This window comes from Marinobacter shunpengi (assembly GCF_045449715.1).
In the GTDB taxonomy this organism is placed as follows: Bacteria; Pseudomonadota; Gammaproteobacteria; order Pseudomonadales; family Oleiphilaceae; genus Marinobacter.
The window spans coordinates 1-56,338 of record NZ_JBJJLA010000001.1 but is presented as its reverse complement, the minus strand read 5'-3'; the positions used below and the strand labels follow the sequence as shown (position 1 = coordinate 56,338).

At 63.1% G+C, this 56,338-nt stretch carries 50 protein-coding genes (1 of these 50 cut by a window edge); 25 read left to right on the top strand and 25 right to left on the bottom strand.

The window, feature by feature from the left end; all coding sequences use genetic code 11:
* The 8 genes from ACJO3T_RS00250 to ACJO3T_RS00215 all read right to left on the bottom strand — a co-directional run.
* Window positions 1-729 carry the 5' portion of a HEAT repeat domain-containing protein gene (locus tag ACJO3T_RS00250; protein WP_406977489.1) on the bottom strand. It extends 231 nt beyond the left edge of the window, so 729 of the gene's 960 nt are visible here — the first part of the coding sequence; the start codon lies at window positions 727-729; its stop codon lies beyond the left edge, outside the window.
* Between the two features lie 8 nt (window positions 730-737).
* The gene (locus tag ACJO3T_RS00245; RefSeq protein WP_406977488.1) at window positions 738-971 is read right to left on the bottom strand and encodes a 4Fe-4S dicluster domain-containing protein; all 234 of its coding nucleotides are present in this window, start codon (window positions 969-971) and stop codon (window positions 738-740) included.
* A 44-nt stretch (window positions 972-1,015) separates the two neighbouring features.
* Window positions 1,016-2,752 carry a fumarate reductase/succinate dehydrogenase flavoprotein subunit gene (locus tag ACJO3T_RS00240; protein ID WP_406977487.1) on the bottom strand — a complete coding sequence of 579 codons (1,737 nt, stop codon included), beginning with the start codon at window positions 2,750-2,752 and terminating at the stop codon, window positions 1,016-1,018.
* A 9-nt stretch (window positions 2,753-2,761) separates the two neighbouring features.
* Window positions 2,762-3,505 (bottom strand): GntR family transcriptional regulator, encoded by a 744-nt coding sequence (locus tag ACJO3T_RS00235; RefSeq protein WP_406977486.1) that lies wholly within the window; start codon window positions 3,503-3,505, stop codon window positions 2,762-2,764.
* Between the two features lie 71 nt (window positions 3,506-3,576).
* Complete coding sequence (locus ACJO3T_RS00230) at window positions 3,577-4,458, bottom strand: ABC transporter ATP-binding protein (RefSeq protein ID WP_406977485.1); 882 nt, start codon at window positions 4,456-4,458, stop codon at window positions 3,577-3,579.
* Window positions 4,455-5,387: an ABC transporter permease subunit gene (locus ACJO3T_RS00225; RefSeq protein ID WP_406977484.1), complete on the bottom strand. Its 933-nt coding sequence runs from the start codon at window positions 5,385-5,387 to the stop codon at window positions 4,455-4,457. The genes ACJO3T_RS00230 and ACJO3T_RS00225 overlap by 4 nt, the downstream gene beginning before the upstream one ends.
* Before the next feature lie 55 nt (window positions 5,388-5,442).
* The gene (locus tag ACJO3T_RS00220; RefSeq protein WP_406977483.1) at window positions 5,443-6,804 is read right to left on the bottom strand and encodes an ABC transporter substrate-binding protein; all 1,362 of its coding nucleotides are present in this window, start codon (window positions 6,802-6,804) and stop codon (window positions 5,443-5,445) included.
* A 270-nt stretch (window positions 6,805-7,074) separates the two neighbouring features.
* Window positions 7,075-7,980 (bottom strand): LysR family transcriptional regulator, encoded by a 906-nt coding sequence (locus ACJO3T_RS00215; protein ID WP_406977482.1) that lies wholly within the window; start codon window positions 7,978-7,980, stop codon window positions 7,075-7,077.
* A gap of 136 nt (window positions 7,981-8,116) precedes the next feature.
* Between ACJO3T_RS00215 and ACJO3T_RS00210 the strand changes: the two genes are divergently transcribed.
* The 9 genes from ACJO3T_RS00210 (at window position 8,117) to ACJO3T_RS00170 (ending at window position 17,484) form a co-directional block, all read left to right on the top strand.
* On the top strand, window positions 8,117-9,622 hold the full coding sequence (locus ACJO3T_RS00210) for a CoA-acylating methylmalonate-semialdehyde dehydrogenase (protein WP_406977481.1): 1,506 nt from the start codon (window positions 8,117-8,119) through the stop codon (window positions 9,620-9,622).
* Window positions 9,623-9,646: 24 nt separating this feature from the next.
* Complete coding sequence (locus ACJO3T_RS00205; protein WP_406977480.1) at window positions 9,647-10,420, top strand: enoyl-CoA hydratase; 774 nt, start codon at window positions 9,647-9,649, stop codon at window positions 10,418-10,420.
* A gap of 42 nt (window positions 10,421-10,462) precedes the next feature.
* On the top strand, window positions 10,463-11,356 hold the full coding sequence (gene mmsB / locus ACJO3T_RS00200) for a 3-hydroxyisobutyrate dehydrogenase (protein ID WP_406960727.1): 894 nt from the start codon (window positions 10,463-10,465) through the stop codon (window positions 11,354-11,356).
* Entirely contained in the window at window positions 11,353-12,402 is a 1,050-nt protein-coding gene (locus ACJO3T_RS00195) for an enoyl-CoA hydratase/isomerase family protein (protein ID WP_406960725.1), read from the top strand. The genes mmsB and ACJO3T_RS00195 overlap by 4 nt, the downstream gene beginning before the upstream one ends.
* A 51-nt stretch (window positions 12,403-12,453) precedes the next feature.
* Window positions 12,454-13,602 carry an acyl-CoA dehydrogenase gene (locus ACJO3T_RS00190; RefSeq protein ID WP_406977479.1) on the top strand — a complete coding sequence of 383 codons (1,149 nt, stop codon included), beginning with the start codon at window positions 12,454-12,456 and terminating at the stop codon, window positions 13,600-13,602.
* A gap of 130 nt (window positions 13,603-13,732) precedes the next feature.
* Complete coding sequence (locus tag ACJO3T_RS00185; RefSeq protein ID WP_406977478.1) at window positions 13,733-14,806, top strand: NAD(P)H-dependent flavin oxidoreductase; 1,074 nt, start codon at window positions 13,733-13,735, stop codon at window positions 14,804-14,806.
* 127 nt (window positions 14,807-14,933) lie between these two features.
* Window positions 14,934-15,749, top strand: coding sequence for an enoyl-CoA hydratase/isomerase family protein (locus tag ACJO3T_RS00180; RefSeq protein ID WP_406960719.1), 816 nt, complete (start codon window positions 14,934-14,936; stop codon window positions 15,747-15,749).
* Window positions 15,746-16,633 (top strand): SDR family oxidoreductase, encoded by an 888-nt coding sequence (locus ACJO3T_RS00175; protein ID WP_406977477.1) that lies wholly within the window; start codon window positions 15,746-15,748, stop codon window positions 16,631-16,633. Before ACJO3T_RS00180 ends, ACJO3T_RS00175 begins: the two co-directional genes overlap by 4 nt.
* Before the next feature lie 29 nt (window positions 16,634-16,662).
* Window positions 16,663-17,484 carry a crotonase/enoyl-CoA hydratase family protein gene (locus ACJO3T_RS00170; RefSeq protein WP_406977476.1) on the top strand — a complete coding sequence of 274 codons (822 nt, stop codon included), beginning with the start codon at window positions 16,663-16,665 and terminating at the stop codon, window positions 17,482-17,484.
* A gap of 381 nt (window positions 17,485-17,865) precedes the next feature.
* On the opposite strand, the gene ACJO3T_RS00165 is transcribed toward ACJO3T_RS00170, so the two are convergent.
* Together ACJO3T_RS00165 and ACJO3T_RS00160 are read right to left on the bottom strand one after the other, a co-directional pair.
* Window positions 17,866-19,038, bottom strand: coding sequence for an acetyl-CoA C-acyltransferase (locus ACJO3T_RS00165; RefSeq protein ID WP_406977475.1), 1,173 nt, complete (start codon window positions 19,036-19,038; stop codon window positions 17,866-17,868).
* 77 nt (window positions 19,039-19,115) lie between these two features.
* Complete coding sequence (locus ACJO3T_RS00160) at window positions 19,116-20,156, bottom strand: phosphotransferase family protein (protein WP_406977474.1); 1,041 nt, start codon at window positions 20,154-20,156, stop codon at window positions 19,116-19,118.
* Between the two features lie 288 nt (window positions 20,157-20,444).
* Between ACJO3T_RS00160 and ACJO3T_RS00155 the strand changes: the two genes are divergently transcribed.
* From ACJO3T_RS00155 to ACJO3T_RS00130, 6 genes are all read left to right on the top strand, one after another.
* Window positions 20,445-21,257, top strand: a complete 813-nt coding sequence (locus tag ACJO3T_RS00155; protein WP_406960709.1) for an ABC transporter ATP-binding protein — start codon at window positions 20,445-20,447, stop codon at window positions 21,255-21,257.
* Window positions 21,257-22,135 carry a branched-chain amino acid ABC transporter permease gene (locus ACJO3T_RS00150; RefSeq protein WP_406960707.1) on the top strand — a complete coding sequence of 293 codons (879 nt, stop codon included), beginning with the start codon at window positions 21,257-21,259 and terminating at the stop codon, window positions 22,133-22,135. Before ACJO3T_RS00155 ends, ACJO3T_RS00150 begins: the two co-directional genes overlap by 1 nt.
* A 1-nt stretch (window position 22,136) precedes the next feature.
* Complete coding sequence (locus ACJO3T_RS00145) at window positions 22,137-23,180, top strand: branched-chain amino acid ABC transporter permease (protein ID WP_406960705.1); 1,044 nt, start codon at window positions 22,137-22,139, stop codon at window positions 23,178-23,180.
* 82 nt (window positions 23,181-23,262) lie between these two features.
* Window positions 23,263-24,471 carry an ABC transporter substrate-binding protein gene (locus tag ACJO3T_RS00140; protein ID WP_406960703.1) on the top strand — a complete coding sequence of 403 codons (1,209 nt, stop codon included), beginning with the start codon at window positions 23,263-23,265 and terminating at the stop codon, window positions 24,469-24,471.
* Window positions 24,472-24,478: 7 nt separating this feature from the next.
* The gene (locus ACJO3T_RS00135; RefSeq protein ID WP_406977473.1) at window positions 24,479-25,288 is read left to right on the top strand and encodes an ABC transporter ATP-binding protein; all 810 of its coding nucleotides are present in this window, start codon (window positions 24,479-24,481) and stop codon (window positions 25,286-25,288) included.
* Complete coding sequence (locus tag ACJO3T_RS00130; RefSeq protein WP_406977472.1) at window positions 25,285-27,093, top strand: AMP-dependent synthetase/ligase; 1,809 nt, start codon at window positions 25,285-25,287, stop codon at window positions 27,091-27,093. The genes ACJO3T_RS00135 and ACJO3T_RS00130 overlap by 4 nt, the downstream gene beginning before the upstream one ends.
* Before the next feature lie 279 nt (window positions 27,094-27,372).
* On the opposite strand, the gene ACJO3T_RS00125 is transcribed toward ACJO3T_RS00130, so the two are convergent.
* Genes ACJO3T_RS00125 through ACJO3T_RS00110 form a run of 4 tightly spaced genes read right to left on the bottom strand, consistent with a single transcriptional unit; the run spans window position 27,373 to window position 31,594 of the window.
* Window positions 27,373-28,971 carry a class I adenylate-forming enzyme family protein gene (locus ACJO3T_RS00125; RefSeq protein WP_406960697.1) on the bottom strand — a complete coding sequence of 533 codons (1,599 nt, stop codon included), beginning with the start codon at window positions 28,969-28,971 and terminating at the stop codon, window positions 27,373-27,375.
* A gap of 40 nt (window positions 28,972-29,011) precedes the next feature.
* Window positions 29,012-29,437: a MaoC family dehydratase gene (locus ACJO3T_RS00120; RefSeq protein ID WP_406960695.1), complete on the bottom strand. Its 426-nt coding sequence runs from the start codon at window positions 29,435-29,437 to the stop codon at window positions 29,012-29,014.
* A 6-nt stretch (window positions 29,438-29,443) separates the two neighbouring features.
* The gene (locus tag ACJO3T_RS00115) at window positions 29,444-29,899 is read right to left on the bottom strand and encodes a MaoC family dehydratase N-terminal domain-containing protein (protein ID WP_406960694.1); all 456 of its coding nucleotides are present in this window, start codon (window positions 29,897-29,899) and stop codon (window positions 29,444-29,446) included.
* Between the two features lie 54 nt (window positions 29,900-29,953).
* Window positions 29,954-31,594 (bottom strand): long-chain-fatty-acid--CoA ligase, encoded by a 1,641-nt coding sequence (locus tag ACJO3T_RS00110; RefSeq protein ID WP_406977471.1) that lies wholly within the window; start codon window positions 31,592-31,594, stop codon window positions 29,954-29,956.
* Window positions 31,595-31,865: 271 nt separating this feature from the next.
* Between ACJO3T_RS00110 and ACJO3T_RS00105 the strand changes: the two genes are divergently transcribed.
* Window positions 31,866-33,026 (top strand): C4-dicarboxylate TRAP transporter substrate-binding protein, encoded by a 1,161-nt coding sequence (locus tag ACJO3T_RS00105; RefSeq protein ID WP_406960690.1) that lies wholly within the window; start codon window positions 31,866-31,868, stop codon window positions 33,024-33,026.
* Between the two features lie 129 nt (window positions 33,027-33,155).
* Here ACJO3T_RS00105 and ACJO3T_RS00100 read toward each other — a convergent pair whose 3' ends face one another.
* From ACJO3T_RS00100 to ACJO3T_RS00090, 3 genes are all read right to left on the bottom strand, one after another.
* On the bottom strand, window positions 33,156-34,313 hold the full coding sequence (locus ACJO3T_RS00100) for a C4-dicarboxylate TRAP transporter substrate-binding protein (RefSeq protein WP_406960688.1): 1,158 nt from the start codon (window positions 34,311-34,313) through the stop codon (window positions 33,156-33,158).
* A gap of 54 nt (window positions 34,314-34,367) precedes the next feature.
* Window positions 34,368-35,924 carry a long-chain-fatty-acid--CoA ligase gene (locus ACJO3T_RS00095; protein ID WP_406977470.1) on the bottom strand — a complete coding sequence of 519 codons (1,557 nt, stop codon included), beginning with the start codon at window positions 35,922-35,924 and terminating at the stop codon, window positions 34,368-34,370.
* Between the two features lie 197 nt (window positions 35,925-36,121).
* Window positions 36,122-37,060: an NAD(P)H-dependent flavin oxidoreductase gene (locus ACJO3T_RS00090; protein ID WP_406960685.1), complete on the bottom strand. Its 939-nt coding sequence runs from the start codon at window positions 37,058-37,060 to the stop codon at window positions 36,122-36,124.
* A 170-nt stretch (window positions 37,061-37,230) separates the two neighbouring features.
* On the opposite strand from ACJO3T_RS00090, the gene ACJO3T_RS00085 reads away from it, so the two are divergent.
* Window positions 37,231-38,271, top strand: coding sequence for a phosphotransferase family protein (locus tag ACJO3T_RS00085; RefSeq protein WP_406977469.1), 1,041 nt, complete (start codon window positions 37,231-37,233; stop codon window positions 38,269-38,271).
* Window positions 38,272-38,287: 16 nt separating this feature from the next.
* On the opposite strand, the gene ACJO3T_RS00080 is transcribed toward ACJO3T_RS00085, so the two are convergent.
* Both ACJO3T_RS00080 and ACJO3T_RS00075 read right to left on the bottom strand, forming a co-directional pair.
* Complete coding sequence (locus ACJO3T_RS00080) at window positions 38,288-38,716, bottom strand: PaaI family thioesterase (RefSeq protein WP_406977468.1); 429 nt, start codon at window positions 38,714-38,716, stop codon at window positions 38,288-38,290.
* A gap of 30 nt (window positions 38,717-38,746) precedes the next feature.
* Entirely contained in the window at window positions 38,747-39,817 is a 1,071-nt protein-coding gene (locus ACJO3T_RS00075) for a BtrH N-terminal domain-containing protein (RefSeq protein WP_406977467.1), read from the bottom strand.
* A 228-nt stretch (window positions 39,818-40,045) separates the two neighbouring features.
* On the opposite strand from ACJO3T_RS00075, the gene ACJO3T_RS00070 reads away from it, so the two are divergent.
* Window positions 40,046-40,783 carry an SDR family NAD(P)-dependent oxidoreductase gene (locus ACJO3T_RS00070; RefSeq protein WP_406977466.1) on the top strand — a complete coding sequence of 246 codons (738 nt, stop codon included), beginning with the start codon at window positions 40,046-40,048 and terminating at the stop codon, window positions 40,781-40,783.
* Window positions 40,784-40,824: 41 nt separating this feature from the next.
* On the opposite strand, the gene ACJO3T_RS00065 is transcribed toward ACJO3T_RS00070, so the two are convergent.
* The 5 genes from ACJO3T_RS00065 to ACJO3T_RS00045 all read right to left on the bottom strand — a co-directional run bounded on the left by ACJO3T_RS00065 (window position 40,825) and on the right by ACJO3T_RS00045 (window position 45,807).
* Window positions 40,825-41,604 carry an SDR family NAD(P)-dependent oxidoreductase gene (locus ACJO3T_RS00065; protein ID WP_406960675.1) on the bottom strand — a complete coding sequence of 260 codons (780 nt, stop codon included), beginning with the start codon at window positions 41,602-41,604 and terminating at the stop codon, window positions 40,825-40,827.
* Between the two features lie 3 nt (window positions 41,605-41,607).
* Window positions 41,608-42,882, bottom strand: a complete 1,275-nt coding sequence (locus ACJO3T_RS00060; RefSeq protein WP_406977465.1) for an acyl-CoA dehydrogenase family protein — start codon at window positions 42,880-42,882, stop codon at window positions 41,608-41,610.
* Between the two features lie 25 nt (window positions 42,883-42,907).
* Window positions 42,908-43,699 carry an enoyl-CoA hydratase-related protein gene (locus tag ACJO3T_RS00055; RefSeq protein WP_406977464.1) on the bottom strand — a complete coding sequence of 264 codons (792 nt, stop codon included), beginning with the start codon at window positions 43,697-43,699 and terminating at the stop codon, window positions 42,908-42,910.
* Window positions 43,700-43,712: 13 nt separating this feature from the next.
* Window positions 43,713-45,005, bottom strand: coding sequence for a 3-hydroxyacyl-CoA dehydrogenase NAD-binding domain-containing protein (locus tag ACJO3T_RS00050; RefSeq protein ID WP_406977463.1), 1,293 nt, complete (start codon window positions 45,003-45,005; stop codon window positions 43,713-43,715).
* Window positions 45,006-45,120: 115 nt separating this feature from the next.
* On the bottom strand, window positions 45,121-45,807 hold the full coding sequence (locus ACJO3T_RS00045) for a nitroreductase (RefSeq protein ID WP_406977462.1): 687 nt from the start codon (window positions 45,805-45,807) through the stop codon (window positions 45,121-45,123).
* 177 nt (window positions 45,808-45,984) lie between these two features.
* Between ACJO3T_RS00045 and ACJO3T_RS00040 the strand changes: the two genes are divergently transcribed.
* The 4 genes from ACJO3T_RS00040 (at window position 45,985) to ACJO3T_RS00025 (ending at window position 50,584) form a co-directional block, all read left to right on the top strand.
* Complete coding sequence (locus tag ACJO3T_RS00040; RefSeq protein ID WP_406977461.1) at window positions 45,985-46,839, top strand: thioesterase family protein; 855 nt, start codon at window positions 45,985-45,987, stop codon at window positions 46,837-46,839.
* 208 nt (window positions 46,840-47,047) lie between these two features.
* Window positions 47,048-48,214: a C4-dicarboxylate TRAP transporter substrate-binding protein gene (locus ACJO3T_RS00035; protein ID WP_406977460.1), complete on the top strand. Its 1,167-nt coding sequence runs from the start codon at window positions 47,048-47,050 to the stop codon at window positions 48,212-48,214.
* A gap of 78 nt (window positions 48,215-48,292) precedes the next feature.
* Window positions 48,293-49,408: a CaiB/BaiF CoA transferase family protein gene (locus ACJO3T_RS00030; RefSeq protein ID WP_406960661.1), complete on the top strand. Its 1,116-nt coding sequence runs from the start codon at window positions 48,293-48,295 to the stop codon at window positions 49,406-49,408.
* Between the two features lie 27 nt (window positions 49,409-49,435).
* Entirely contained in the window at window positions 49,436-50,584 is a 1,149-nt protein-coding gene (locus tag ACJO3T_RS00025) for an acyl-CoA dehydrogenase family protein (RefSeq protein WP_406960659.1), read from the top strand.
* A 366-nt stretch (window positions 50,585-50,950) separates the two neighbouring features.
* Here ACJO3T_RS00025 and ACJO3T_RS00020 read toward each other — a convergent pair whose 3' ends face one another.
* On the bottom strand, window positions 50,951-53,662 hold the full coding sequence (locus ACJO3T_RS00020; protein WP_406977459.1) for a winged helix-turn-helix domain-containing protein: 2,712 nt from the start codon (window positions 53,660-53,662) through the stop codon (window positions 50,951-50,953).
* A gap of 262 nt (window positions 53,663-53,924) precedes the next feature.
* On the opposite strand from ACJO3T_RS00020, the gene ACJO3T_RS00015 reads away from it, so the two are divergent.
* From ACJO3T_RS00015 to ACJO3T_RS00005, 3 genes are all read left to right on the top strand, one after another.
* Window positions 53,925-54,707, top strand: coding sequence for an SDR family NAD(P)-dependent oxidoreductase (locus ACJO3T_RS00015; RefSeq protein ID WP_406960657.1), 783 nt, complete (start codon window positions 53,925-53,927; stop codon window positions 54,705-54,707).
* A 142-nt stretch (window positions 54,708-54,849) separates the two neighbouring features.
* Window positions 54,850-56,031 carry an acetyl-CoA C-acetyltransferase gene (locus tag ACJO3T_RS00010; protein WP_406977458.1) on the top strand — a complete coding sequence of 394 codons (1,182 nt, stop codon included), beginning with the start codon at window positions 54,850-54,852 and terminating at the stop codon, window positions 56,029-56,031.
* An 80-nt stretch (window positions 56,032-56,111) separates the two neighbouring features.
* The coding region (locus ACJO3T_RS00005) for a TRAP transporter small permease subunit (RefSeq protein ID WP_406977457.1) at window positions 56,112-56,338 on the top strand (227 nt) is incomplete at its 3' end.

Here is a 56,338-nt window from a genome sequence, read left to right as displayed (position 1 = left end):
CCGTACCTGCCAGAGCTCGTCCCGGGTGGCGGTCATCAGTGCCGGCAAGGCGGCCTGGTGGTCCAGCTTGCCGATGCTGTTGGCGGCCTCGCAGCGCACCTGCCAGTGGTTGTCGGTGAGCAGGCCGATCAGGGCCTGGCCCACCTGCTGCGGGCTGGCATAGACCAGGGCGCCGGTCGCGGCCCGGCGAACTTCCGGGTCCTTGTCGTGCTGGGCGGTTTCCACCAGCGCGGGCAGGTTTTCCGGCTGCTTCAGCCAGCCGATCACGCCCACGGCTTCGCGGCGCACCACCGGGTCGCTATCGCCGAGAAGTTTCAGGGCCGGGCGTTGCGCCCCCGGGTTCCGCAGGGGCTTGAGGGCCCGTAGGATGCCGGCGACCACGAAGCCGTCGGAGCTGTTGTCCAATGCCTCCAGCAGCGGCGCGGCCATTGCCGGATCCTTGAGGTCGGCCAGGGCATGGGCAGCGGCATTGCGCACCACCTCGTCGTTGTCACCAAGGGCGGCAATCAGCGCGTCGGCCATATCCTCGGCTTCGAATTCGTCCACCACCTTGGCGGCTTCCTGGCGTACTCCGGTGTCGGTATCGCGCAGGGCGAGCAGCAGCAGTTCCACCGCCTCCGGCTCGCCGGAGTCCACCAGGTCGAGCACGCCGACACGGCGGATGCCGGGGTCATCGGAAGCCAGTTTGACGGCGATGGCCTGCAGTTCGGGGTCGTCGTAGGTCTTCATGGCTCACCTCAGCTCAGCAGGTAGGGGATGTTGACGGTGACGGCATCCGTGGGGCAGTCCGCCTCGCAGGGCATGCAGTACCAGCACTCGTCGTATTTCATGTGGGCCTTGCCGGTGTCCTCGTTGATCCACAGGACATCCAGGGGGCACACATCGATGCACACGGTGCAGCCCTTGTCGGCGATGCACTTGTCTTCGTCCACGATGACCGGGACGGTGGAATGATGATTGGCGATAGGCATGGTCGTTTCCTCTCTCGGTTCTTGAATTTGAAAGCCGTTATGAATCAGGCGTTGGCGGCTTTCTTTACCCGCAGCTTGTTGTAGGCGTCCTTCTCTTCACCGAGGGACACGATGTAGTCGGCGATGGGCCGTTTGCCGCTGGCCATGTTGCCGTTGTCGTCCTTGTACAGGCGGGTGTGACAGAACCAGTCCTCGTTGTTCTGGTCCGGGCAGTCCACCCGGTAGTGGTAAAGGCCCCAGCGGGATTCGGTGCGGTACAGGGAGGCCCGGGCGGCCATCTCGGCGCAGTCGATGATGGACTGCACTTCCATGGCCCGGAGCAGTTCGTGGGGGTCGCGGGCGCAGAGCATGGGCACGTCGTCCCGCACGGACAGGATGCGTTCCAGGCCGATCTCCATCTTCTTGGTGACCTTGGGCGGCTGCAGGTAGTCGTTCACCAGCCGGCGCACCTTGTACTCCATCTGCTCCGGAGGGATACCATCGGTGCGCTTCATGGGCGCCTGAATGCGCTCGAGTTCGGCTTTAATAAAGTCCTCGTCCAGCTTGATCTCCCCCCGGGTCTTGACGAACTCGGCGGCGCTTTCACCACAGATCTGGCCGTACACGAAGGCCCCCAGCATGTAGTTGTGGGGGACGCTGGCCATATCGCCCGCGCCGTAAAGCCCCGGTACGGTGGTGGCGCCGGTCTCGTCAGTCCAAACGCCGGAGGCGGAGTGACCGGAGCAGAAGCCGATCTCGGAGATGTGCATTTCCACCATGCGCTGGCGGTAGTTCACTTTCCGGCCTTCATGGAAGCGGCCACGGCTGGGGCGCTCGTTGGTGTGCAGCACGGTCTCGATTTCCTGGATGGTTTCTTCCGCCAGGTGGTCCAGCTTGAGGAACACCGGGCCAGTGCCGGATTCCAGTTCCTTGAAGAACTCCAGCATCATCTGGCCGGACCAGTAGTCGCACTCGATAAAGCGCTCACCGAAGGCATTGGAGGTAAAGCCGCCCAGAGGGCCGGTGACGTAGGCGCAGGCCGGGCCGTTGTAGTCCTTCAGCAGGGGGTTCACCTGATAGCACTCCAGGTTCGCCAGGTCGGCCCCGGCGTGGTAGGCCATGGCGTGGCCGTCGCCGTTATTGGCCGGGTTCTCGTAGGTGCCGAACAGGTAGCCGGAGGTGGGCAGGCCGATGCGGCCGGCAGCGCCGGTGGCCATGATCACCGCCTTGGCACGGATGATGATTGGCTCGGCAGTGCGGGTGTTCACCCCGATCATGCCGGCGATCTTGCCGTCCGGGTCTTTCAGCAGGCGGGTGGCGGTATAGCGGTTTTCAATCTCCACCCGGTTGCGGCGCAGGCGTCGGTAGAGGATCTTCTTGACGTTGTGGCCCTCCGGCATGGGCAGCACGTAAGTGCCCAGGTGGTGCACCTTCTTCATGTCGTAGTCGCCGGTTTCGTCCTTCTGGAAGTGCACGCCCCAGGAGTCCAGCTTCTCGATCATCGGGAAGGACCGGGTGGCATAGGCCATCAGCGCCGGCTGGTGGACGACGCCGTCGTTGGCAATGGTGATTTCCTTCACGTACTGCTCCGGGGTGGCGTGGCCCGGGACGACGGCGTTGTTGAGGCCGTCCATGCCCATGGAGATGGCGCCGGAACGTTTTACGTTGGCCTTCTCCAGCAGCATGACCTTCAGGCTCGGGTCCTGTTCCTTGGCGGTGACCGCAGCCATGGGTCCGGCCGTGCCGCCACCAATGACCAGTACGTCGGTGTCGATTACGGGAATGTCGTTGATCTTCATCATCAGGTGCTCCTATTTCCGGTCGATCCGGAATTGGTATTTGAAGGAATCGCCGCGATAGCAGAGGTATTCGAAGTCGATGGGCCGGCCTTCCCGGTTGTGGGTCAGGCGTTCCACCCGCAGGATGGCCTCGCCGGCCCGGAGGTTGAGGTATTGCTGGGTTTCGTCATCCGCGAGGATGGCGTCCAGGCCGATATCGGCACCGCCCAGGGGCAGGCCGAACAGGTTTTCCAGCATCGGGAAAATGTCCCCGGACAGGTCCAGACCGAACATCTGCCGGCCCACATCCATGGGGAAGTAGCTGTTTTCCACGCAAACCGGTTCGCGGTTGAGGTAACGCACGCGCTTGACCTCCACCACCTCATCGCCGGCGTGCAGGTCCAGGGCGGCGACCACCGCCTTGGGTGCCTTCATCTGCTGGATGCTCAGCACCCGGGCGGAAGCCTCGTAGCCCTGGGCGGCCATGGCTTCGCCGAAGCCCTCCAGGCGTTGCACGTTCTGCACCGCCTTGGGCTTGCTGACGAAGGTGCCCTTGCCCTGGGCCGAGAACACCAGGCCCTCGTTGTGCAGGTCCCGCAGGGCCTGGCGGATGGTGATCCGGCTGACGCCAAAGGTTTTCATCATGGCGTTCTCGGAGGGCAGCTGTTCGTGGACCTGGTACTGGCCCTCGAGGATCTGCCGCCGCAGGCTGTCGCGGATCTGCACATACAGTGGCAGCGGTGAATGCCCGGCCATCAGTTGGGTGGCGTTGTTCATCGTGTGCCCTCCCGCTTGTCATGACAGGTCATGGCGAGTGCAGGTGAAGTCCGGATAACTGGATTCATCATTCACCCCGCCCTGTTCTGCTGTTCGAACGCGTTGAGGGTTTCCTGGCGGATCAGGTCCAGGCACTGGCGCTTGAGCTCCATGAACTCCGGTGTGGTGATGAGGGACTGTTCCCGGGGACGGGGCAGTTCCACCGGTATGTCGGCGATGATGCGTCCTGGGCTGGCACTCATCACCACAATGCGATCGGACAGGAACACCGCCTCGTCGATGTCGTGGGTCACGAACACCACGGTGTTGTGGAACTCGCTCCAGATCTCCAGCAGGTTCTCCTGCATCATGGAGCGGGTCTGGGCGTCCAGGGCGCCGAAGGGCTCATCCATCAGCAACACGCTGGGGTAGTTGGCCAGGGCGCGGGCAATACCCACCCGTTGCTGCATGCCACCGGACAGGGTGTTGGGGTAGGCATTCTCGAAAGCTGCCAGCCCCACCAGTGAGAGGAAGGTGCGAGCGATGCTGCAGGCTTCCGATTTGCTGGCTCCGGCCATCAGCGGGCCAAAGGCCACGTTCTCCTTGACCGTCTTCCAGGGGAACAGGGAGTGCTGCTGGAACACCATGCCCCGGTCCGGGCCCGGTTCGGTGACCGGCTTTCCGTCCACGGTGACCTCGCCCTGACTGGGTTTGACGAACCCCGCCACGGTATTCATCAGGGTGGACTTGCCGCAGCCGGAGGGGCCCAGTAGGCACAGGAACTCGCCCGGACGCACCGTCAGGCTGGCGCTTTGCACGGCCATGTGGGGTCCGCTGGCGGTGTCGAAGACGATATCCACGTCCCGCACCGAAATCCGTCCCCGGTCTTTACCGGTCTTATCGCCCTTGCCCCGCAGGCGGCTGTGATCCAGCACGGCCAGGCGGTTGTCGTTGATCATGGCTGCATCACTCATGAGTGACCTCCCTTGGCCTGCCACTTCAGCAGAGGGCTGCAGGCCTTGCGCACGAGCAGGGTGCACAGGGTGCCGAGGCCGCCGATGACGAGCATGCCGATGATGATCTGCGGATACTGGATCAGGGTGTAGGAATTCCAGGTGTAGTAGCCGATGCCGTACTGGCCACTGATGATTTCCCCCGCGAGCAGGGAGAACCACGCCACGCCCATGCCGATGGCCAGGCCGGCGACAATGGACGGCATGGCACCGGGCAGCACCACATGCCAGAGAATGGCGCGGTTGCTCGCTCCCAGGCTGCGGGCGGCGCGGATCAGGGTTGCGTTGGTCTGCTCCACCCCATGGGTGGTATTCAGCACGATCGGGAACAGGGCCCCCAGGAAGGTGATGAATATGATGCTGGCCTGCTCGGTGGGCAGCATCAGAATCGCCAGGGGAATCCAGGCCACGGCGGGAATCGGTCGCAGGAGTTCGATGTAGGGCAGGATGATGTCCTCCGCCCAGCGGGACCGGCCCATGGCCACACCCAGCACGATGCCCAGCACCACCGCCAGCCCATAGGCGACGGCGACCCGCTGCATGCTGTGCAGAATATGCAGGTAGAATTCCTGCCCGGTCAGTTCCGTCATCAGCGCGGAGCCGACGGCGGTGGGGGCGGGAATGTTGTTGAAATTGATGTAGAAGTCGAAGCCGTTGTCAGAGGCCACCTGCCACAGGATCACGGCCGCGATGAGTGCTGCTACCCGGACCAGATAGCGGCTACCGGTGGCCTGGAACCAGAGCCCGGCCGGGGACGGACGTCCCGTTGCCGTGGGCGTATTGGCGGCCGGCAGGGGGCTCGCCGGACCCGTTACCGACGAAGCGGGCACCGCCTGTTCGGCGGTCTCCGGCTCCGTGGTTTTCAGTGCTGCGTTGCTCTTGCTGTCCATTGTCTGCTCCTCGGACCTTGCCGGGCGGCTACAGGGGCAGCCGCCCGGGCTCGGGTCAGTCAGCCATGGCGACGGCGTTATCGCGGGTGATCAGGGTGCCGCCGTTCTCAGCGATGTAGTTGTCGGAGTCGGCTTTCTTGAGGAAGGCCACCACCTCGCCATCGGTGCCTTTCACCAGGTAGGCCGCCTTGCCGAAGAGCTTCAGGCCGGTGAGGTTGTCGTAGACATAGGTGGCGTTGATGGCTTCCCCGGCATCCGCCTGGGCGGCCAGCATGTCGGCCACGCTGTCGTAGGTGACGATGCCCTTGTCCGCGAACCAGATTTCGGCGGGCGCGAAGTCGGGGTTGTTGGGCTGGGTGTCCACCACGGTGCCCACCAGGGCCTCGTAGTCCATGTCCATGGTGGCGTAGGCGTTGCGCAGGTAGCTGTCGTCGATCCAGCGGTCGAAGGCCAGGTCCGGAATGCCCACTTCCCGTTGCAGCAGGGCATGATCGTATTCCAGGGCGTCGATCCATTCCTGTTTGACGCTGGCCTCGAAGGTGGTGATGCCGCCCTCGCTGAAGTAGAGGTAAAGCACCTCTTTCTCCACGCCGGTCCATTCGGACACCTGCACCGCCGCGTTCATGGGGTCGTCCTGGATCCACTTCTGGGCTTCCAGGGTGGCGGTCAGGTAGCCCTCCACCACTTCCGGGTACTGGTCGGCGAAGTCCTTGCGCACCACGGTGCCGTGGAAAGTGGGAATTTCCGCTTCGCTGCCGTCGTAAATCTTGCGACCGGTTGCCCGGTATTCCATGATTTCCGACCAGGGGCAGAAGTCAGCGTGGGCGTCGATGCGGCCGGCTTCAATGTTGGCGGCGCCCACCGGCGGGCTCTGGTTGACGATCTGCACCTTGTCGCTGAGCCCCGCTTCACTCAGGGCCTTCAGGGTCATGCCCCAGGCGGCGCTGCCCACGGGCACGGAAAGCTGCTTGCCTTCCAGGTCCGCCAGGCTCTGGGCGTCGGAGTCGATGGGTACCACGATGCCGTTACCCGTGCCCCGCAGGTTGTAACCGGTGACGGCGATAAAACGGGTTTCCTGCTTGCCGGTTTCCTGGAACTTGGCGCCGTTGACGATCAGGGGGTAGTCCCCCATTACCCCGAAATCCAGCTTGCCGGCCAGCATCTGGTTGGTAATGGGCGGGCCGGAATCGTAATCCCGATAGATAATCTCGTAGTCAACGTCTTCGTATTGGCCGGTAGTGGGCAGGTGCTTTTCCAGCAGCTCCAGTTTCTCGAGGATGATGCCGCCGGGGATGGTGTTGGTCACCATGCTCTGGTGGCCGATACCGACGCGGATGGTTTCAGCGGATGCGCCGGCCGCAAACAGCGACAGCGATCCGCACAGGGTGAGTGTTGCCAGTGTTTTCGTGTCTCTCATCGTTATAGCCTTCCCGGTTGGTCCACTTGTACTAACAGGTCATGATGCCTGTGGTAGGTGTTGCAGTCGGCGTGCCAGGAAGATAAGGAAAGGTTTTAACCCGATGTTTTTCAGGGTTATTCAGGAAAGGGTGGGAACGGAAAGGTGAGAAAATGAACAGCGTTCACTGCGCCCGTCTTTGGTGCGAAGGGCGAATTTCGGTTCCAGGGGGGCGCAGGCGGTTTTGCGGCAGCTATAACAAGTAGTGCAAGTCGTTGGCTGCCTATCCTGTTACTTGCCGGACAACTGATCTGCCATCAGGCGCGGGCGGTTCTGCTCCGCCCGCTCACGCAGGAAATCCCACGTCACCCGCATACGGGCAATGTGCCTCAGCTCCTCGGGCATCAGCATCCAGAAAGTGCGGATAAAGCGGATCTGGTCCGGCAGCACCACTTCCAGTCGGTCGTCGATGTCGGCGGAGAAGGCCGGCAGTATGCCGATGCCGGCGCCGGTGGCGATGGCTTCCTGCTGGGCCAGTACGCTGGTGCTGCGGATATTCACTTCGCCGGAGCCGGCGATCTCGTCCAGGAACAGCAGTTCGCGGCTGAACACCATGTCGTCCACATAGCTGACAAACCGGTGTTTGCCGAGCTGGTTGCGCTGGTGGATGGGGCCGTGCTCCTCCAGGTAGTCTCGGCTGGCGTAGAGCCGGAGCACATAGTCGGTGAGTTTGGTGACGATGAACGGGCCGCGTTCCGGGCGCTCCAGGGTGATGACGATGTCCGCCTCGTGGCGAGACAGACGCAGGGCCCGGGGCATGGCCAGCAGATCCACATGCAGGTGGGGGTAACGGCCAGTGAGCTGCCCCAGTTCCCGCCCCAGCATGATGGTGCCGTAGCCTTCGGTGGCACCGATGCGCACCTGGCCGGAGAGTTGTTCGTCGGCCTCCGGCAGGCTCTGCTCGATGCGCACGCTGGCGCTTTCCATCTGCTCCACCTGGGGCAGTAGCTGGCGGCCGGCCTCGGTGAGGCTGTAGCCGGTCTGCTCGCGAATGAACAGGGTCATGCCCAGGCTCTTCTCCAGGGCGTGGATGCGCCGCGAGACCGTGGTGTGGTCCACGCCCATGCGGCGGGCGGCGGCGGTCAGTTTGCCGGCCCGGCTCAGCTCCAGGAAGAATTTCAGGTCATCCCAGTTCATTATTTAATCGGCCTGTGCATATTTGCAGATCGGGGTTGCATTTAGCGCCATTGTAGCGCTTAAAAATGCACTGCTACTATCCGGTGATCGGTATTTATACAAAGCCAACACAAGAACAACACCGGAGACAGCCCCCATGAACGCACAGGTACCCACCGTCAAACTGCTGATTGACGGCGAATTTGTCGAATCGAAGACCAGCGAGTGGCGGGACATCACCAACCCGGCCACCCAGGAAGTGCTGGCGAAGGTGCCCTTTGCCACCACAGATGAACTGGACACGGCCGTCAGCGCTGCCCGGGAAGCCTTCAAGAGCTGGCGCAAGACACCCATCGGTGTCCGTTCCCGCATCTTCCTCAAATACCAGCAACTGATCCGCGACAACATTAAAGAGCTGGCGGGCATCCTCACCGCCGAGCAGGGCAAGACCCTGCCCGATGCGGAGGGGGATGTGTTCCGGGGCCTGGAAGTGGTGGAACACGCCGCCGGTATCGGCACCCTGCAGATGGGGGAATACGCGAACAATGTGGCTGGCGATGTGGACACCTATACCCTGCGTCAGCCCCTGGGCGTGTGCGCCGGCATCACCCCGTTCAACTTTCCGGCGATGATTCCCCTGTGGATGTTCCCCATGGCCATCGTCACCGGCAACACCTTTGTGCTCAAGCCCTCGGAACGGGACCCCATGGTCACCATGCGGTTGGTGGAGCTGGCCCTGGAGGCGGGCGTTCCCAAGGGCGTGCTGAACGTGGTCCATGGCGGACCGGATATGGTGAACGGCATCTGTGACCACCCGGACATCAAGGCGGTGTCCTTCGTGGGCTCTACCCCGGTGGGCACCCATGTCTACAACCGCGCCTCTCAGGCGGGCAAGCGGGTGCAGTGCATGATGGGCGCCAAGAACCACGCCGTGGTGCTGCCCGATGCCAACAAGGAGCAGACCCTCAACGCCCTGGTGGGCTCATGCTTTGGCGCGGCCGGTCAGCGTTGCATGGCGGTGTCGGCCCTGGTGCTGGTGGGCGAGGCCCGCAACTGGCTGCCGGAACTGGCTCGCCGGGCGGAGAAACTCAACGTCAACGCCGGTACCGAGGAAGGGACCGACGTAGGGCCGCTGATCACCCCGCAGGCGCTGGAGCGCGTGGAGGGCCTGGTGCAGAAGGGCATCAGCGAGGGCGCCAAGCTGGTGCTGGATGGTCGCGATCCCAGCGTGAGGGGCTACGAGAAGGGCAACTTTATCGGGCCCACCCTGTTCTCCGGCGTGACTCCGGACATGACCATCTACAGGGAGGAAATCTTCGGCCCGGTGCTGTGCGTGCTGGAGGCGGAAACCCTGGATGAGGCCATCGACCTGGTCAACGCCAACCCCAATGGCAACGGCACCGCCGTCTTTACCCGCTCCGGCGCGGCGGCCCATCGTTTCCAGGAGCATATCGACGTGGGCCAGGTGGGCATCAACGTACCCATTCCGGTGCCCGTGCCCTACTTCTCGTTTACCGGTTCCCGGGGGTCCAAGCTGGGGGACCTGGGTCCCTACGGCAAGCAGGTGGTGCAGTTCTACACCCAGACCAAGACCGTCACCGCCCGCTGGTTCGATGAGGACGAGCAGGTGGGTTCCGTGAACACCACCATCAACCTGCGGTAAGCGACATAGGGAAGGAGCAACGACATGGCTTACGAAACGATCCTGACGGAGGTAAAAGGCCGGGTTGGTGTTATCACCCTGAACCGGCCCAAGGCCCTGAATGCCCTGAACAGCCAGTTGATCGAGGAACTGAACCTGGCGCTCGACGAGCACGAGCGCAATCCTGACATTGGCTGCATCGTGCTCGCCGGCTCCGAGAAGGCCTTTGCCGCCGGTGCCGACATCAAGGAGATGTCGGTGCTGGAATACCCCCAGATCTACCTGGACGATTTCTTCGCCCAGGCGGACCGCATCGGCCAGCGTCGCAAGCCGATGATCGCGGCGGTGGCCGGCTATGCCCTGGGCGGTGGCTGCGAGCTGGCACTGATGTGCGACTTTATTTACGCCGCCGACAATGCCCGCTTCGGCCAGCCGGAGATCAGCCTGGGTGTGCTGCCGGGCATTGGCGGCACCCAGCGCCTCACTCGCGCTCTGGGCAAGGCCAAGGCCATGGAGATGTGCCTCACCGGCCGCCAGATGGATGCGAAGGAAGCGGAAACCGCCGGCCTGGTGGCCCGGGTGTTCCCGGCGGACCAGCTACTGCTGGAAACCCTCAAGGCCGCGGATAGCATTGCGGAAAAGTCCCTGCCAAGCACCATGATGACCAAGGAGGCGGTGAACCGGGTGTTCGAGACCAGCCTGAGCGAAGGGGTGCGCTTCGAGCGGCGGATCTTCCACGCCATCTTCGCCACCCATGACCAGAAGGAAGGCATGCGGGCCTTTGTCGAGAAGCGCAAGCCGAACTTCAAACACCAGTAGGCCTGTAACGCCCCGGACAACAAAAACATTGGAGGCACAATCATGAAAATCGGATTTATCGGCCTGGGCAACATGGGCGCGCCCATGGCCAGCAACCTGCTCAAGGCCGGCCACGAACTGACCGTATTTGACCTGGTACCGGCGGCGGTGGAGAAAGCCCGCGCCGAGGGCGCCACCGCCGCCGACAGTATTGCCGCCGTGGCCGGTAGTGATGTCGAGCTGGTGATCACCATGCTGCCCGCCGCAAAGCATGTGAAGGCCGTCTACCTCGCGGAGGACGGCATCCTGGCGAATGTGGCCAGGGGCGTGCACCTGATCGACAGTTCCACCATCGACCCCATGACGTCCCGGGATGTGGCCGCCCAGGCAGCAAAGCAGGGCAACCCGATGCTGGATGCCCCCGTGTCCGGCGGTACCGGCGGTGCCCAGGCGGGCACCCTGACCTTTATGGTGGGCGGCGAGGACAGCGAGTTCGCCTTTGCCCGCCCCGTGCTGGAGAACATGGGCCGGAATATCGTACATTGCGGTGCCGCCGGCAATGGCCAGGTGGCCAAGATGGCCAACAACATGCTGCTGGGTATCTCCATGATCGGCGCCGCGGAGGCCATGAGCCTGGGGGTGTCCATGGGCATGGACCCGGAAGTGCTGGCCGGGGTCATCAACACCTCCAGTGGCCGCTGCTGGAGCACCGACACCTACAACCCCTATCCAGGCGTTATCGAGACCGCCCCCTCCAACCGGGGTTACACCGGCGGTTTCGGTACCGACCTGATGGTCAAGGACCTGGGCCTGGCCACCGAGGCCGCCAAGGTGGCGGGCCAGCCGGTGGTGATGGGCGCCCTGGCCCAGCAGCTCTACCAGTCCATGAGTTTCGAGGGTCATGGCCACCTGGATTTTTCCGCCATTATCAAACGTTATCGCAAGGAGTCTGAATGAGTGACAGCCAGCCTGAACTGATTGTCGAAGTCCGTGGCCGCTACGGCTATCTGACTCTGAACCGCCCCAAGGGGCTGAATTCCCTGACCCTGGGTATGGTGCGGGACATGCACCGGCAACTGGACGACTGGGCCGAAGACAGCAGCATCGATGCGGTTGTCGTCCTGGGTGCCGGTGACCGGGCCTTCTGCGCCGGGGGCGACATCCGCGCCCTGTATGACAGTTACCGGTCCGGTGACAACCTGCACCGGGTGTTTTTCGAGGAGGAGTACGCCCTCGACCAGGCCATCCACGACTATTCCAAGCCGGTGCTGGCCCTGATGAACGGCATTGTCATGGGGGGCGGCATGGGCATCGCCCAGGGCGCCAGTCTGCGCATTGTCAGTGATCGGTCGAAGCTTGCCATGCCCGAGACCGGCATCGGCTACTTTCCCGATGTGGGGGCGACGTATTTCCTGGGGCGCCTGCCAGGCCGCCTCGGGGAATACCTGGCGGTGACCGGCAGCCACCTGGATGCTGCGGATGCCATCCATGCCGGATTGGCGGACCTCTATATACCCGAGGAAACCTTCGCCACCATCGACGTCACCCTGGACGGCACCGACGCCACCACCGTGGCTTCCCTGACGTCAGGTCTGGCCCATGCCGCCGCCGAGCCAGGGACCTCCCGCCTGGCCGAGATGCAGCCGGCCATCGATGAGCACTTTGCGAAGCCTGATCTGCGGGCGGTGCGTGATTCCCTGCGCCAGGAGCAGCGTCCGGCGTACGCGGACTGGGCCCGGGACACCCTGAAGGCACTGGATACACTGTCCCCCCTGGGCATGGGCCTGTCCCTGGAACTGGTACGCCGGGGCCGGGAGCTGTCCCTTGCAGAAGCCCTCCAACTGGAGCTGGCGCTGGATTATCAATGGTTCGACCGGGGCGATATTGTCGAGGGCATCCGAGCGCTCATCGTGGACAAGGACAAGTCTCCGAAATGGCGTATCGCGAGCATTGATGACCTGAAGCCTGAGGACATTTCCGTCTTTTTCGACGAGGCCCGGTAACCAACGGTTTGTCACCCTGTCAGACGCAGAGAACAACAAGAGAACGCCACCATGCAGGATATTGAGTTCAACGAAGACCAGCGGATGATCCGCGACATGGCCCGGCAGTTTGCCCAGAGCGAACTGGCGCCCCGGGCAGCGGAGTGGGACAAGTCCGGCTATATCGACGAGGCCGTGATCCGGCAGATGGGCGAGCTGGGCCTGCTGGGCATGGTGGTGCCGGAGGAGTGGGGCGGCAGCTTCGTGGACTTCGTCGCCTACGCCCTGGCGGTGGAGGAAGTGGCCGCCGGCTGCTGCGCCACCAGTACCCTGATGAGCGTGCATAACTCCGTGGGTTGCGCCCCGGTGCTCAACTACGGCACCGAGGACCAGAAGAAACGCTGGCTGCCCTCCCTGGCCAGTGGCGAGACCATCGGCTGTTTCTGTCTGACTGAACCCCAGGCTGGCTCCGAGGCCCACAACCTCAAGACCCGGGCGGAACTGAAGGACGGCAAATGGGTGCTCAACGGTGCCAAGCAGTTTGTCACCAACGGCAAGCGGGCCGGGCTGGCGGTGGTGTTCGCAGTGACCGACCCGGACCAGGGCAAGCGCGGCCTGTCCGCCTTCCTGGTGCCCACCGATAACCCCGGTTTCCGGGTGGACCGCATGGAGCACAAGCTGGGCATCCGCGGCTCCGACACCTGTGCCATCACCCTGGAGGATTGCCGCATTCCCGAGGAAAACCTGCTGGGAGAGCGGGGCAAGGGCCTGAACATTGCCCTGTCCAACCTGGAAGGTGGCCGTATCGGCATCGCTGCCCAGGCGGTGGGGGTGGCCCGCGCGGCCTTCGAGGCAGCCCTGAAATACGCCCGTGAACGGGTGCAGTTCGGGGTGCCGCTCACTGAGCACCAGAGTATCGCCAACATGCTGGCGGATATGCACACCCGCCTGAATGCGGCACGACTGCTGGTAGTCCACGCCGCCCGCCTGAAAACCGCCGGCCAGCCCTGCCTGTCGGAGGCTTCCCAGGCCAAGCTGTTTGCCAGCGAGCTGGCGGAGGAAGTCTGCTCCCACGCCATCCAGATCCACGGCGGCTACGGTTACCTGGAAGACTACGGGGTTGAGCGACTTTACCGGGACGCCCGCATCACCCAGATCTACGAGGGCACCAGCGAGGTGCAGCGGCTTCTGATTGCCCGGGAACTCAAGAACCTGCTCTGACCGGTTGTTGACGGGCAGGCCTGCAAACGGTTCAGCAGGCATGCGCCGGGGAACGGGCTTACGTGGCACCCGCTGCGGCACAGGCGATCATGGCATGATAATGTGATCGCATTACGCAAGGGGGAACACCATGAGCTTCTCGAATCCGCTGACCCGTCTCGTCAACATCCAGTACCCGATCGTCCAGGCACCGATGGTGGGGGTTTCCACGCCCGAGCTGGCCGCCACCGTATCCAATGCCGGGGCCCTGGGCTCCATCGGGATCGGGGCCAGTTCGGTGGAAAAGGCGCGGGAGATGATTGCCGCCACCCGTGCACTGACGGACAAACCGTTTAACGTCAACGTGTTCTGTCACCAGGCCGCCACGCCGGACCCGGAGCGGGAGACCAACTGGGTCAGCCACCTCAGGCCCTTCTTCGACGAGTTCGATGCCACCCCGCCGTCGGCGCTGAACGCGCCCTACCGGAGTTTCACTGAAGACCGTTCAACCCTGGACATGCTCCTGGAGGAACGGCCGGCGGTGGTCAGTTTTCATTTCGGGTTACCGCCGGAGGAATGGATCCGCTCCCTTCAGGAGGCGGGCATCGTGACCTTTGGCTGCGCCACAACCCCCGACGAGGCGGTCAAGGTGGAAGCCGCGGGCGTGGATGCCATCGTTGCCCAGGGCGCCGAGGCCGGGGGGCATCGTGGTGTATTCGAGCCGGAGAAGGGCGACCAGCAACTGGGTATCCTGCCCCTTACCCGCCTGGTCTGCGCCAATAGCCGCGTGCCGGTTGTCGCGGCGGGCGGGATCATGGATGGCCAGGGCATCGGCGCCGTGATGGAACTGGGGGCAGCCGGCGCCCAACTGGGCACCGCTTTCATCCTGTGCCCGGAATCCAGCGCCAGTGCCGGCCATCGCGATGCCATCAAGAGTGACCGCGGCCATCATACGCAGATCACCAGTGCCATCTCGGGTCGCCCCGCCCGTGGCATTGTGAACCGCTTTTATACGGACATTGATCTGGCCGGTGCCTCGACGCTACCCGACTATCCCATTGCCTACGATGCGGGAAAGGCCCTGGCCGCCGCCGCAACCGCGAAGGGGAGCCAGGCATTCGCGGCCCACTGGGCGGGCCAGGGGGCGCCGCTGGCCCGGGAGATGCCGGCCGGGGAGCTGATCGAAAGACTGGTGCAGGAATGTTCCCCGCTGGGTTCCCGGTGAAAGCGACCTCCTGTCGGTTCGTCCGTTCCGACGATGTGTGAGCTTGCTTATCAAATGATCATGTAGTGGATCCCACAGAACCCGATGGTGCCTCAAAAGGGCACCATCGTTGGCGAGGAAACCGCTCATGTCAGATCTTCCCACCTCCCTGAACATTGAAGAGTCCGGCGGTGTGGCCCGTGTCACCCTGGCGCGACCGGATGCCCTGAATGCCCTGGACCGGCCCCTGATCCAGGCCCTGCGAACCTGGTTCAATGAACTCTACTATCGTCGGGATATCCGCGTGGTGGTGCTGGCCGGCGAGGGCCGTGCCTTCTGCGCGGGGCTGGACCTCAAGGAGCAGGCACAGACGCCGATCAACCCCCGGGTAGGTGGCGCGCTGGACGAGCAGCGGGCGGTGCGGGACATCATGGTGGCCATGCGCCGCTGCCCCCAGCCGATCATCAGCATCGTGCAGGGTTCCGCCAGCGGTGGCGGTTTTGCCATTGCCCTGGCCAGTGATATCCGCCTGCTCACCCCCGATGCCCGCATGAACGCCGCCTTTATCAAACTGGGGCTCAGTGGCTGTGATGTGGGTGTCAGTTACTTCCTGCCCCGCATGGTCGGCGCCTCCGTGGCGGCGGAATACCTGCTCACCGGTCGTTTTATCGAGGCCGAGAGGGCCCGGGAACTGGGGCTCACCAGTCTGGTGGCACCGCTGGAGCAGCTCCATGAGCATGCCGACGGCCTGGTGGCGGACATGCTGCGGGCCACGCCCCTGGGGTTGCGGTTGACCAAGGAAGCCCTGGGCCTGGCCATCGACGCCCAGGGCCTGGAAGCGGTGGTGGCCCTGGAGGACCGCAACCAGATCCTGTGTGTGCAGGATGATGATTTCCAGGAAGGAGTGAGTGCCTTCCTGGAAAAGCGCGAACCCCGATATGCCCGCGAAGGAGAACCATCATGAACGCAGAAGAACTGATGTACCGGAAAGGCCTCCTGGACGGCGAACGCATCCTGGTGACCGGTGGTGGCACCGGGCTGGGTAAGGAAATGGCCGAAGCCTGTCTGATCCTGGGGGCCCATGTGTATATCTGTGGCCGCCGGGGCAGTGTGCTGGAAGAGACCGCCAGCGAGTTGACGGGACGCCATGGCGGCAGGGTCACCCCCATCCCCTGCGATATCCGCAGCCCGGAAGCCATCGACGCCATGGTCCAGCAGATCTGGGACGACGGCGGCGCCCTCACCGGCCTGATCAACAACGCGGCCGGCAACTTCGTCAGTCGCACCGAGGACCTGTCCCACCGGGCCTTCGATGCCGTCGCCAATATCGTGTTCCGGGGCAGCTTCCTGGTCACCCAGAGCTGCGGCAAGCGCTGGCTGGCGGAAGGCAAGCCGGCCTCGGTGGTGTCCATTGTCACCACCTGGGTCTGGAACGGCTCGCCGTTCGTGGTGCCCTCAGCCATGTCCAAGGCCGGCATTAATGCCATGACCCAGTCACTTGCGGTAGAGTGGGGCAACCGCGGCATCCGCCTCAACGCCATCGCGCCGGGCCTTTTCCCCACCGAAGGCATGAGCAAACGTCTGGGACCATTGGGAGAAATGGACCTGGGGGACAGCCCCATGGGCCGCCCCGGCCGTTACCCGGAACTGGCCAACCTGGCCGTGTTCCTGCTGGGGCCGGGCGCCGAGTACGTCAACGGCCAGACCATCGCCATCGACGGTGGCCAGTACCAGGCGGACGGCGCCAACTTCTCCGCCCTGGCCGCCTGGGGCGACGATGAATGGCGCCGTGCCCGGGAAGCCATTACCGCTATCAACAATCAGGACAAGGCCAAACGCTCCACCTGAGCGGGCCTGCTGCTATCGAGGAAGTCACTATGTCCGACACCGTACAGGTTATCCGCACTAACCATGAAGGCGTGGTCGAGGTTCGCCTTAACCGCCCCGACAAGATGAACGCCATCAGCACCGAGATGTTTGCCGATCTGGCGGCCGCGGGGGAGTCCCTGAAGAACGACCCCACGGTGAGGGCGGTTGTCGTCAGCGGCGAAGGCCGTTGCTTCTGTGCGGGCCTGGATATGGGCAACTTCTCCAAAATGGCTGAGGGTCAGCCCAGCTCCACCACCGAGGGCCTGGAGAAAAGAACTCACGGCGACTCCAACCTGGCTCAGTACGTGGCCATGGTGTGGCGGGAAGTACCGGTGCCGGTAATTGCGGCGGTGCATGGCGTCTGTTTCGGCGGCGGCCTGCAGATCGCCCTGGGCGCGGACTTCCGTTACGCCACCCCGGACTCCCAGTGGGCGGTGATGGAGATCAAATGGGGCCTGGTGCCGGACATGGGCGGCATGGTGCTGGTCAACGAACTGGTGCGTCCGGACATCGCCCGGGAGCTGTGCTACACCGGTCGTATCCTCTCCGGACAGGAAGCCCTGGACGTAGGCCTGGCCACCCGCATCGCCGGCAACCCCCGGGAGGAAGCCCTCACCCAGGCCCAGGCCATCGCCGGCAAGAGCCCGGACGCCATCCGCGCCATGAAGCGTATGCTCAGCGACGCAATCACCCCGAAGGAACACGCCGCCCGCATCCTGCTGGAAGAGTCCCGGGAACAGGAGGCCATTATTGGTAGCCCGAATCAGGTGGAGGCGGTGTATGCCAATCTGGAGAAAAGGGCGCCGAGGTTTGCGGATCCCAAAGTGTAGATCCCTTTGCTGAGTTTGACCTGGCACCAAACTATGGGCAGCCCGGTGGGTGGGTAGGGTCTTTCGGAACAGCGCCAGGGAAGGCGCGGAGCAAGGTGGGTTGCCAGGGATGGCCCCTGAATTGCGGTGGAGAAAGACCCTACCCACCTGCCGGGCTGTCGCACCGATCCCGGCATACATAACGAGTTTGGATTTTCCGGTCCTGAACCTTAAGCAGATCAAACATCGGTGCAGGTCAGCGATAGGCGTGGGGGCTTTCGCCGCTGCAATTCACGGTACATCCTGTACCGACCTTGCACCGCGCCATCCATGGCGCTGCTCTGAAAGCCCCCACGCCCATCACTGACCTCGAAGTTTGGGGGCGGTTTCGGAGCTTTATTGCTATCCGCGCTCAAGGGCAATAGCCGTAGCCTCACCCCCACCAATACACAATGAAGCCACCCCACGCTTCAGATCATAGGTCTGCATCGCCCCCAACAGGGTCACGATAATCCGCGCCCCGGACGCCCCCAGCGGATGGCCCAGGGCACAGGCGCCGCCATGCACATTCACCTTGTCGTGGGGGATATCCAGCTCCTTCATGGCCGCCAGGGGCACTACCGAAAACGCCTCATTGATCTCGAACAGGTCCACATCCGATACGCTCCAGCCGGTCTTTTCCATCAGGTGCTGGATGGCGCCCACCGGTGCCGTGGTAAACCACTCCGGCGCCCGGGCGTGGCTGCTGTGGCCTTTGATAGTGGCCAGGGGAGTCAGGCCCCGCTTCTCCGCCTCGGACCGGCGCATGAGTACCAGCGCCGCACCGCCGTCTGAAATCGAGGATGAATTGGCGGCCGTCACCGTACCGTCCTTGCGGAAGGCCGGTTTCAGGGAGGGGATCTTGTCCGGGCGGGCCTTGCCGGGTTGTTCGTCCACCTCCACCAGACCCCGACCGGTGTCGACCGGCGTGATCTCGTTGCGGAAGTGCCCCTGTTCAATGGCCTTCAGCGCCCGGTCCAGGGACGCCAGGGCGTATTCGTCCTGCTGTTCACGGGTGAAGCTGTAATGATCCGCACAGGACTCGGCGAAGGTGCCCATCAACCGGCCCTTGTCGTAGGCATCCTCCAGCCCGTCGAAGAACATATGGTCCAGCATCTCGGCATGGCCCAGGCGGGCGCCACCTCGCATCTTCGGCACCAGATAGGGAGCGTTGGTCATGCTCTCCATGCCGCCGGCGGCGATGATATCGGCGCTGCCTACGGTGATCAGGTCATGGGCCAGCATGGCGGCCTTCATGCCGGAGCCACAAACCTTGCTGATGGTGGTGCAGGGGGTGGACAGGTCCAGCCCGGCGCCCAGCGCCGCCTGCCGTGCCGGTGCCTGGCCCAGGCCGGCGGGCAGCACGTTGCCCATCATCACCTCGCTGATGTCCTTGCTGTCCATGGCCGAGCGCTGCAACGCCGCCTTGAGGGCCGTGGCGCCCAGGTCGGTGCCGGACAGGTTTTTCAGGTCGCCCTGGAAGCCCCCCATGGGGGTGCGGGCGATGCTGGTGATAACAATCGGATCGTTGGTCACGGTGAGTTACCTTCGGTTTTCAGTGTCTGCAATCAGGATACTGCGCCTGGATGGGCGGAGTCGATGAGCCGGGCCGGCTAGCGATCACCGGAAAGCATGTCCGCCCCGCGTCGTCCCAAGGCAATGGCCAGGGCCCCGACGGTGGCGGCGTTGTCAGAGGCGGCGTTGCCTTCCTCGGCCCGCTTGGCGATGCCCTGGAATATCACCGCCCACCGGAACAGGGCAAAGACATGGTGGAAGGTGGTCAGGCCGTTGCTGAACCCGGCGGCCTCAAGGTAAATGTCCTCAAATTCCTGACGTTCCGGAATGCCCAGTGCCTTCAGATCCGCGCCCATCAGTCCGCCATACTCTTCTGGCGTGATATGCCACATGGCGGTGGCATGGGCCAGGTCCGCCAGGGGGTGGCCCAGGGTGGACAGTTCCCAGTCCAGCACACCGACAATACGGGGCTCGGAGGGGTGGATCATCAGGTTGCCGATGCGGTAGTCGCCGTGTACCAGGGTGGAGGTTTCGTCGCCGTCGTCGTTGTCCTTCAGCCACTGGGCAAGTTGATCGATCTCGGGAATTTCCCGGGTCTTCGACAGTTCCCACTGCTTGGTCCAGCGATGGATCTGGCGACTGAAGAAGGGGCCCGTGCGACCGTAATCCGCCAGCCCTTTGTCAGCGACATCCACCCGGTGAAGGTTGGCCAGAACCTGGGCCTTGTGGCGGTATATGGCGGACCTTGCCTCGGGCTTGTGGTCTGGCAGGGTGCTTTCATGGAAAACCTGCCCGTGCAGTCGTTCCATCAGGTAGAAGGAGGCACCCAACACACTCTTGTCGTTTTCCTGTCGCACCATATCCGGCACCGGTACCCCGGAATCCGACAGAGCATCCATGATGCGGTACTCCCGGTCCACCCGGTGGGCACCGGGCAGGAGTTCGCCGTTGGGGGCCTTGCGCAGCACCAGTTGACGGTCGCCCACGCTTACAAAGTAGGTGGGATTGGACTGGCCGCCGGAGATAGGCGTGATGGAGGCGTCGCCAGCGTTAACGGGACTGGCGAGTTCGGGCAGGTGCGTTTTCAGGTAGCCGAGCAATGCCTCGGGATCGAAGTCGGTCTGGCTGGTACCGCTCATGGTGCAGGGCCTTTCTGGAGCGTATGAATCGGGACAGTTGTACTACACCAGACCATAGGCCACACGGCCCTGTCCCCCTATCGTCGCTATGGACGATTTTGCTGGGCCTGACACTGGAACCGCTGGCCGCCAAAAGACGTGAAATATCGTCGGAATGGACGATTTTTTCCCGCTGCCGCCCCAGCAATCTAGCGAATAGATAAAAACAACAACTATTGATCCGCTCCAGGAACCCCCGGCCCGACTGGATAGCTGGCGTATCGGTGCGGGTCAGCACATGGAGGCGTTGTGAATATACTGGAAATCAGCCAGTTGTCGCTTTCCTTTGGTGGCGTGCACGCGCTGCAGGATGTCAGTTTCCGGGTGCCGCGGGACACGATCACCACCGTGATTGGTCCTAACGGTGCCGGCAAGACCTCGCTGTTTAACTGTATTTCAGGCTTCTACAAACCCCAGCACGGAAAGATCCATTATCAGGGTGAGCCCCTCAAGGGCCTTAAACCCCCGAAGCGGGCGGCCCTGGGTCTCGCCCGTACTTTCCAGAACATCGCCCTGTTCCGGGGCATGACTGTGCTCGACAACATCAAACTCGGCGCCCATGTGCATATGAAAACCGGCCTGCTGGGCTCGCTGGCCTACTATGGTCGCGCCCGCCGGGAGGAAATGGAGATCCGTGAGGAGGTGGAGCGCCGCATTATCGACTTCCTGGAGATTGACCATATCCGCCGCCAACCGGTGGCCAGCCTGCCTTATGGCCTGCAGAAGCGGGTGGAGCTGGCCCGGGCCCTGGCCATGCGCCCGAAGGTGCTGATGCTGGATGAGCCGGTGGCCGGTATGAACCGGGAAGAGAAAGAGGACATGGCCCGGTTTATCCTGGATATCCGGGAGGAATGGGACATCACCGTGCTGATGGTGGAGCACGACATGGGCATGGTGATGGATATCTCCGACCACATCGCCGTACTCAACTTCGGTCAGGTGATCGCCGAGGGCGCTCCCGCCGAGGTCCAGCAGAATCCCGAAGTGATCAAAGCCTACCTGGGCAACAGCGATATCGATAGCCTGCGCAAGCGACTCAACCCGGACCGGGAGGCGGCCTGATGGACTGGCTGTTCTTTGGTGAGATCAGCCTGGCGGGGCTGGCCATGGGCGGACTCTATGCCCTGATCGCCCTGGGCTTTGTGATCATCTACAAGGCCACCCGGGTCATCAATTTCGCCATCGGCGAGATCATGATGTTTGCCGCCTACCTGTTCCTGGCATTTGCCGGCGGCATGGAGTTGTCGCCCTGGTTGGCGGTGCCCCTGGCCGTAATCGGTGGTGCCCTGCTGGGGGGTGTGATCGAGAAAACCATGATCCGCCCCATGCTGGGGGAGTCGCCCATTTCCGTGGTGATGGTCACTATCGGTATCGCCAGCATCCTGGTGGGTCTGGTGGAACTGGTCTGGACCGCCGATCCCCAGTTGCTGCCATCGTTCCTGCCACGGGAGCCGGTGTTTATCGGCCCCATGTATCTCGCCCCCAAGATTGCCTACGGTTTCCTCATCGGCATGGCGGTGCTGGTGCTCTACCTGCTGTATTTCCGCTTCTCCCGGGGCGGGGTAGCGCTGCGGGCCACGGCATCGGACCAAGCGGCGGCCTACTCCATGGGCATCAACGTGCGCCGGGTGTTCAACCTGGCCTGGGTGTTCGGGTCCCTGGCGGCGTCCCTGGCGGGCATCCTGGTGGCGGCCACCGGTGGCCTCAGTCCCCAATTCGGCATTATCGGCCTGAGTGTGCTGGTGGTAGTGATTGTCGGCGGTCTGGACAGCATCCTCGGAGCATTGATTGCCGGGGTATTCATCGGCTGGCTGGAAACCGTCGCAGGCGCCTACCTGGGGGGCGAATACCGCATGCCCGCCACCTTTGCGGTACTGGCGGTGATTCTGGTGTTCAAACCCTACGGCCTGTTCGGCACCCACGAAATAGAGCGAGTGTAAGATGCGCATCGGCGACGCCAAACAGACCTACCTGGCCGACGAGGCCATCTGGACCAGCAGCACCCAGAAAACCTGGTTTGCGCTGCTGCTGGCGGTATTGCTGGCGTTCCCGTTCCTGGCCAGTTCCTACCTGTTGTACCTGGGCTGCCTGGTGGGGATTGCCATCATCAGCACCACCGGCCTGAATATCCTTACCGGCTACACCGGGCTGATTTCCCTGGGGCAGGCGGGTTTCATGGGAGTCGGCGCTTACACCGTGGCCTGGCTGTCCATCAACACGGGCCTGCCGTTCCCGGTGACCCTGCTGGCGGCAGGGCTGGTGGCCGCGGCGGTGGGCATTCTCGTGGGTCTGCCGTCCCTGCGGGTGAAAGGGCTGTACCTGGCCATCGCCACCTTGGCGGCCAGCGTGTTCCTGCATTTCATTTTTGCGGAGTGGGAGCCGGTGACCGGCGGCATGGAGGGTCTGAGCCTGGACCCGGCCCACCTGTTCGGGCTCGAATTCCGCAGCGACTTCGCCATGTACTTCATCATTGTGCCGCTGGCGGTACTGGCCCTGCTGGCGGCAAAGAACCTGTTCCGAACCCGGGTGGGGCGGGCTTTCATTGCGATCCGTGATCGTGATATTTCCGCTGAGATCCTGGGCATCCCCCTACTGAAGTACAAGCTGATGTCCTTTGCCCTCAGCTCGTTCTACGCCGGTGTGGCCGGAGGCCTGTTTGCCTATTTCTATCGGGTGGTGACACCGGAGAGCTTCCCGCTGTCCATGTCCATTTTCTACCTGGCGGCGGTGATCGTCGGCGGTATGGGCAACCTGTTGGGGGGCATCCTGGGGGCCGCCTTCATGACCCTGGTGCCGGAGGCGCTGAAGCTGCTGACGGCGGTAATGACGCCAATCTGGCCCAATGCCCCGGTGTTCATGTCGCCGATGCTGGAGATTATCTTCGGCGCCCTGATCGTCGGTTTCCTGATTTTCGAGCCCCACGGGCTGGCGGAAATATGGCGTCGCATACGCCGCTTCTTCCACCTGTGGCCGTTCCGCAGCTGACCAAGGCGGTGGACGCCATTAACCCGACAACACCAACAGACCGACCCGACAGCACCAACAACAAGAAGCAAGGAGACACACCATGTTCAACCAACTGATGCAGAAGGGCCGCCGGCTGGCTGGTATTTCCAGCTTTGTGGCCGCCCTGGGACTGGCCGCTCCGGCCATGGCCCAGGACAAGGAGCCGATCGTGTTTGGTGGCTCCATTCCCCTGTCCGGGGTGTTTGCCTTTGCCGGCATCCATATCCACGCCGGCCTGACCGACTACACCGACTGGATCAACAGTCAGGGCGGCATCAACGGCCACCCGGTGGAGTACGTGATGGAGGACACCGCCTATGAGGTGGACCGGTCGGTCGCAGCCTTCAAGAAGATCTCCGGCAGTGAGTCACCCGCGGTTTACTACGGCGACAGCACGGGCTTCATGAAGGCCATCTCCTCCGAGCTGAACAGCATGAACACCACGCTGATGAGCGGCGCCTCCTTCGCCACGGCCCTCACCGACAACGAGCAGTACCCCTACCAGTTCATTCCGGGACCCAGCTACAGCCAGATGTTCGGCATCATCCTGGAGTACATCGCCAGCCAGGGTGAAGGCGGCGACATGCCCACGGTGGCGTTCGTCTACAGCGATACCGAGTTCGGCAAGGACCCCATCGAGAACGGCAAGGCCAGGGCCGCCGATCTGGGCATTGAGGTGGTTGAGGAGATCGTCACCAAGCCGGGCAGTGTGGATGTGTCCGCCGAGGTGCTGAAGCTGCGTCGCGTGCGCCCGGATTATGTGGTGTTCCACGGCTATGTACTCTCGCCCATCAACGAGTTCATGGTGCAGATGCGTCAGATGGGGCTGGACACCCAGTTCATGGGCACCTTCTGGTCCTCCGACAAGCTGATCATCGACAAGATGGGTGAGGACGCCGACGGCTACATGGGTGTCATGCCCTACAACTACTACGACAGCCCGGACAGCGGCCCCATGCTGGATGCCCTGCGGGCCCAGGCCGAGCAAAGCGACCCGGAAGCAGGCTACCGTCCCACCGGCTACATGCAGGGCTGGTTCAACGCCATGGTCTGGACCGAGGTGATTGAGCGCACCCTGGACGCCGGCAAGGAACTCACCGCCGACAATATGGCCGAATCCCTGGCCTCCATCGAGGACTGGGACACCGGCGGCATCATCGGTATCCCGGTGACAGTGAAGGACATGTCCTTCCCGGTGGGCCGTATCTGGCGGGTGAACGCGGAAGAAGGCCGTTACGAGCCGGTATCCGACTGGATTCACCTTGACTGAGGCCGGTATGGACGCCGTTCTGGAAGTCGACAACATTGAGGTGGTCTACAACAAGACGGTGCAGGTCCTGCGGGGCCTGTCCCTGAGGGTCCCCAGGGGCGCCATTGTCGCGCTGCAGGGGTCCAACGGAGCCGGCAAGTCCACCACCCTCAAGAGCGTGTCCGGTCTGCTGTCCCTGGAGGATGGCGAGGTCACCGCCGGGGATATCCGCCTCAACGGCCAGAGCGTGAAGACCCGGCCGCCGGAGAAACTGGTGCGGGATGGCCTGTTCCATGTCATGGAAGGCCGGCGGGTGTTCGAGGATCTCACCGTGGAGGAAAACCTGGTGGCGGCCACCTATGCCCTGACCGGGCGGGAATCCTCCCGCTCCGGGGGGTACGAGCTGGTCTATGACTACTTTCCCCGACTGAAGGAACGCCGGCGTCAGTTGGCGGGTTACCTCTCCGGCGGTGAGCAGCAGATGCTGGCCCTCGGGCGGGCACTGATCGCCCGGCCCGAGCTGATCATGCTGGACGAGCCTTCCCTGGGGCTGGCGCCGCTGCTGGTGGAGGAGATCTTCGAGATCGTCGCCCGTATCAACCGCGAGCAGGGCACCGCGATCCTGCTGGTGGAGCAGAATGCGGCGGTATCCCTGGCCATCGCCTCCTACGGCTACATCATGGAAAACGGCAAGATCGTGATCGACGGACCGGCGGACCGGCTCACCGACAACGAGGACGTGCAGGAGTTCTACCTGGGTGTCGGCGGCAAGGACGGGGAAGCCCGCAGTTACCGGGACATCAAGCACTACAAGCGTCGTAAACGGTGGTTGTCATGACCCGACCGGAATTATCCGAACTGACCCTGCCACAGATGCTGCGGGAACATGCCCGCCAGCGGCCCAATGATCTGGCCCTGCGCCAGAAGGACTTCGGCATCTGGCAGGCCATCGACTGGCAGACGTTCTACCGCCGTGCCTGGCAGTTCGGCCTGGGGCTGAAAGCCCTGGGACTGGAGCCCGGTGGCCACGTGGCGATCATCTCCGAGAACCGGGTGGAATGGGTGATCGCCCAGATGGGCATCGGCATGGTGCGGGGCATCTGTGTCGGGGTCTACCCCACCAGCCCCTGGAATGAAGTGGCCTACGTGCTGGAGCATAGCGACAGCACCATGGTGATCTGCGAGGACCAGGAACAGACCGACAAGGTGCTGGAAGCCTGGCCGCAGTTACCCCGTCTCAGGCACAACGTGGTGATCGACATGAAGGGCCTGCGCCATTACCCGGATCCGCCCACCCCCTTCGGGGAAGTGGAGGCCATGGGTGTGGCCTACGAGGGGGAGTATCCGGGCATTGTGGATGAACTGCTGGACCAGCAGGGCATGGATGAAACCGCGCTGATGATCTACACCTCCGGCTCCACCGGGCGGCCCAAGGGCGCCATGATTTCCTGGCGTAATCTGTACGCGGCGGCGCCGGGGCTGATTGAGCTGTTGGCCATCGATGAGCAGGACACCAGCTTGTCCTACCTGCCCCTGTGCCATGTGGCTGAACAGGCCTTCACCAATATCGGGCCATTGTACGTGGGCAGCACCGTCAGCTTTGGCGAAAGCCTGCGCACGGTGCAGGAGGACCTGCGGGAAATCGCGCCCACCTTTTTCCTTGGGGTGCCCCGTATCTGGGAGAAGCTGCACTCGGCCATCTACATCAAGATCCAGGAAACCGGTCGCCTGCGCCGGGCCCTGTTCAACCGGGCCATGGCCGCCTGCGCGTCACTGGCGACAAAGCCGAAGGCCCGGTGGAGCCGGATGGACCGGGCCCGTTACGGGTTCTGGTACTGGCTGGTGTTCCGGGCCCTGCAGAACTATGTGGGCCTGCGCCGCTGCCATATCGCCATGACCGGGGCGGCGCCCATCTCTTCCGGCATCCTTGAGTTTTTCCGCACCATCGGCGTGCCGCTGGTGGAAGTCTACGGCCAGACGGAAAGCACCGGCGTCGCCACCGCCCAGCCCCTGGACGAGATCCAGCTGGGTACCGTGGGCAGGCCAATCACCGGTGTGGAGGTGAGGCTTGGTGAGCACGACGAGATCCTGCTGCGGGGTGGCAGTATGTTCCAGGGCTACTACAAGAACGACGAGGCCACGGCCAAAACCCTGAAGGATGGCTGGCTGCACACCGGCGATGTGGGCCAGTGGCAGGGCGAGCATCTGCGCATCGTGGACCGCCTGAAGGACATCATGATCACCGCCGGGGGCAAGAACCTGTCGCCCACTGAGATCGAGAACACCATCAAGGCCAGCCCCTACATCAAGGAATGTATCGTGATCGGCGAGTCCCGCAAGTATGTGTCCGCCCTGATCCAGATTGATTTCGAGACGGTGGCCAAATGGGCGGAGCAGGAGCGGGTGGCCTACACCACCTTCCGCAGCCTGGCGGAGCATGAACGGGTCAACGCACTGGTTCAGGACGAGATCAACCGGGGGAATGACCAGCTACCGCAGGTGGCACAGGTGAAGCGTTTCCACCTGCTCACCAAGGAACTGGACCACGACGATGACGAAGTGACTGCCACCATGAAGGTACGGCGGAGCAAGATCCATGAGAAGTATACCGAAGTGATTGAGTCGCTTTATGAGGGAGCCTGATCGGACCGTTGATCTTCGAGGTCCGGGGCCGGGAGGCTTTCTCCATTGCATTTCAGGTGCAGTCCATCTAGCCCCGAACTCGTCTGCTCCCCCCTCTCCCTAACCCTCTCCCTCCAGGGGAGAGGGGACTGTCCTGTGCAAACTTAAACAACGACGTTTCGGGGAGACTAAGGGGTGAAGTCCAGATACAGATTAGCGGCAAACTCCCCCCTCTCCCCTGGAGGGAGAGGGCCGGGGAGAGGGGGGAGCAGTTAAGCACAAAGCCAGCCTGTTGCCGACTTAGCCCCCAATCCGCTCCTTGAGACCAGCCTTGACCAACTTCCCATTGGCATTCCGCGGCAAGGGCTCCTCCTGAATCGTCACATAATCCGGCGTCTTGTAGTCCGCCAGGTTCTCCCGGCAGAACCGGCGGATGTCGTCTTCGCTCAACCCCTGGTCTTCCACCCGGGTCACGAACACATGGATCTTCTCCCCCAGCACCTCGTCCGGATGGGGAATCACCGCGCATTCCACCACCGCGGGGTGGCTGATAATCAGGTTCTCCAACTCCACGCTGTAGATGTTGTAGCCGCCCCGGTTGATCATGTCCTTCTTGCGGTCGAAGATGCGGACAAAACCCTGTTCATCCATGGAACCGATATCCCCGGACTTCCAGTGCCCGGCGGTGAACTCCCGGGCGTTGGCTTCCGGGTTGTTCCAGTAGCCCGGTGACACCATGGGGCCGCTGATCCACAGCTCGCCGGATTCCCCCGGCGCCACTTCCCGGCCGTGATCATCCATGATGCGGATGTCGCCGCAGGGCACTACCAATCCGACACTGTCGGCATGGCGGCCAGCGTCGCCCAGGGGCAGGCAGGTGGAGGGCGAGGTGGTCTCGGTGGCGCCGTAGGCGTTGATCAGCTCCAGGTCCGGCAGTTGCTCCCGCAGTTGGGCAATGGTGCTCTCCGGCATGGGGGCGCCGCCGAAGCCGCCGATACGGAAGGTGCTGAGGTCGTGGTCCCGGAAATTGGTGCGCAGCAGGCACAGGTTGTACATGGCCGGCACCATGACCGTATGGGTGACTTTCTCCCGGGCGATCAGTTCCACCGCCTGCACGGCATCAAAGGCGGGGATGACCACAGTGGCACCGGCCACATGGGTCATGGTCAGGATATTGGCCACCAGCCCGGTGACATGGCTGCCCGGGGCCACCAGCAGGCTGCGTTCGCCTTCCCCCAGCGCCATGGTGTGCTGGAAGTGCATCACCGAATGGATAATGTTGAAGTGGGTCAGGATGACCCCCTTGGGTTTTCCGGTGGTGCCTGAGGTATAGAGGATGACGGCGGGGTCTTCTTCCTTTGTCGACGGCAGCGGCAGGTCGGTTCCCGCGTCCTTCAGCAGGTTGTCGAAGGGCTCACTGTGGTCGTCTCCGCCACCAATGGCGAACCGGTGGCGAAGCCCCGGCAGGTCATCGGGGGATGGCAGCTTGTTGGCCTGGTCGGCGTGGTAGACGACGGCCCTGGCGTCGGAGTGCTCCAGCATGTAGCGCAGCCCCGGCGCCTGCTCACGGATGTTCAGGGGCATGACGATGGCGCCGGCCCGCAGGACACCCAGGATGGTCAGCACCAGTTCCGTGCTGTTACCCATCAGCAGTCCTACCCGGTCACCGGGCTCAACGCCCCGGTGCCGGAGTTGTGCTGCCATGGCGTCCGCCCGGTCTGCCACTTCCTGATAGCTGAGCCGCTGCCCTTCGCAGACGATACAGTCCGCCTCCGGCGCCCGTTCCACCGAGGCCAGGAAGGAGGCCAGCACGCTGGCCGGGCGTTCCTGGTAACAGCGGACTACACGGTCACCGAAATGGTGTTCGTGGCGGATGGTAAAGCGGGGTGTCGTGCTCATTGGGAAGACTCTCCGGGTTTGATCCTGGGGGGACTGTAAATCATGAACTGAGCCGGACTACCGCATCACCCACCACCCGGGTGTCGCCATACTGGTTGACGACGCGAAGCTCCAGGCGTGCCCGCTGCTCACCTTCCTCCTCGAAGCGCTCGATGATGTGACCCCGGCAGCTTAATTCGTCGTGCACCTGGGAGATGGCGACAAACCGCATCCCGAAACTGATCAGAGCCTCCTGGGGCAGCCAGTTGGTCAGCATGCGTCCCAGGTAGGCAGAGGCGAGCATGCCGTGGGCAAAGACATCGTCCATTCCATGATAGCGGGCAAAATCCAGGTCCACATGAATCGGATTATGGTCGCCGGAGGCCCCGGCATAGAGTGCCAGGGTCAGCCTGGATATGGGCGGTGTGGTCAGGGCCGGAATCTCGTCCCCGACCCTCAGGGAAGCGATATCGACAGTCGTGCTCATGGAGTTCTACCTGTGACGGATGATAATAGTGGAACGGAGATCGGCCACTCTCTCCGGGGTGGGCCCTCCATTCTCCCGGAACACCGCGGTCTCCCGCACCACAAACTCCAGGCTGCCCGCCTTTTTCTGGTAGATATCGGTAACCCGGGAACGGAAGGTCAGCCGGTCACCGGCGCAGACCATCCGGTGGTAGTCGAAGTGCTGTTCCCCGTGCAGGACCTTGCCCAGTTCGATACCAAGGGCTGTCATGTAGTCCAGGGGATCATCACGTTCCAGGTCCAGGCAGAACAGAAAGGTGGGCAGCACCGGCAGGGATGGCCAGCCCGCGGCCTGTGCCGCACCCTCGTCCAGGTACACGGGGTTGTCCTCGCCAATGGTTTTGGCAAAGAAGCGTAACCGGCCCGCCTCCACCATCTGGGTATGGGGGCGGGTCTCGTAGCCAACGAACGCGGGATCAATCATGGCTGGCGCTCCTGCGGGTACCCGCCCTCCGGGGAGGGCAGTCCGATGGTTGGTTCAGGAGACCCTGGCGGGTTTCATGCCGCCAAACTCTTCCCGCAGCTTGGTCTTGAGCAGCTTGCCGGTGGCGGTGTGGGGCAGTTCATCCAGGAAGATGACATCGTCCGGCAGCCACCACTTGGCCACGTGGTCGCTCAGGAAGTCGATCATTTCCTCCTTTTCCATCTCCTGGTCATCCCGGGTGACCACCAGCAGTAGGGGCCGTTCGGTCCACTTCGGGTCGGGGATGCCGATCACCGCTGCTTCTGCCACCTTCGGGTGGGAGGCGGCGGCGTTTTCCAGCTCGATGGAGGAAATCCATTCGCCGCCGGACTTGATCACGTCCTTGGATCGGTCCACCAGTTGCAGGAAGCCGTCCGGGTTGATGGTGGCTATGTCGCCGGTGCCGAAGTAACCCTCGTCATCCAGCGGGTTGCCGCCCTCGCCCTTGTAGTAGCCGCTGCAGATCCAGGGGCCGCGAACATAGAGGTGACCTGAGGCCACACCATCCCAGGGCTTGCGGTTGCCGTTGTCGTCGACAATCTTCATCTCCACGCCCCAGACACCCCGGCCCGCCATGGCGGTCAGTTTCGTGCGCTCATCGTCGGACCAGGACTCGTGCTTGGGCAGTGGCTTGTTGATCACGCCGATGGGGCTGGTCTCGGTCATGCCCCAGCCCTGGACCATTTTAATGCCTGAATTGCGGAAACGTTCGATCATGGCGGCGGGGGGCGCGGCGCCACCCACACCCACGCCTTCCAGGTGGGTCAGTTTGCGCAGGTCCGCCTCCGGATTGGCGTCCAGGTACTGGAACAGCATCAGCCAGATAGTGGGCACGCCCTGGGAGAAGGTGACGTTCTCGTCGCGCATCAGCTGGAAGATGCTCTCGCCATCCACATGGGGTCCCGGCAGTACCATCTTCGAGCCGGCCATGGGGGCGGAGTAGGGTACGCCCCAGGCGTTGGCGTGGAACATGGGTACCACCAGCAGCAGGGTGGATTTGCTGCTGAAATCGAACGCGTCCGGCGCCAGCTCCATCAGGGAGTGGATCACCGTGGAGCGGTGGGAGTAGAGCACGCCCTTGGGGTTGCCGGTGGTGCCGGACGTATAGCACAGGGATGAGGCCGTGCGCTCCTCGAACTCCGGCCACTCGAACTCGGTGGATTCAGCCTGTACGAGCTCCTCGTAGCACAGCAGGTTGGGCACATCGATGTCCGGCATGTGGGCGCGGTCGGTCATGGCGATGAACGCCTTCACGCTCTTGAAGGCCGGCGCCATTTTCTCCACCAGCGGGGCGAAGGTGGTGTCGAAGAACAACACCTGGTCCTCGGCATGGTTGACGATGTAATCAATCTGCTCCGGAAACAGGCGCGGGTTCACCGTGTGCAGGACCGCTCCGCTGCCGGAGACGCCGTAGTACAGCTCGAAGTGCCGGAAGGTGTTCCAGGCCAGGGTGCCGACGCAGTCCCCCTGCTTGATCCCGAGCTTTGCCAGGGCGTTGGCCACCTGCTTGGAGCGGTCGCGGATCTCGGCGTAGTTGGTGCGGTGGATGTCTCCTTCAACGGTCTTGGTGACGATTTCGGTGTTCGGGTGGAAGGTGGCGGCGTGCTCAATAATGGAGGAAATGAGCAGCGGCTGATCCTGCATAAGTCCGTGCATGGCTGTCTCCTGGGGTTCTTGTGTTTATAGCGGGACGTTTGTGCCAGTGTCCCTCACGAAAAAAGCCCCGACCTCGTCTGATTCGACGATTTGATCGATTGGAACCCGGAACACCTTTCTCCGATCTCGTCGGAACAGACGAGGCCCTTCTCCGCCGCTCTTCCTAAGCTGAACGATGGTCGCCTCAGACCTGCTTTTCAACGGACAGCCGACATACAACAACCTGTTATACAACAAAAATGGAACCCGGATGGGTCCCCCAGGAGCTGTTATGCGTTCTTTCAATATTCCCCGTTTTCCCCGCCTTGCCCTGTCGCTGGTGGTCACTGGTTCCATGCTGGCCAGTATCGCGGAGGCCCGCACCCTGACCTACGCCACCGGCTACGCCCCTCAGTCCATCGGCGCAGAAGCGGGCAACGTATTTGCTGAAGCCATGTCGGAATATTCTGATGGGGCCATTACGGTGAAGGTTTTTCCACAGTCGCTGTTGAGTTTCTCGGAGACGCCCTCCGGTGTGAGGGACGGCATGGCAGACACGGGTCTGGTTCTGACACCCTATTTCCCAGCGGAGTTTCCGAGCACAAATCTGGCGGCGGAAGTGTCCATGTTGCTGGAGCTGACGGATGCGCCGGCGGACACGGCGGGCCTGGCATACGCCGGTGCCATGTCCGAGTACCTGTTTAACCACTGCCCGGAGTGTGCCGATGAATTCGAGGCTCAGAATCAGGTATTTATCGGTGGCGGTGGCACATCGCCCTATATGCTGCTCTGCAATACCCCGGTACGGAACCTGGAAGAGCTTGAGGGCAAACGGGTACGGATCGGTGGAGCCCAGTGGTCCCGTTGGGCCGAAGATCTTGGCGCTTCCCCGGTATCGGTTCCACAACACGAAACCTACGAAGCACTCAGTCAGGGCGTGGTTGACTGCACCATCCATTCCGCGCCGGAACTGACCATCGTCAAGCTGATGGAGGTGGTATCGGACATCACCACCGGTGCCCCGGGCGGTGTGTTCGCAGGGGTGGGTAACACCGTCAACCAGGATGCCTGGGCCAGTCTGAGTGAGGACGAGCGCCGTGCCGTGCTTCACGCCTCCGCGGTGCTGTCCGCAGAACTGAGCTGGGGTTATGCCGAGGCGGCCAGGGACAACATGCAGACCGCCGAAGAGCTCGACCGGATTACCATCCACGACGCCAGCGATGCCATGAAGGAAAAGACCCGGGAATTCATCCGTCAGGATCTGGACAACATGGCCGCTACCTATGCCGAAAAATACGATGTCAACAATGGCGGTGACATGATTGAGACCTTCCGCCCGATCCTCGAGAAATGGGTTTCCCTGGTGGATGGCGTTGACAGCGGCGAAGCCCTGGCCGAGCTCTACTGGCGGGAAGTCTTCTCCAAAGTGGATGTGAGTCGCCATGGCCTGTGAAGTCCTGAAATCACAAGACCGTTGCGACAGGAGAGCCGAATCATGATTCTGCACCAACCTGAATGAAGGAGCTGCGCAACCTGTAAGGGCACTGACGGGCCGGGCGTCCTGCCTGGCCCGTCAGGGTTGTTACAGGCCGTACTCGTTCACATCCACTTTCGAGAACACCTCATCCCAGTAGAGCTGTTGCAGTTCCTCTCCGGTTTCCACGTCCTTCACCAGCTCCACCCAGCGAGTCATGCTTTCGCGGAACTCGCTGATCATCTCTTCGGAGCGTTCCAGGTCGTGGTTGTCCCGGTAGCGTTCCGCGATGGTGTCGATGTCCCCTTCGATGAATTCGCGGGTAGCGGCCTTGAGTCTATCCCCGGCTTCATGGACGGTGATGTCCTCCTTGTCTTCAATCAGCTGGCGGTTCTCCTCATGTTCCTTCACATACAGGCGGGCCAGCTCCGCCGCAATGGCCGCCGAGGCGTAGAGCATGGCCTCGCGGTTCTCCGCCGACAGGCTGTTCCAGGTGTCCTTGTTCATATGGGTGGCGATGCCGCCGAAGATGCCCCCGGGTACGCCCATGGTGACGTCGGTGGTGACCTCGATAAAGTTGAAGTTGGTCAGGTCCGGCAGGTTATGGGCGGTGCAGTCCAGCACACCCTGGCCCAGACCTTCGTAGACTTCGTTGACCGCCATGGACACCGGTGAGGCATCCATGGACTCCACCCACCGGGCCCACTGGGGGCCGCCAATGCGGATGCGCTTGCCTTCAATGTCATCCATGGTCACCACGGGGGTGTTGCAGATCAGGGTATAGGGGGTGCTGCCGGATATCCCCAGGAACACCTGGTTTTCATTGTTGTACTCTTCCAGACACTCCGGACAGTTGTTGAACACGTATTCGGAGATGGCGCCGCCAAAGGCGAAGGTGGCTTCCCGGGCGGTGGTGTCGTCCAGCTCCAGCAGCATGGTCATCTCGGTGAGCATGATGGTGGCGGGAAACTCGGTCTGGAAATAGGGCGTCAGCACCGAGCCGATATCCGCCATGCCATCCCGCAGGCCCGGCGGGGTTTCCATGAAACTCAGCAGTGACTGCATGTAGGCCTTGGTGTTGAGATCACCATCGCTGCGTTCCTCCAGGGCATCGGCAAACACCTCGATGCTCTTGGAGCCGATGGAGTTGGGCGTGGCGCCGGAGGCGAAGCTCAGTTCCCGGGCGTCAGCATTGCCCACCGCCATCATGGAGGTCAGGGCAGCGCCGGCTATAAAGCCGGCCAGGGGGTTCTTCAGGTAGGTCATGGGACACTCCCGTCATTGTTGTTGTCATGGGGTTTGGTGTGGTCTTGTTGTTGTTCAGCTCACCTTGCGGTCCCGGTCGGACCAGTGTTCCTCCCTGAGTTTGTACTTGAGCAGCTTGCCGGCTGGTGACAGCGGCAGTTCCTCGCGGATTTCCAGGCTGCGGGGGATCTTGTAGTTGGCAATCAGGGTCCGGCAATGGGCCATGACCTCGTCCAGGGTCAGGTCGGCGTCGTCATTCACCACCACCGTGGCGTGTACCCGCTCGCCCCAGTCGTCGTCCGGCACGCCGATTACCGCGCACTGGGCCACCTGGGGCATCTGCAGCAGGGCTTCCTCCACCTCGGCGGAGTAAACGTTCTCGCCACCGGTGACAATCATGTCCTTGATACGGTCCACCACGTAGACAAAACCATCCTCATCCATGTAGCCGGCGTCGCCGGTATGCATCCAGCCATTGCGCAGCGCCTGGGCGGTCTGCTCCGGCTTGTTCCAATAGCCCTGCATGACCACCGGCCCGCGGGCCACGATTTCCCCCCGGGTGCCGTGGGGTACCGGGTTGTCGTTCTCGTCCACGATGCGGATCTCCACCATGGGCAGGGGGCGTCCGGCGGACATCATTTTGCCGCTCTCAAAGCCTTCATTACCATGCCAGTCCTTGGTGAGGATGGTCACCGTTGGCGACAGCTCAGTCATGCCGTAGGCCTGCAGGAAACCGGCCTGGGGCATGGCCTGGCGGGCCTTGTTAAGCAGGGTGCTGTCCATGGGCGAGGCCCCGTACATCATATGTTGCAGGCCGCTGAGGTCGTAGTTGCCGAACTCCGGATGGGCCAGCACCATCCGCAGCATGGTGGGCACCAGGAAGGTCTCGATCACGCCCTCGTTCTGAATGGCTTCCAGCACCGCCTTCGGCTCGAACATGGGGATGATTACGTTGGTGCTGTGGCGTGTGACCCCCTGCAGGATCAGCCCGGTGCCGGCGACATGGAAGGTGGGTGCGGCATGCAGGGTCACCGAGCGCAGGGGCATGTTGGCCACCGCCTGGGAGCCCAGCGCGTTGCTGAACAGGTTCGTGTGGCTGAGCATTACCCCTTTGGGTTTGCCGGTGGTGCCGCCGGTGTACATGACCGCTGCCAGGTCATCGTTGCTGCGCAGGGCGTCTTCGGCTTCCTCGTGGTCGCGGATCAGGGCTTCTAAATTGTGGGTGCCGGCGGGTGTTTCCCCGTCGCCCGAGTAGATGACCGTGTTCAGGGATCTGGAGCCTTCAGTCAACGGTTTGACCATGGGACTGAAAGTGTCATCCACGATCAGGAAGGTGCTGTCGCAGTCGTCCAGGGAATAGATGATCTCCGCCGGGCTCCAGCGGATGTTCACCGGGTTGATCACGCCGCCAGCCCAGAAGGTGGCGTAGATGGCCTCGGCGTAGCGGTCCGAGTTCAGGCTCAGGATCGCCACCCGGTCGCCTTCCTTCAGGCCAAGCTGTCGCAGGCCTGCCGCCAGTCTCGCGATCCGGGATACGAATTCGCAATAACTGTGGCGGCGGCCCTGGAAGACCGTGGCGGTCTTGTCCGGGGCTTCAGTCAGGGCCTTGTGCAGGGGTTGGGTCAGGTACATTCGTCGGGTCTCCGTGACTTGTTGTTGTTCCGGATGTTGGTTGTTGATTAACCAGTCATGGTCAAGCTAGGTCACGAAGTCAGGGTCAGCTATCGTCGGAAACGACGAATTGTTTTCATTTGCGGTGGGGGATGTCGGAAAGGGACTGTCGGGGCGGGCAGGAGCCGCCATGGAACAGGCGGCTCCCGGTCTGGCAGTTACCGGCTGAATTCGTCGTTGCAGGCCTGTTGCAGGGCATCGTGGTACTCCCGGGCGAGGCGCTGGCACAGCTCGGCGGTGGCCGGCTCGTCCGAGATCGCGCCAACGCCGTGGCCAGCGGACCAGACATTCTTCCAGGCCTTGGCCTCGTTTTCCATGTCCAGGCCGCCGTGGGCTTCGTCGCTGTCCAGATCGAGACCGGCGGCTTCGATGCTGGGGCGGAGAAAGTTGGCATTCACGCCGGACACCTTGGGGGTGTAGACGATATCGGCGGCCCGGGTGTCCCGAACCATAGCCTTGTACTCCGGTTCCACCAGGGATTCCTTTGTGGCCAGGAAACGGGTACCCAGGTAGGCCAGGTCGGCACCCATGAGCCGGGCGGCGGCAACCTGGGCACCGGTGCTGATGGAGCCGGCCAGGATGATGGTGCCGTCGAATACCTGGCGGATTTCCTGCACCAGCGCGAAGGGGCTGATGGTGCCGGCATGGCCCCCGGCGCCCGCTGACACCGCGATAATGCCGTCAACGCCGGCTTCTGCGGCCTTTTCGGCGTGGCGGCGGTTGATCACATCGTGGAACACCAGGCCGCCATAGGAATGCACGGCCTTCACCACCTCCGGCACCGCGCCCAGGGAGGTGATCACCAATGGCACCTGATGCTTCACCACCTGTTCCAGGTCCGCCTCCAGCCGGGGGTTGGAGCGATGCACGATCAGGTTCACGCCATAGGGAGCGGCATCCTTGCCTTCAAGGCGGGCTTCGATGTCCTGCAGCCATTCCACAAAACCTTCCGTGGAGCGCTGGTTGAGGGCAGGAAAGGTGCCCACCACGCCGTTCAGGCAGGCTTCCACCACCAGATCCGGGCCGGAGGTGAGGAACATGGGGGCGGCAATGGCCGGAACCTTGAGCCGGCCCTCGAATGCGGAGGGAAGGGGCATGGCGTTAGTCTCCATCAGGTGGTCGGTATGTGTCGTCTGGAAGTGAAGCACGGTCTTCCATTTCCGTCATCCTGACAGGTGGGCGCGCCTTTCGATTCGTCCAATCTGACGATTCGGACGGTGTGCAACTCCGATAGGTTCATAACATTACCGCAGACAGGGTGACACCTATGGACTGGCAGAGGCACATTGACACCGAAAGGCTGGCGGACTGGATGGTCGGGCAGGGGCTTGGCCAGGGGGAAGTTGCCAACGCTCGCCTGCTGGGCGGCGGCACGCAAAACCTGCTGCTGAGGTTTGATTACAGCGGCCAGGACCTGGTCCTGCGGCGACCACCGCCGCACCTGCGCGCCAATTCCAATGACACTATGCGGCGGGAAATGCGCATGCTGGAGGCCCTTGCCGGTACCCATGTTCCCCACCCCCGGCTGGTAGCAGGCTGTCCTGACGAGGGCGTGCTGGGGGCGGCCTTCTATCTGATGGAGCCAGTTGAGGGCTTTGCGCCGGTCAATGGCTTGCCTTCCCTTCATTCCTCGGATACCACCGTCCGGCATCGCATGGGGTTGTCGTTGGTGGAGGGTATTACAGCACTGGGTGCGGTGGATTACCGGGCGGTGGGGCTGGAAGGCTTCGGTAAGCCGGACAATTACCTGCAGCGCCAGGTCCGCCGCTGGCAGCAGCAACTGCAGGGTTACGCTGACTTTCCCGGCTGGCCGGGGCCCCAGTCGATACCGGGTGTCGATACCATCGCGGGATGGCTGGACCGGAACCGGCCATCGTCCTTCGAGCCGGGCATTATCCACGGGGACTACCACATGGCTAACGTCATGGTCCGACCCGACAGCGGCGAACTGGCGGCTATTGTGGACTGGGAACTGACCACCATCGGCGACCCGCTGCTGGACCTGGGCTGGCTGCTGGCTACGTGGCCCGGCGAGACGGTCGATGAGGACACCATAGAGCATTTTCGGTTACAGCCCTGGGATGGCTTCCCCGACGCCGATGACCTGGTGGAACACTACCGCGCTCGCAGCCATCGGGATCTCTCCGCCATCGACTGGTACGCCGTACTGGCCTGCTACAAGCTGGGTATCATCCTGGAGGGCACCCACGCCCGGGCCTGTGCCGGTAAGGCTCCGAAGGCGATCGGGGATCAGTTGCATGCCAGCACGGTGGCGCTGTTTGAACGGGCGCTGGGGTGGGTGCGTTAAGCCGGCGGTAAATCGCTCAGGCCTGGCTGTGGGATGAAGGAATAGCGTAGGTAACCACCGCGTGCGCCACCGGCTTCTGCAGGTGGCCTTCCGAGTAGATGTTCACTTCCGTCAGTACCGAACGGCGCCCCAGGTGCAGCAGGGTGCCCCGGGCCAGCAGGGCCTTGCCGGATTCCGGTTTGCGCAGGAAGTTGATGTTCAGGTTGCTGGTGACCGCCAGGGGGACGATGCCGATATGGGCCAGCACTACCACATAGGCGGCGGTATCCGCCGTGGCCATCATGGTGGGGCCGGATACGGTGCCGCCGGGGCGCAGGTGTGACTCATCCACTGGCTGGCGCACCCAGGCTTCCTGCTCGTTCACCTGCTCCACGGTGATGGTGGCCTGGGGAAACTCGGTGCGCATGAACGACTGCAGTTCGTAAGCGGTTACCTGGATGGTCATGGCGTCGGGTCCTCGGTGTTGGCAATGGTGTCAGTTATTCGGGCCACCCTGGCCGGCCCTTTCCAGGGCTGCCTGCATGGCCGCTTCCAGGATCGGTAGCCGTTGGGCCGATTCGCTGATGGCCTGGATGTCCATGGGCTCGGCACGGGCAATCTCGCCCAGGGCCGACCAGGCATCGGCACTGTGCTGGCAGGCCTCGGCGGCTGCGGCAAAGTGCTGGTCGCCGGTAGCCTGGGCCACGTCCCGGCAGAATTCAGCTTCCAGGCGACGGAACAGACCGCCTCCGGTACCGGCCTTTTCCACGAAGACGGGCAGGCTTTTCAGTGCGGTGGGCAGTTCGTCCGGGTCAAAACGATAGGGCCAGGTAATGATGTCGTCCGCAAAGGCCTTGACGCCGTCCACGCCGCTGGCCACCTGGCTGCCGGCGGGCAGGCTGGTAACGTCGAACAGCAGGGCATCCTCCCCGCCCAGCACCCGGGCGGCGGAGGTGGCGGCATCCCGCGCGCAGGTCAGCAGGTCGGGCAGTTGCGCCGGGAAGCGCATCGGGTAGGAGGCAAACCGGTTGGGGCCCGGGAAGCCGTTGGAGCCATGGGCCCGGCGGAAGGCTTCCATGGGGATTTCCTGCACATCCTCCCGATCATTATCCACAATGAACACTGTTTTCCGGTCGTCATCGTAGCCAATGATCACCACATCATGGCGGGTGTTGGACAGCCGGACCCGCAGATAGGGCAATTCCGCAATATCGCACCAGACCATGACCGGTCGGCCCGCGTCGATTTCGTCTTTTACCCAGCGCCAGCCCTGGTCCGGGTCATCGGTCTGCTGGCGTCGGGTGTCGATGCCCAGTCGCTGGCAGAAATCCAGTTCCATATCCGCGTTCCGACCTACAAGGTAGATGGGAGGTGTGAGGCCGGGATAGCGGGTGTACATGAACGACAATCCGCCCCCAAGCCCGAATACCAGCCCTTCGCCGGGTCGCCCGTCACCGGGCAGGTTGTTCCAGCCGAGGTCGGCCCAGTGCATCAGATCCCGCAGGGCGCCGGAGCCGCAGTGGCCGCCCAGGCTGTGGGGATAGGGCTCAATCAGAACCCGGCTCATAATGTCGGACTCCCGATGAAATGGCGGGCTTTGCGGTTAACGCCGGTGCTGGCGTCAGGTCCTGAGTGGGGCATAGGGGCTATCCGTCGATCTTGTTGTTCTTCAGGATCACCTTAGCCGGGTGCCGGTCACCCGGCATCGTCCGATCCGACGATGCTGGCAGCGGTGGAGGCCGGTAATGTCGATGCATTATCAGGCCTTTACAGGCAGCAGCCAGGAGACAGAACAATGAACGATCTGGACTATTCCGGCAAGACCGTGCTGGTGGTGGGCGGCTCCAGCGGCATCGGTAACGGTATCGCCCAGGCTTTCCGCGCCCGGGGTGCGAAGGTGCATGTCTGGGGGACGCGGGCGTCGGCGGAAGATTATGATCCTGGCGAGGGCTCGGACCTGTCCGGTCTGCACTACAGCCAGGTCGATGTGGGCAACATCGATGCCATCGACGCCTGCCGGCCGTCGTTCGAGACGCTGGATGTGCTGATCCTGTGCCAGGGCGCGGTGATCTACAAGCGGGGTGAATTCGATCGGGAGGGCTGGGACCATGTCATGAACGTGAACCTGAACAGCCTGCGGGCCTGCGCCATGAAGTTCTATGACCAGCTTGCTGAAAGCCAGGGCTCGTTAATCATCGTCAGCTCCACGGCAGCGTTCCATTCCACCAAGGGTAACCCGGCCTACAACGCCTCCAAGGCGGGGGCCGTGGCACTGGTGCGAACCCTTGGCGAGGCCTGGGCACCGGAAGGGATCGCAGTTAACGGCATTGCGCCCGGGTTCGTCGCTACCAAGATGACGAAAGTGACCACTGAAAACCCGAAACGAAAACAGATGGCGGAGGCTGCCATCCCCGTTGGCCGCATGGGCCTGCCCTCGGAAATGGCCGGCCCCGCGCTGTTCCTGGCGTCGCCGCTGGCGTCCTACATGCGGGGCCAGACCCTGATTGTGGATGGTGGCCTCACCCTGTCATGAGTGCCTGAAGCCACCGGTCTGATGGCCGCAAGGCAAAAGGTTCAGGCGTTGCGGGCCATCAGTCCACCGTCCACCGGTATAACCGCGCCGGTGAGGTAGGACGAGGCTGGCAGGCACAGGCTGACCGTGACCTGGGCGACTTCTTCCGGTGTACCATACCGGCGCAGGGCGGTGCGTCGTCTGGCGAAAATCTGCTTGTGGTCCGGTTCGACGAAGGCGGTCATCGCCGTGTCGATGGGCCCCGGACAAATGCAGTTCACGGTAATGCCCACCGGACCCAGCTCCACCGCCAGGGCCCGGGTCAGTCCGGTGACACCCGCCTTCGCGGCGGCATAGGGGCTGTTTTCCGCGGTCGCCCCCAGCGCCTCGGTGGATGCGATATTCACGATTCGGGGGTGGGACGACTGTCGGAGATGTGGCAAGGCGGCCCGGACCAGTTGTTGCTGGGCCGTCAGCAGGACCGACAGGCAACGGTCCCACACGATGTCGTACTGGTCATCGTCAATGGCGGAAAAGCCCGCGATGCCGGCGTTATTGATCAGGATATCCAGGCCGCCGAAGGCCTCGGCCACGTCCCGGGTTACCTGGCGAATGGCCTCCGGGTCGCTCACATCGAGATGCCAGGCCCGGGCCTGATACCCTGCTCCGGTCAGCTCATCCGCCACGGATCGGGCGCCCTCCATGTCAAAGTCGGTAACGGCAACCTGCGCCCCCTCGGCGGCAAAAATGGCGGCTGTCGCCCGTCCCATGCCACTGGCGGCTCCGGTAACCAAAACGCGGCTGCCTTTAAGGGATCGGCTCAGTTCGGTGATTCCGGTCATGATTCAGGCCTCCTTATCCAGGCCGAACTTTGTCCGGGCGCGGCGAACCTGCTCCGATTTCAGGTAATCCGGGAACGGGCCCTGTGCTGGCTCCACGTCCTTCAGCACCTCACGGGCGACGGTGACCTTGTGCACCTCGGTGGGGCCGTCCCCCAGCCCGACGTGGAAGGAGTTGATGATCCACTCCGCGAAAGGCATGTCATGGGAAATGCCCAGGGATCCGTGGATCTGCAGGGCGCGGGAGGCGATGTTGTTGAGCACCCCGGGCATCACCGTCTTAACGGCGGCAATGTTTTTGCGGGTGGCCTTGTAATCCTGGCCCTGGTCCAGCAGCCAGGCGGTTTCCAGGATCAGCAGACGGAACTGGCGCAGCTCCACCCAGGAGTCGGCGATCTTCTCCTGCACCATCTGCTTTTTCGCCAGCTGTTCGCCCTTGGTAAAGCGTGACACCGCCCGCTCGCACATCATGTCGAAGGCGCGGGACGCCTGGGCCAGGGTGCGCATGGCGTGGTGCATGCGACCACCACCGAGACGCACCTGGGCCACCACGAAGGCATCCCCACGCTCTCCGAGCATGTTCTCGGCCGGCACCCGCACGTTGGTCCAGCGCAGGTGGGCATGGGTGTCCTGGGGTTCACCGTAGAACCCGTAGTTGCGGACAATCTCGATGCCTGGCGTATCTGCCGGCACGATAAACATGGACATGCGCCGGTAGGGCGGGGCCTCGGGATCCGTCACCGCCATGATGATAAAGAAGCTGGCGAAACGGGCGTTGGAGGCAAACCACTTCTCGCCATTGATCACCCACTCGTCACCGTCCTGGACCGCCGAGGCCTCCAGCACCAGCGGATCGGCGCCACCCTGGGGTTCGGTCATGGTGAAGCAGGAGACAATCTCGTTATCCAGCAGCGGGTCGAGGAAACGTCTCTTCTGCTCCGGGGTACCGTAATGGGCGAGAATTTCAGCATTGCCGGTATCCGGGGCCTGCGAGCCGAACACGATGGGGCCGAAGCGGGAGCGCCCGAACTGCTCGTTCATCAGCGCCAGCTTGAGCTGGCCATAGCCCTTGCCGCCCAGTTCCGGGCCCAGGTGGCAGGCCCACAGGCCACGGTCCTGGACCTGCTTCTGCAGGGGTCTCACCAGACGCTGGAATTCCGGGTCATGGATGTTCCACTGGCTGCCCAGTACATGGTCCAGCGGTTCCACTTCCTCCCGGACGAACTGGTCGATCCAGTCCAGTTCCCGCTGGAAGTCGGGGTCGGTCTCAAAGCTCCACATGGCGTGCCTCGCTGTCAGGATGGGCTCAGAATGTCGGGTCCCGCTTTTCCAGGAACGCCTGGACGCCCTCCTGGAAGGTGGGGCTGTCGATCAGTTCCTGCTGGCGCTCGGCCTCGTAGTCCAGCTGTTCCGCGAGGGTGGCACCATCGGCGCGGTCGAACGCTTCCCGCAGTTCCGGGGCCCCGTGATTGGGGCCGGCGGCCACCCGTCGTGCGGTGGTGAGGGCCTCTCCGGCAAGGTCGTCGTCCGCCACGCATTTCCAGATCAGGCCTTCGCGGACCGCATCTTCACCATAGAGTCGTTCCCCCAGCAGGCTGACGGCCATGGCCTTGGCCCGGCCGATCAGCCGGGGCAGGATCCAGGTGGCACCCAGGTCCGGCAGGATGCCCAGCTTGGGAATGAATGGGAACAGGAAGTAGGCGGACCTGCCGGCCACCACGATATCCGCCGCCAGGGCGATACTGGCGCCGGCGCCCGCGGCTGCGCCGTTAACGGCGGAGATCACCGGGAAGGGCAGGGCCCGCAGCTTCAGCGCCAGCGGGTTGGACAGTTCCTCCATCAGGTTCTTCACCTGGGTACCCAGGCTGGGGCCGTCGCTGTCGGGGCCCATGGAGCCCAGGTCCGCCCCGGAACAGAAGGCCTTGCCGGTGCCGGTGATAATCAGCGCCTTGATATCACCGTTGCCGGACAGCTCATCCAGGGCCGCCATGACTTCCTGCTGAAGCGGTACCGACATGGCGTTCATGGTTTTGGGCTGGTCCAGGGTGAGGGTGGCGATGCCGTCCTCGATGGCCAGGTGAATGCGTTCGTAGCTCATGGCCGGTCTCCTGTCAGTTGCCCGCCGGGAAGGCGTCGTAGAAGCTGCCGCCGTTCTCAGCCAGCTTGCGGATGGTGGCGGTGGGTTCGTACTGGGTGCCCAGGTGGCGGTATTGCTCACACTGGTCCAGGATGGCCTTGGCACCCAGGCTGTCGGCGTAGCGCATGGCACCGCCCTTTTCCCGGGGGAAGCCGATGCCCATCAGCAGGGCGGTGTCCAGTTCCTCGGCGGAGTTGACCACCTTGTCCTCCAGGCAGTGCACGGCTTCGGTGATCATCGCCAGCATCATGCGTTGCTGGATCTCCTCGACGCTGATGTCCTTCGGGCCGTTGGGCTGGATGGTACGGATCAGCTCATGGGCCTCCGGGCTGGAGTGCTTCTGGGGCCGGCCGCTGTCATCCGGGGTGTACTCATAGAAGCCCTTGCCGTTCTTCTGGCCGAGCCGGTCCTTCGACTTCATCAGCCGGAAGGCGTCGTTTTCGATATGGGGCATGCGCTCCGGGTAGCCGGCGGAGATCACGTCGGACACATGGCTGCCTGTGTCGATACCAATAACGTCCTCCAGGTAGGCCGGGCCCATGGGCCAGCCGAAGGCTTCCATGGACTTGTCCACGTGCTCGAAGTCGGCACCTTCCTCCACCAGTTGCAGGAAGGCCCGGGTATAGGCGGTGAGGATGCGGTTGACGAGGAAGCCGGGGCAGTCCTGAACCACGATCGGCGTCTTGCCCATTTTCAGGGCCCAGGTGACGGCGGTGGATACCGACTCGTCGGAGGTGCGGGAGCCCTGGATGATCTCCACCAGCGGCATCACCGGCACCGGATTGAAGAAGTGCATGCCCACGAAGCGCTCCGGGTGCTTCATGTGCTGGCTGATGTCGTCGATGCGCAGGCTGGAGGTGTTGGACGCGATCAGGGTGTCGTCGCGGACTGCGGTTTCCACCTCATCCAGCACCTTGTGCTTGAGGCCGAGGTTCTCCACCACGGCTTCGATCACGCCGTCCACCCTGTCGAAGCCCTGGTATTCCAGGGTGGGAACGATGGTGGCAAGTACTTCCTCAGCCTGCGCCTGGGTCAGCTTTTCCTTCTTCACCAACCGGTTGACCTGACTGGTGGCCGTCTTCATACCCAGGTCGAGCTGTTCCTGGGCGATATCCTTCATGATGACCGACACGCCATGGGCGGCGCTGGTGATGGTGATGCCGCCGCCCATAATGCCGGCGCCCAGTACCGCGGCCTGATTGACCGGGCGGGCCTTGTCACCGTGTTCCTTGAAAACCTGCTTGAGTTCGGCGGAAAGTCCGGACACGTGTCTGCCTCCTGTTCTATCTGAATAGCGGTATGAATATTGGTGAGAGAAATAGCGTGGCAGCGCCCCGCTGTCGTCGTCCGAACCGACGAAGCGGGGCACTGGGTCAGCGGGCTCAGATACCCCGGAAGGTGGTGAAATCCTCCAGCGCCGCCCGACGGGTGCGGAGCTGATTAACCGGGTCATCCTCGTCCATGTAGCCGATGGACATGCCGGTAAACAGCATAAGGTCCTCCGGCGGTTCGAGGAATTCCTTCAGGGTCTGGTGATACAGGCTCCAGCATTCCTGGGCGCAGGAGTCCAGGCCTTCCTCCCGTAGCAGCAGCATCACCGTCTGCAGGTACATGCCCAGGTCCGACCACTGGGGCGGGCCCATCTGCCGGTCTACATAGCAGAACAGGGCCAGGGGCGCATTGAAGAACTGGTAGTTGCGGGCAAACCAGCCCATACGGGCGGCCTTGTCGTCCCGGGGGATGCCCAGTAGTCCGTACATGTCCTCCCCCACCTGGAAACGGTAGTCCCGGTAGGGGGATTTCAGCTTGGTTGGATAGACACTGTACTCGGGCCCCTCACCGGTGGGGGCTTCCTTCACCCGGGTGGCCATGATTTCCTTGAAGGACCTCAGCTCGCTACCGCCGACCACGTAAAGCTGCCAGGGTTGAAGGTTGCCGCCGGACGGGGAACGGGCGGCTTTCTCCAGCACCCGGCGGATAACGGTGCCGTCCACGGGCTGGTCGGTAAAGCCGCGTGTGGACATGCGGGTGTCGACGGCCTCTGAAACGGTTGTGGCCTTGTCTCTCATGGCGGGGCTCCCTGATGGACTGGTTCTTGTATCTTGTAAGAGATGAAAGTTTTGATGGTGCTATCGTGGCTTTCGGCGGGTCACTTGGCAATCGTCGCTTACGACGAAGTAGGTTGCGAAATCTGACAGGAAAATGGATCCTGAAAGGATCAACTCCAGCAGGACATTCATCGCAATATGACGACAGATACGCAACCCGGTGCCGTTTTCCGCGGCACCCTGACCCCCCGATATACCGACCAGGACACCTGGCGCCACGTGAATAATTCCCGCGCCTACCAGTTGCATATCGAAGCCCGGATGCAGGCGCTGGTCCATCGTTTCGGCCCCGATGCCTGGTTCTCCGATGCCGAGCGGCTGCGACCGTTGCGGGCCATCACCCAGTTTCGGGAGATGAGCTTCTACGGCAACGACATCGGGTTCGAGGTGGAAGTGCTCGGTTGTGACCGGGACACTGTGCAGTTGCGCACCCAACTGCACCAGAACGATCAGCTGGTGGGCATTCAGGATGTCTGGCTGGGGGCTTTCCTCAACCATGAACGGGTGGCCCTGCCGGACGACCTCTTCAGCGGCTTCCGATCGGGGGTGGATGCCGCCCCCGCCGCCCTTCCGGACGAGGGCTACAGCCAGTACGCCGACGATTTCTCCCGGTTCCCGGTACAGCGGGAACTGACGCCCCGTTACGCGGACCTGGACGCCGACAGCCAGCGCAGCGAAGCGGCCATTGCCCGGTACATGGAGCAGGCCCGTTTCGGCACCCTGCGCGAGGTGGATCTGGGGGGCAAGGGTTTGCTGATTGCTGCCCTGGACGTCACCTTCGGCCACTATCGACCCAGCTCCACGCCCGTCAACCTGGTGACCGGTGTGAGCCACATTGGCAACACCTCCTTCCATCTGACCGGCGGCGCCGAGAGCCGTCACGGGGTCCACGCCATCGCCAACAGCGTGATGGTCATCGTTGACCTGTCCACCAACCGTCCGACGCCGATCACCGACGAGATCCGGCAGCAACTGGAGCGCCTGTCGCTCTGAACCGACCTGTTCCGGCGTTGGCCGGCAAGGTTCCCTGACAAGCCCGGCGCAGCCCGGGCTTTTTGGTGTCAGCCCCTTCTGCCTCCACCCAAAAGATCGTCGTCAGTTCGTCGGTTTCGACGATGGGACCGCCGGATTGGCCTGCCTACACTGTGCGATACATACAGACAGCTCTGTCATCAGAACAACAACACCGGAGAGCACACCCATGGCACATCCCAGACAACCGCGATCGCTGGCCGTACTGTCGGTCTCCCTGCTTACCATGGCCCTGGTGGCCGGCCAGGCCCAGGCCCGGACCCTCAGCTATGCCTCGGTCTATCCCGCCGGATCGGAAGCCGACAAGGCGGTCAACGCCTGGGCCGACAAGCTGGAAGAGTATTCCGATGGCGACCTGACCGCCAAGATCTACGCCATGTCGTTGCTGAGCGCGTCGGAAGTGTCCGGCGGTGTCCGTGACGGTCTGGCTGACGCTGGCTATCTGCTAACGGCGTACTTCCCGGCGGAGTATCCCCATATCAACCTGCTCAACGAGTCCGCCATGCAGGTAAACCTGTATGACAAGGACCGCCTCAACGGCCTGGGAACCTACGCCTTCCAGGGGGCGATCACCGAATTTATCTTCTTCAACTGTCCGGAATGCCTGCAGGAACTGGAAGCCCAGAACCACGTGTACACCGGCAATGTCGCCAGCAGCGGTTATGGCATGGTGTGTAACGAACCGGTGGTGACGCCGGGGGATATGGAAGGCCTGCGCATGCGGGTGGCCGGGTCGCACTGGTCCCGCTGGGTATCCGGATTCGGCGGATCGTCGGTATCCATGACCATCAGCGAGATCCGTGAAGGGCTCAGCCAGGGTGTGCTGGACTGCACCATTTCATCGCTGCCGGAAATCACCAACCTGAACCTGACCGAAGTGGTCTCCGATGTGACGGTGGACCTGCCGGGCGGTATCTACGCCGGTTCCAGTGGTGCCAGTGTCAACCGGGACGTCTGGCAGTCCCTGTCCGAGGACCAGCGGCGGGTCATGCTGCGGGCGGGTGCCTACCTGACCGCCAGCACCCCCTGGCGTTATGAGACCACCCAGGAACAAGCGCTGGATGCCGTCCGCGAGCAGGGCGGCAATGTCCACACCGCATCGGAGGAATTCCACGAGGCTACGGCGGCCTTTGTGGAAAAGGATATGGATACCATCGTCGAGTATTACCAGGAGCGTTATGGCATCGAACGTGGCGAGGAGATCATGACGGAGTTCTCCCAGGTGCTCGACAAGTGGGTTGACCTGGTGCAGGGCGTGGAAACGGTGGATGACCTGGCCCAGGTCTACTACGACGAGATCTTCGCCAAGGTCGATGTGTCCAGCCACGGGCTCTGAAGCCAGGCAGCTATACCGTATTGACCGGGCCCTCTGGGGGCCCGGATTATCGAATGACCAATGTGATCCGGGGGAACCATGTCAGGTCCACTCACTGGCAAGCGAATTGTTGAAATGGTCGGCCTTGGTCCGGCGCCCTTCTGCGGCATGATGCTGGCGGACATGGGGGCGGAGGTTATCCGGGTAGACCGCCCGGGTGCCGGCAGGGACGGTGCCTGGAAGTACGATATCCTCTCCCGAAACCGAACGACGGTCTGTCTTGACCTGAAAAAGCCGGAAGGAGTGGAGGCGGTACTGGCGCTGGTGGAAAACGCCGATGCGCTGATCGAGGGCTTCCGCCCCGGCGTGATGGAGAAGATGGGCCTGGGGCCGGAAGCATGCCAGGCCCGGAACCCGGCGCTGGTTTATGGTCGTATGACCGGCTGGGGGCAGCATGGCCCGCTGGCCCACGCTGCGGGCCATGACATGAACTACATCGCCATCAGCGGCGCTTTGCATGCCATTGGCCGTGCCGACGAACCGCCGGTTGTACCCCTGAACCTGGTAGGCGACTTCGGCGGTGGCGGCATGCTGCTGACCGTGGGCGTGCTCGCCGCCATGCTGGAAGCAGCGGATTCCGGACAGGGACAGGTGGTGGACGCCGCCATGACCGATGGCGCTGCGCTGCTGTCGTCGATGATGTACGGATTCAAGGCCGCCGGTCAGTGGAGTAACAACCGGGGCGAGAACATGCTCGACGGCGGCGCTCATTTCTATGATGTCTACACCTGTGCCGACGGCCGCTACGTGGCCGTCGGTGCCATCGAACCCAAGTTCTACGCCGAGCTGCTGGAACGCTGTGGCCTGGAGCAGGACGCCTTCGAGCCCCAGATGGACCCCCGCCGCTGGCCCATGCTCAAACTGAAGCTGGCGGATGTATTCCGTACCCGCACCCGGGACGAGTGGTGTGAGATCCTGGAGGGCACCGATGCCTGCTTCGCACCGGTGCTGGACTGGGACGAGGCGCCACTGCATCCCCATAACCGGGCCCGCAAGACCTTCGTGGAGGCGGGCGGCTATACCCAGCCGGCACCGGCGCCCCGTTTCAGCCGAACGCCTTCGGATTCGCCGGCGGCGCCCACGGCCCCGGTGGAAGACGCCACCGGCGTACTCTCCGACTGGGGGCTGCCGGACGACCTGATCCGCTCCCTGTGACCTGATTCATTAACCGAGGACTGCATTATGTCGATTGATCTCACCCCACGCTGGCAGGACGAAGAGCTGTCCATGTTCCGCGACAGCGTTGGCCGCTTCCTGGAGGCCGAAGTGGCCCCCCACGACGAGGAGGCCCGCAAGCAGGGCAACGTGGGCCACGCCATGTGGCGCAAGGTGGGCGAGATGGGCCTGCTGTGTACCGATATCCCTGAGCAGTACGGCGGTGCCGGCGGGGACTTCCGCCATGAGGCGGTGGTGGCCGAGGAAATGGGCAAGCGTGGCCTCACAGGCCTGAACCATTCCGTTCATAGCATCGTCGCGCACTATTTCCTCAACCATGGTACCGACGAGCAGAAGGAAAAGTACCTGCCCCGCATGGCCAGGGGAGAGCTGGTAGGGGCCATCGCCATGACCGAGCCTGGCACCGGCTCTGACCTGCAGGGCGTACGCACCCATGCGAAAAAAGACGGCGATCACTATGTGATCAATGGCTCCAAGACCTTTATCTCCAACGGTTACCTGGCGGGCGTGGTGCTGGTGGTGGTGAAGACCGACACCAGTCAGGGCGCCAAGGGTATGTCCATCATGATCGTGGATACCGAGGATCAGCCCGGCTACAAGGTGGGTCGTGTACTGGACAAGATCGGCCTCAAGGCCCAGGACACCTCGGAGCTGTTCTTCGAGGATGTGCGGGTACACGAGCGCCAGTTGCTCGGCGGCGTCGAGGGCCGGGGTTTCTTCCAGCTGATGGGGGATCTGCCCTACGAGCGCCTGTTTATCGGCGTGGGCGCCATGGCCGCGATGGAAGGCGCCTATAACGCCACCCTGGACTATGTCCGGGAGCGTACGGCCTTCGGCCAGCCCATTGCCGAGTTCCAGAACACCAAGTTCAAGCTGGCGGAGATCGCCACCACCCTCAAGGTGGGGCGGGCCTTTGTCGATGAGTGTGTCGAGGACATGCTGGCCGGTAAGCTGGATACCAACAAGGCCTCCATGGCCAAGCTCTGGGGCAGCGAGAACCAGTGCCGGGTGATTGATGAATGCCTGCAACTGTTTGGTGGCTACGGCTACATGAATGAGTATCTGATTGGGCGGATGTATACCGATGCCCGTATTCAGCGGATCTACGGTGGTACCAACGAGATCATGAAAGAGGTGATTTCCCGGTCTCTCTAGTGATTGGGGGCTGGCTTTGGTGCGGGTACCCTTTCTCCGCTGCAATTCACGGCTCGTCCATGAGCCGACCTTGCACCGCGCCATCCATGGCGCTGCTACGAAAGGGTACCCACACCAAATCCGTCAAACTGTAGTGCGGGCCTCCAATCGCTCAGGAATCTTTCCACGAAGGTAATATAAAGAGCACCTTAGCTCGTTATGGACGGGTACGTGCGCCCGTGAGGTTTGCCGGAGGGGGGGGCCGGAGCAGCGACAGGACGTCGCGGTGCAAGGTCGGTCCAGGGATGGACCGTGAATTGCAGCGGAGGAAATGCCCCCCACCATGCCTCCAGACTCCGAAGCCAAAACTATCTCCGAGAGAAACGCTCAGACAATCCCCAACCGCCGGGCAATAGCGACAGCCTGCGTCCGGCTGCTGGCATTCAGCTTGGAATTGATGTTTCGCAGGTGGGTACGAACGGTGCTGTCGGACACAAACAGCTTCTCCGCCATGGCACTGTTGGAGTAGCCCTCCGAGAGTAGCCTCAGCACGCGGATCTCCTTGCGGGTGAGGGGGTCGAGCAGGGTGTTCTCCGGTTCCGGGCTGGCTGCCTGTTCCAGCAGGCCGGGGCCGAAGGCGTCCAGCAGCGACTGCACGTAGCCCGACAGGATCGGGTCGCTGCGCTCGTTGCTTTCCTTCTGGTTCTGGGCGAACAGTTGCACCAGGGTGCCGGCGGCCAGGCCCTCGTCCACGATCAGTCGCAGGTAGCCCTCCGACGACGCTACGTGCAGTACCTCTCCCAGCTGTTCCAGGGCCTCCCGCAGCCGGGTGCCCCGGTGCAGGGCGATGGCCTTGAGTAGCTTCAGCTTCAGCGCCCTCCGGTAGCGGTGCTCGTCGTTGGCGGTGGCCAGTTCCTTTTCCAGTGCCGGCAGGGCGCGGTCGGCGTTGCCGGTGGCGATATCGAGCCGGATTTCCGCCAGTTCCAGGTATTCCAGGTCATTGGCGGGCAGCCGCAGGGTCTGGACCCATTGCCACAGGTCGCGGTCACCGGCCCGTTCCAGTTCCTGGCGGGCGGCATCGTGGCGACTCTGTAACAGCAGCAGCCGGGAGCGTTCCAGCCGGGTGGTGGCGACCACCCGGGGCAGGGTGCGGATATGGCCCAGGTGTTCCAGTTCCGTCAGGATACGGAAGGCCTGGTCGATCTCGCCCTTGGTGAAGGCGATCCGTGCCAGCATGATATCGCTCAGCAGCATATGGTCCGGCAGGCCCACATCCCTGGCCAGGGGGCCGTAGACATGCAGCAGCCTCGCCGCCAGGTCCAACTGGTTCTGCTCATAGATGGCGCCGGCGTGGAGCACCCCGGCCCAGGCGTTGCCGTTGGCCTGGCTGAAGGAGGACGCCTGTCGGGTGGCGCCCACCGCCAGGCGGAAGCGGGCGGCGGCCTGGCGCTGGCGGCCCTCCTGCATGTCGATAATGCCTTCCACGGTCTCCGAGTACATCACATTGAAGGAACTGGAATGGGTACCCTGGGCATCCCGGGCGCCGTCCAGCAGTTGCCGCCCCTTGTTGTAAAGACCCATCACCGAATAGCTGTTGGCCATGGAGTTGATCAGGGCCATGTCCGCAAATGGCTGGCAGGTGGGCAGTTCCGGCAGCCCCCGTTCACCAACCTCGATGGCCTCCTCCTGACGGTCCGACATGGACAGGGTCAGGGGACGAATGGCCATGACATGGGGGCGGATCGCCGGGTTGTCGGACTCCTCCAGCCGGGTTTCCTCCAGCATCTCGATGGCTTCCGTGGGGCCACGGGTAAAGCACAGGGCCCAGACCCAGGTCATCTGCAGTTCCTCGTCCTGCTGCAGGTGCTCCGGCGGGATGGTACTGAACCAGCGGGAGAGCAGGCGCATGCGCCCCTGGGACAACAGGTGGGCGGCGTGAGTGCGCAGCAGTGCCAGGGCCCGTTGATAGTCGCCCCCTTCCAGGGCGTGGTCAATGGCGGGCACGGGCCGCTGTTCCTGCTCGTACCACTGCGACGCGGCCTGGTGCAGTCGGGGGATCTCTTCCGGGTGTTCGGCCTTGAGTTGGGCCTTGAGGAATTCGGCGAACAGGCTGTGATAGCGGTAGGTGTTCTCGTCGCTATCCAGCGGTGTCAGGAAGGTGTGGGTGCTGGCCAGGTGGCACAGCATGGATTCGGCATCGGTGTCCGGCAGCAGCGCCTGGCAGATGGAGGCGTTCAGGTGCCGCAGGATGCTGGTGCGCAGCAGGAAACGGCGTACCGCCTCCGATTGCAGGGCCAGCACGTCATGGGCCAGGTAATCGGAGATGGTCTGGTTGGCGCCGGAGAAACGCTCGATAAAGGTCTCCGGCGATTCGTGCCCCTCCAGGGCCAGGGACGCCAGCCACAGGCCGGTGACCCAGCCCTCGGTACGGTCATGGATGCGCAGCAGGTCTTCCTGGGTCAGGGCCAGTTGCCGGCGGGCGATCAGGAAATCGGTGGTCTCTTCCATGGAGAAGCGCAGTTGCCGGGCGTCGATCTCCAGCAGCTGGCCCCGGGCCCGCAGACGTCCAAGCCCCAGTTCCGGCAGGTTGCGGGTGCCGATGATGAACTGGCCCCGGCGGGGCAGGTGTTCGACGATTTCGCGGATCAGGCCCAGCACCGCGGAGTCCTGTACCCGTTCAAAGTCGTCCAGGAACAGGGCGAAGGCGGACTGGTGCTCAGACAGCCGTGCCACGATATCAAGGGCGGCATCGCCGGTGGAGGTGAACGGGCGCTCCCCGGTGGTGTTCTGGTCCTTGCCGTCTTCGGTCAGCCGGGACACCGCCGCATTCAGGTACCACAGGAAACGGGAGACGTCGTTGTCGGCGTCGTCGAGGGTCAGCCAGGCGGTGACCAGCCCCTGGTCCTCCATGCGTGTCATGCACTGGCTCATGGCAGTGGTCTTGCCGAAACCCGCCGGCGCACGGACCAGCACCAGGCGGGCGGCGGAGGCGGACAGCATCCGGTCAACCACACCGGCGCGGGGCACCTGCGCCGCACGGGAGGTGGGCGGGTTGAGTTTGCTGGTCATCAGCACGCGTGAGGGGGTGGCAGATGACATCGATGCTTATCCTTGTTATTGATTATCGTAACTTTTTTGTGGCTGGCCTGCAGGCTTGCAAGTGCTCCAGTCTAAGCCGGTTTTCAAATCAGCCGCAAGCCCGGGCAATTCGTCGGATACGACGATGGCACCCTCACCGGGGCTCCCCTAACCTGTGATCAGATTGCTCTGGCCGGTGCCCCCGGGTGCGGCCGGCGTCGCTTTTTGACCCTGAACCAGAGACAACTAACCCTGAACCAGAAATAACACAAGGGCAGACCCTATGAAGCTTGATTCATCCATCAGCGCGGTGGTTACCGGCGGCGCCTCCGGTATCGGCGAGGCAACAGCCCGTCGCCTGGCGGCATCCGGCGTCAAGGTGGCAATCCTGGATTTCAATGAAGAACGCGGAGAAGCCGTGGCCGCCGAGCTTGGGGGCGTTTTCTGCAAGGTGGACGTTACCTCCGAGGACGCCGTGGATGCGGCCCTTGAAAAGGCCCGCGCTGCCATCGGCCAGGAGCGTATCCTGGTCAATTGTGCCGGTACCGGTAACGCCCACAAGACTGCCAGCCGCGCGAAACAGACCGGTGAGATCAAGCACTTTCCGCTGTCGGAGTTCGAGAAGATTATCCAGATCAACCTGATCGGCAGCTTCCGCTGTGCCGCCAAGTCCGCCGCCGGCATGTTGTCCCTGGACGGCCTGCAGGACGGGGAGCGCGGTGTGATCGTCAATATCTCCTCGGTGGCCGCCCAGGACGGCCAGATGGGGCAGGCCGCCTACGCCGCGTCCAAGGCCGGGGTGGTGGGCATGACCCTGCCCATGGCCCGTGACCTGATGGGTGAGGGCGTGCGGGTGAATACCATTATGCCGGGGCTGATCAATACACCACTGATGAATGGGTTGCCCGATAACGTCAAGGAAGCCCTGGCGGCATCCGTGCCCTTCCCCAAGCGTCTGGGCGATCCTGAAGAGATTGCCCTGCTGGTGGAGCAGATGGTGATCAACGGCTACTTCAACGGCGAAAGCGTGCGACTGGATGGTGCCATCCGCATGGCGCCCCGTTAACCGGATATCGTCGCTTGCGACGACGCGGGCATAGCGTGTTCACGCAAGAATGTCAGGCATTCGTTAGCACATCATCCCGAACCGGGCGGTGGGATGATCATCGAACAACCTTCGCCGCTGGGCGGCAATGAGGAAGAGAGACATGGCAGAAGCGTATATCGTAGCAGCAACCCGTACCGCCGGTGGCCGCCGGGGCGGCAGATTGTCCGGCTGGCACGCCACCGACCTGGCGGCGGCAGTCCTGAACGATGTGGTGGACAAGGCCAAGGCCGACCCCAACCTGATCGATGACGTGATCATGGGGTGTGTCAGCCAGATCGGCGAGCAGTCCACCAACGTGGCCCGCAACGCGGTGTTGGCGTCGAAACTGCCGGAATCGGTTCCCGGCACCTCCATCGACCGCCAGTGTGGCAGCTCCCAGCAGGCGATTCACTTTGCGGCCCAGGCGGTGATGTCCGGCTTCCAGGACGTGGTTATCGCCTCCGGTGTGGAGAGCATGAGCCGCACCCCCATGTTCTCGCCCATGGCCCTGGCCCAGAAAGCGGGCATTGCCGAGCACTACATGGGGCCGAACATCCAGCGGCGTTACCCGGACATCGAGTTCAGCCAGTTCATGGGCGCTGAAATGATCGCCAAGAAGTATGGCCAGTCCCGGGAAGACCTTCATGAGTTCGCCCTCAAGAGCCACCAGCGGGCCATTGCCGCCACCGAGGCGGGCCGTTTCGACAAGGAGATCCTGCCACTGCAATCACGACTGCAGGACGGTGGACCCCAGGACGAAATGCACACCGTGGACGAGGGCATCCGCTTCGACGCCACCCTGGAGGGTATCGCCGGTGTGAAGCCACTACAGGAAGGCGGGTTCATCAACGCGGCGGTGGCCAGCCAGATCTGCGACGGCGCCACTGCGGTGATGGTGGTCAGCGAGAAGGGCCTGAAGAAACTGGGCGTGGAGCCCCTGGCCCGTATCCACCATATGAGCGTGATCGGCCACGATCCGGTGATCATGCTGGAGGCACCGATCCCCGCCACCCAGCAGGCACTGAAGAAGTCCGGCCTGAACATCAACGACATCGACCTGTTCGAGGTCAACGAAGCCTTCGCGCCAGTACCGCTGGCCTGGCTGGATGTCACCGGTGCCGATCCGGACCGCCTCAACGTCAATGGCGGTGCCATCGCCCTGGGGCACCCGCTGGGCGCGTCCGGCACCAAGCTGATGACCACCCTGGTCCATGCCCTCCATGACCGGGGCGGACGTTACGGCCTGCAGACCATGTGTGAGGGCGGCGGCATGGCCAACGTGACCATTATCGAAAGGCTCTGACACCGGCGCGGGTGGCCCGCTGACGGTCACCCGCTCCACCTCCGCACATCGGTAACAATAATAATCAGCGAGGGTGCACCATGTACGCCATTGGTCGATTCCTGTCGAACGTGACCAACCTGATCTCCATTGTTGGTGGCCTGGCCATCGCCCTGATGATGTTCCACATCAGCTTCGATGTGGCCGGACGCTACTTCTTCAATACGCCCATCCCGGGCACCATCACCATTGTTTCCTACTACTACATGTCCATTGCGGCCTTTATCCCCCTGGCCTTCGCCGAGCAGAAGGATGCCCACATCTCCGT

What these genes read in the sequence shown, in the direction of transcription:
- ACJO3T_RS00045 (WP_406977462.1), bottom strand. Translation starts at nt 45,807, where the DNA reads ATGAGAGACAAGGCCACAACCGTTTCAGAGGCCGTCGACACCCGCATG.
- ACJO3T_RS00185 (WP_406977478.1), top strand. Translation starts at nt 13,733, where the DNA reads ATGAGCTTCTCGAATCCGCTGACCCGTCTCGTCAACATCCAGTACCCG.
- ACJO3T_RS00135 (WP_406977473.1), top strand. Translation starts at nt 24,479, where the DNA reads ATGGACGCCGTTCTGGAAGTCGACAACATTGAGGTGGTCTACAACAAG.
- ACJO3T_RS00190 (WP_406977479.1), top strand. Translation starts at nt 12,454, where the DNA reads ATGCAGGATATTGAGTTCAACGAAGACCAGCGGATGATCCGCGACATG.
- ACJO3T_RS00015 (WP_406960657.1), top strand. Translation starts at nt 53,925, where the DNA reads ATGAAGCTTGATTCATCCATCAGCGCGGTGGTTACCGGCGGCGCCTCC.
- ACJO3T_RS00120 (WP_406960695.1), bottom strand. Translation starts at nt 29,437, where the DNA reads ATGAGCACGACTGTCGATATCGCTTCCCTGAGGGTCGGGGACGAGATT.
- ACJO3T_RS00095 (WP_406977470.1), bottom strand. Translation starts at nt 35,924, where the DNA reads ATGTACCTGACCCAACCCCTGCACAAGGCCCTGACTGAAGCCCCGGAC.
- ACJO3T_RS00195 (WP_406960725.1), top strand. Translation starts at nt 11,353, where the DNA reads ATGAGTGACAGCCAGCCTGAACTGATTGTCGAAGTCCGTGGCCGCTAC.
- ACJO3T_RS00080 (WP_406977468.1), bottom strand. Translation starts at nt 38,716, where the DNA reads ATGACCATCCAGGTAACCGCTTACGAACTGCAGTCGTTCATGCGCACC.
- ACJO3T_RS00245 (WP_406977488.1), bottom strand. Translation starts at nt 971, where the DNA reads ATGCCTATCGCCAATCATCATTCCACCGTCCCGGTCATCGTGGACGAA.
- ACJO3T_RS00115 (WP_406960694.1), bottom strand. Translation starts at nt 29,899, where the DNA reads ATGATTGATCCCGCGTTCGTTGGCTACGAGACCCGCCCCCATACCCAG.
- ACJO3T_RS00035 (WP_406977460.1), top strand. Translation starts at nt 47,048, where the DNA reads ATGGCACATCCCAGACAACCGCGATCGCTGGCCGTACTGTCGGTCTCC.
- ACJO3T_RS00075 (WP_406977467.1), bottom strand. Translation starts at nt 39,817, where the DNA reads ATGAGCCGGGTTCTGATTGAGCCCTATCCCCACAGCCTGGGCGGCCAC.
- ACJO3T_RS00215 (WP_406977482.1), bottom strand. Translation starts at nt 7,980, where the DNA reads ATGAACTGGGATGACCTGAAATTCTTCCTGGAGCTGAGCCGGGCCGGC.
- ACJO3T_RS00210 (WP_406977481.1), top strand. Translation starts at nt 8,117, where the DNA reads ATGAACGCACAGGTACCCACCGTCAAACTGCTGATTGACGGCGAATTT.
- ACJO3T_RS00180 (WP_406960719.1), top strand. Translation starts at nt 14,934, where the DNA reads ATGTCAGATCTTCCCACCTCCCTGAACATTGAAGAGTCCGGCGGTGTG.
- ACJO3T_RS00170 (WP_406977476.1), top strand. Translation starts at nt 16,663, where the DNA reads ATGTCCGACACCGTACAGGTTATCCGCACTAACCATGAAGGCGTGGTC.
- ACJO3T_RS00025 (WP_406960659.1), top strand. Translation starts at nt 49,436, where the DNA reads ATGTCGATTGATCTCACCCCACGCTGGCAGGACGAAGAGCTGTCCATG.
- ACJO3T_RS00065 (WP_406960675.1), bottom strand. Translation starts at nt 41,604, where the DNA reads ATGACCGGAATCACCGAACTGAGCCGATCCCTTAAAGGCAGCCGCGTT.
- ACJO3T_RS00230 (WP_406977485.1), bottom strand. Translation starts at nt 4,458, where the DNA reads ATGAGTGATGCAGCCATGATCAACGACAACCGCCTGGCCGTGCTGGAT.
- ACJO3T_RS00220 (WP_406977483.1), bottom strand. Translation starts at nt 6,804, where the DNA reads ATGAGAGACACGAAAACACTGGCAACACTCACCCTGTGCGGATCGCTG.
- ACJO3T_RS00175 (WP_406977477.1), top strand. Translation starts at nt 15,746, where the DNA reads ATGAACGCAGAAGAACTGATGTACCGGAAAGGCCTCCTGGACGGCGAA.
- ACJO3T_RS00030 (WP_406960661.1), top strand. Translation starts at nt 48,293, where the DNA reads ATGTCAGGTCCACTCACTGGCAAGCGAATTGTTGAAATGGTCGGCCTT.
- ACJO3T_RS00090 (WP_406960685.1), bottom strand. Translation starts at nt 37,060, where the DNA reads ATGCCCCTTCCCTCCGCATTCGAGGGCCGGCTCAAGGTTCCGGCCATT.
- ACJO3T_RS00240 (WP_406977487.1), bottom strand. Translation starts at nt 2,752, where the DNA reads ATGATGAAGATCAACGACATTCCCGTAATCGACACCGACGTACTGGTC.
- ACJO3T_RS00145 (WP_406960705.1), top strand. Translation starts at nt 22,137, where the DNA reads ATGCGCATCGGCGACGCCAAACAGACCTACCTGGCCGACGAGGCCATC.
- ACJO3T_RS00100 (WP_406960688.1), bottom strand. Translation starts at nt 34,313, where the DNA reads ATGACCTACCTGAAGAACCCCCTGGCCGGCTTTATAGCCGGCGCTGCC.
- ACJO3T_RS00070 (WP_406977466.1), top strand. Translation starts at nt 40,046, where the DNA reads ATGAACGATCTGGACTATTCCGGCAAGACCGTGCTGGTGGTGGGCGGC.
- ACJO3T_RS00160 (WP_406977474.1), bottom strand. Translation starts at nt 20,156, where the DNA reads ATGAGCGGTACCAGCCAGACCGACTTCGATCCCGAGGCATTGCTCGGC.
- ACJO3T_RS00150 (WP_406960707.1), top strand. Translation starts at nt 21,257, where the DNA reads ATGGACTGGCTGTTCTTTGGTGAGATCAGCCTGGCGGGGCTGGCCATG.
- ACJO3T_RS00010 (WP_406977458.1), top strand. Translation starts at nt 54,850, where the DNA reads ATGGCAGAAGCGTATATCGTAGCAGCAACCCGTACCGCCGGTGGCCGC.
- ACJO3T_RS00125 (WP_406960697.1), bottom strand. Translation starts at nt 28,971, where the DNA reads ATGAGCACGACACCCCGCTTTACCATCCGCCACGAACACCATTTCGGT.
- ACJO3T_RS00085 (WP_406977469.1), top strand. Translation starts at nt 37,231, where the DNA reads ATGGACTGGCAGAGGCACATTGACACCGAAAGGCTGGCGGACTGGATG.
- ACJO3T_RS00055 (WP_406977464.1), bottom strand. Translation starts at nt 43,699, where the DNA reads ATGAGCTACGAACGCATTCACCTGGCCATCGAGGACGGCATCGCCACC.
- ACJO3T_RS00060 (WP_406977465.1), bottom strand. Translation starts at nt 42,882, where the DNA reads ATGTGGAGCTTTGAGACCGACCCCGACTTCCAGCGGGAACTGGACTGG.
- ACJO3T_RS00205 (WP_406977480.1), top strand. Translation starts at nt 9,647, where the DNA reads ATGGCTTACGAAACGATCCTGACGGAGGTAAAAGGCCGGGTTGGTGTT.
- ACJO3T_RS00235 (WP_406977486.1), bottom strand. Translation starts at nt 3,505, where the DNA reads ATGAACAACGCCACCCAACTGATGGCCGGGCATTCACCGCTGCCACTG.
- mmsB (WP_406960727.1), top strand. Translation starts at nt 10,463, where the DNA reads ATGAAAATCGGATTTATCGGCCTGGGCAACATGGGCGCGCCCATGGCC.
- ACJO3T_RS00225 (WP_406977484.1), bottom strand. Translation starts at nt 5,387, where the DNA reads ATGGACAGCAAGAGCAACGCAGCACTGAAAACCACGGAGCCGGAGACC.
- ACJO3T_RS00040 (WP_406977461.1), top strand. Translation starts at nt 45,985, where the DNA reads ATGACGACAGATACGCAACCCGGTGCCGTTTTCCGCGGCACCCTGACC.
- ACJO3T_RS00140 (WP_406960703.1), top strand. Translation starts at nt 23,263, where the DNA reads ATGTTCAACCAACTGATGCAGAAGGGCCGCCGGCTGGCTGGTATTTCC.
- ACJO3T_RS00020 (WP_406977459.1), bottom strand. Translation starts at nt 53,662, where the DNA reads ATGTCATCTGCCACCCCCTCACGCGTGCTGATGACCAGCAAACTCAAC.
- ACJO3T_RS00105 (WP_406960690.1), top strand. Translation starts at nt 31,866, where the DNA reads ATGCGTTCTTTCAATATTCCCCGTTTTCCCCGCCTTGCCCTGTCGCTG.
- ACJO3T_RS00130 (WP_406977472.1), top strand. Translation starts at nt 25,285, where the DNA reads ATGACCCGACCGGAATTATCCGAACTGACCCTGCCACAGATGCTGCGG.
- ACJO3T_RS00110 (WP_406977471.1), bottom strand. Translation starts at nt 31,594, where the DNA reads ATGCACGGACTTATGCAGGATCAGCCGCTGCTCATTTCCTCCATTATT.